This is a genomic window from Bradyrhizobium sp. UFLA05-125 (assembly GCF_059803515.1).
Map to the genome: position 1 here is coordinate 61,757 of NZ_JBANBJ010000024.1, position 51,559 is coordinate 113,315.

Sequence of the window (51,559 nt, forward strand, 5' to 3'; positions counted from 1 at the left end):
CGCGGATTGAGCGAGGCGAACGGATCCTGGAACACGAGCTGCATGTTCCGCCGCATCGCGCGCAGATCATTGCCACTGAGCTTGCGCACGTCCTGGCCGTCGAAGGTGACCTCGCCTTCGGTCGGCTCGATCAGGCGCAGCACGCAGCGGCCCGTCGTGGACTTGCCGCAGCCGGATTCACCGACGAGACCGAGTGTCTCGCCGCGATTGAGCGAGAACGACACGCCGTCGACCGCATAGACGCTGGCGACCTGACGCGACAACAGGCCGCCGAGCACGGGAAAATGCTTCTTGAGCCCGGAGACGCGCAGCAAGGGTTCGCTCATGACGCGTCTCCCAGATGACAGGCCATGCGGTGGCCGGGCGCGATTTCGCGCAAGCGCGGCTCCTTCTCGGTGCAGATGCTCATGGCGTGGCGGCAGCGCGGCGCAAAGCGGCAGCCGACCGGTGGGTTGATCAGGATCGGCACCGAGCCGCCAATCGCCTCGAGGCGCGTCTTGTGCTCGCTGGCGAGATCGATGCGCGGGATCGAGCGGATCAGGCCTTGCGTATAGGGATGACGGGGATCGCCGAACAGGTCGTCGACGAGCGCCTCCTCGACCACCTTTCCGGCATACATCACGACGACGCGCTGCGCAGTCTCGGCGACGACGCCCATGGCATGGGTGATCAACATCACCGCCATGCCGAAGCGCTCCTTCATGTCCTGGAGCAGGTCGAGGATCTGCGCCTGGATGGTGACGTCGAGCGCTGTGGTGGGCTCATCCGCGATGACGAGCTTGGGCTTGCAGGCGAGCGCCATCGCGATCATCACGCGCTGGCGCATGCCGCCGGAGAACTGATGCGGATAGTGATGCACGCGGCCTTCGGCATTCGGGATCTGCACCAGCTTGAGCATCTCGATGGTGCGCTCGAGCGCCTGCTTCCTGGTCACCGCCTCATGGCGGCGCAGGCTCTCGGCGATCTGCTCGCCGACGGTCAGAACCGGATTGAGCGAGGTCATCGGCTCCTGGAAGATGAAGCCAATCTCCTTGGCTCTGATATCATCGAGCTGCTGGCTCGTCAGCGGCACGAGATCGCGGCCCTCAAAGATGATCTCGCCGGCCGCGATGCGGCCGGGCGGCATCGCGATCAGCTTCAGGATCGACATCGCGGTCACGGTCTTGCCGCAGCCGGATTCGCCGACGACGCAGAGCGTCTCGCCCTTGTTGATCGAGATGTCGACGCCGTCGACGGCCTGCAAAATGCCGTCGTCTGTCGAAAAGTGGGTCTTGAGACCTTTGATTTCGAGCAGCGGCGCCATCAGATCACCCGTCGCGCATCGAGCGCGTCGCGCAGGCCGTCGCCAATGAAGTTGATGGCCACCACGGCGATGAAGATCGCGCCGCCCGGAAACAGCGCCCAGTGCGGGCCGATGTCGAGAAAATCCTTGGCATCATAGAGCAGCCGTCCCCAGGTCGGGGTATCCGGCGGAAAGCCGAGGCCGAGGAAGGACAGCGTCGATTCCGCGATGATCGCGGCCGCAACATCGATGGTGCCGGCGATGATCACGGGACCCACGGCATTGGGCAGGATGTGCCGCACCACCTGCCGCACCGGGCTTGCCCCGAGCGCGCGCGCCGCTTCGACGAACTCCTTCTCGCGGATCGACAGGAACTGCGCGCGCACCAGACGCGCGACAGGCATCCAGCGCAGGCCGCCGATGACAAGCACGATCAGAATGAAGATGCCGCCTTCGGGACCGAACATCGCCTTCAGCCCATCGCGGAAGAGATAGATGAGCAGCAGCAAGAGCGGCAATTGCGGCAGCGACAGGAAGAGGTCGGTGAGCCACATCAAGCCATGGCCGAGCGCGCCGCGCGACATGCCCGCGAGCGCGCCGATCAGCGTGCCGACGAACACCGAGACCAGCATCGCGGCAAGGCCCACCGCAAGCGAGATACGGCCGCCATAGATCATGCGCGCCAGGAGATCCTGGCCGAGATCATCGGTGCCGAAGGGATGGGCGAGCGACGGCCCCTGCATGCCCGCCACGATGTCGATGTCGTTGATCTTGACGTGCCAGAGGAACGGACCGATCAGCACGGCGAGGATCAGCACCAGCAGCAGGAACGTGCTGATCACGGCCATCCGGTGGCGGCGAAAACGCCGCCACGTCTCGCGCCAGGGCGAATAGACGGCCCGCTCGGGAGCCTTCTCAGCGGAGGGAGATGCGAGGGTCAAGCCAGCCATACAGGACGTCCGCGATGAGATTGAAGAGCACAACGAGACACGCGAAGACGAAGGTGACGGCCATCACCACGGGCGTGTCGTTGGCGAGAATGGAGGAGATCAGCAGCGAGCCTATGCCGGGGATACGGAAAATCTGCTCGGTGACGATGGCGCCGCCGAACACGGCCGGCATCTGCAACGCGATGAGCGTCACGACCGGGATCATCGCATTGCGCATCACGTGCTTGACGATCACCTTCGCCTGGCCAAGTCCCTTGGCGCGCGCGGTCGTGACATAGTCAAGCCGGATCACGTCGAGCATGGCCGAGCGCACGAAACGAGTCATGGACGCCGCCTGGAACAGGCCAAGCACGGCTACCGGCATGATCGCCTGCCGGATCATCTCCAGCACCCAGCGGATGCCGGTCGCGTTAATGTCGGTGGAATAGACCAGCGGCAGCCAGTCCAACGTGACCGAGAAGATCAGGATGAACAGAATGCCGGTGAAGAAGGTCGGCAGCGAGAAGCCGACGAAAGCGAGCGTGTTGGCGATCTGGTCGAACAGCGAGTAGGGCTTCGTCGCCGCGTAGACGCCGACGGGGATCGCAACCAGCAACGCGAGGATCTGCGCCGAGCCGATCACATAGAGCGTGGCCGGCAGGCGCTGGAGGATGAGCTGGTCGACGTTCATTCGGCTGACGAAGGAGAAGCCCCAGTCGCCATGCGCCATGGCGGAGAGCCAGTGCAGGTAGCGAAGATAGATCGGATCATCGAGGCCGAACTTCGCCCGAAGTGCGGCAGCGACTTCGGGCGGCACGTTCGGATTGGTCGCCAGCTCCGAGAACGGATCCCCCGGGGCAAGCGCCAGAACCACGAACAGCACCAGCGAGATGCCGAGCAGGCTCGGAATGGCGATCAGCAAGCGACGCAGGACATACTGACTCATAGGAAAAGATCCCGTCTATGCCCTCGCGATCATACCTCCCGGTACCAGTCGAACAGGTTGTCGGTCTCGTTGGCCCAGCCGCTGATGATGCACGCCAAATTGTTGGCGGCGGCTTCCACCTTGAGGCGATGCTGCACGGGGATGAAGACGACCTCCTTGATCAGGAGATCATTGGCCTTGATGTAGAGCTCCGCGCGCTTGAGCGGATCCATCTCGGCTTCCGCGGCCGCGATGATCGCGTCGTAGTCCTTGTTGGCCCAGCGCGAGAAATTCGGGCCCTGCCACTTGTTCTCCTTGGTCGCAACGTTGTCCGACGTATAGCGGCGCATGTGCTGCGCCGGATCCGGCTGGCTCATGGGGATCTGAAACATCTCCATGTCGGCATAGAACTTCGGATAGGTGTCGGGATTGCCGACGTCGGAGGAGAAGAACACGGAGGCGACGACCGATTTCAGCTCGACGTCGATGCCGGCCTTCTGGCAGGCTTGCTTGACGATGGCCTGGGTTTTCTGGCGCGGGCCGTTGATCGAGGTCTGGTAGAGGAGCTTCAGCTTCTTGCCGTCCTTCTCGCGGATGCCGTCCGCGCCGGGTTTCCAGCCGGCGTCATCCAGCATCTTCGACGCCTTCTCGATGCTGAACTCCCAGGTGTTGTTCTTGGAGACGAACTTTTCTGGACCGTTGAGGAAGTTGGCCGTGGTGCGGCCGGCGCGGCCGTAGATTGCCTTCTTGACCGCTTCGCGATCGACCAGCAGCGATAGCGCCTTGCGCACCGCGGGATCGGAGAACAGCGGATGCTTGGTCTTCATCGAGGAGCGCTCGCCGTCCACCTCGGTGTTGGGATCGGTCGAGTTCAGCACGATGAACTCGGTGTCGCCACCGACAGCGTAGACCGCCTTGCCCTTGCCGCCCTTCTCGAGCCGCAGCAGCACGTCGTCTTCGACCTGAATGTTGTAGCCAAAATCATATTCGCCGGTCTGGATCACCGCGCGCGCCGCCGAGACGGCATCGCCGCCGCCCTTCATCTCGAGCGTGTCGAAATAGGGACGGTTCGGCATGTGATAGTCGGGATTGAGCTCACCGCGAACGAGATCGCCCGGCTTGAACTCGATGAATTTGTACGGGCCGGTACCGACGGGCGAGAGGTTGTTCGGCGCTTCACGGGATTTGGCGCCCTTGTAGGCTTCAAACAAATGCTTGGGGATGATCGGTCCGACCGCAGCGCCGACGAAGGCGTCGGCCCAGAACGGGGTCGGCTTGGGAAACAGAATACGGACCGTGAGATCGTCGACCTTCTCGACCTTGATGTCGCGATAGACTGCGATGCTCGTTGCTGCCGTGGCAGGATCGCTGGCGTATTCCCAGTTGAACACGACGTCGTCGGCGGTGAACGACTTGCCGTCGTGCCATTTGACGCCGGGCTTGAGCTTCCAGGTCACCGACTTGCCGTCGGCGGCGAGGCCGCCGTTCTGGATCGATGGGATCTCGGCGGCAAGAACGAGCTTCATATTGCCGTCGGGATCCCAGCAGCCCAGCGGCTCATAAAAAAGGCGCGAGCCATCCTGATCCTTGGTGCCGGTGGCGAAATGCGGATTGAGCAGGGTCGGGCCCTGCCACCACAGCAGCTTCAGCGCGCCGCCGCCGCCACGCTTGGTGGGCTTGTAGGTTGAGGGTCCCTCGGCCATAGCGACGCCGCCGAGCGCGAGAATCTGGTTGGCCAAAGGCGCGGTCAGGCCGACAGCGGCCATGCGCTTGATGAAGGCGCGGCGATCCATCCGGCCGTCCGCCACCTTGTCGATCATTGCACGCAGTTTCTTGTCCAGCATGGTTGTCCCCCGTCTGGTTCCGGTATGGATGCAGGCGGCCGCAAGGGCGGCCGCCCGGTTAGCTGGCGGTAGATGGCACACCGAATGGGGCGCGCGTCAACTGCGACCGTGTGTATGCAAACGGTCTTCTGGCTGTCGCTTGGGCAAAACTCTGTTCCGCCGCTCAACCGTTCGGCAATTCGGCGGCAAAACGCCCGCTAATCAACGCTGCACTGCGAAAAATATGTTCGGCAGATCAGACGAAGTAACGAGACAGAATTCTACACCACGGACATATCCAGCGGTGGCGCAACATGGTCCGGCAGCGGACAGACATAAGGTGTCTTGGCCGTGCGCTTCTTCAGGTCTGCTTTCGCAGCCTTGATCAGCTCCGGCTCCGTGAGCGCCTTGATGCCGAGACCGGCCATCGCCTTGGCGGCCTGAACCATCGCTTTGTGGGCGTGCGGGCTCTTGCCCTGCGCCACCACCTGCCAGGTGTGGAACGGCGTGCCGATTGCAACCGTCGGTGCGTGGACCTGCACCGTCGGCACAACCCAGCTCACGTCACCGACGTCGGTCGAGCCGACCAGCGGATTACGCTTGGCATCGAGCGGCACGAGGAAGTCGGCGAGCGGCCGCTCCGTCTGCTCCATGCCGATCGCGTAATAGACCGAGGAGATGTCCTTGTCGCTCAGCGTGGCGCGAATCTGGCCGGCGAAATTCTTGTCGGCATCGTCGAAATGCGGCGGCCCGAGCTCTTCCATGACCCGGTGCAGCGCCTGCTCCAGCGGCGCATTGGGCAGGATGTTGGAGACTGCGGAAATGATCTTCATCTCTACCTTGGTCTCGGTCATCAGGGCCGCGCCCTGCGCGATCTTGCTCACGCGCTCGACCAGCTCGTTCATGCCGGGCAGATCCCGAGCACGAATGGAGTAGCGCACGCGGGCATGGGCCTGCACCACGTTCGGCGCGATACCGCCGGTATCGAGCAGCGCGTAGTGCACGCGCGCGTCGCTCGGCATGTGCTCGCGCATGTAGTTGACGCCGACATTCATCAATTCGACCGCGTCGAGTGCGGAGCGACCGAGATGGGGCGAAGCCGACGCATGCGAGGTGCGGCCGGTGAAGATGAAGTCGGCGCGCGTGTTGGCGAGCGACGGCGTCACCGCCACTTCCCAGAAGCTGTGGGGATGCCAGGTGATGGCGATATCGGCGTCCTCGAAGGCACCGGAGCGCACCATGAAGGCCTTGGCCGCGCCGCCTTCTTCGGCCGGACAGCCATAATAGCGCACGCGGCCAGGCACCTTGTGCTCGGCGAGCCAGTCCTTCACCGCGGTCGCCGCGAGCAGCGCGGCAGAGCCGAGCAGATTGTGACCACAGCCATGGCCATGACCGCCGGTCTCGACCGGACGATGCTCGGCAACACCCGCCTCCTGGCTGAGGCCCGGAAGCGCGTCATATTCACCGAGGAAGGCGATGACCGGGCCGCCCTCGCCCCACTCGCCCATCAGCGCGGTCGGAATGCCTGCGACATTCTCGGTGATGCGGAAACCCTGATGATGCAGCTCGGCCAAGTGCTCGGCGGCGGAGCGCGCCTCGGTGTAGCACACCTCCGGCGTTCCCCAGACCCTGTCGCTCAAGTCGATGAAACGCGCCTTGATCGTGTCAATGCCACGCCAGATATCGCTGCGGTTGTCCATGCTTCGGTCCGTAATCCCTTGGTCAAAACGAGAAGCGGCAATGGTTAGCAGCTTCGCTTCAGCGCGCCTAGCACCAGCCGGGACACCTGCCATGCGACCGAAGCGGCTCGTGAGTTGTGACACCAATTTCATCAATTCGCGTTGGCCGTCTGTTCCAACGGTCTTTCAAGACCGCCCTACGAGGCATACATTAACGGTGCTTCACGCCTTGCTCGTTGCCGCAAATGCTGGAACGCCAGGCCAAGAGACTCTCAAGGAGAGAACTCCATGCCCGCTTTGACCGAATGGAGGGTGCCGCCGGCACATCAACCGCATGCTGGCGACTACGGGTTCGATCTCGACCGCGCGCTCTCCTCCGTCGTCGGCCTGCATTCCATCATTCCGGCGGACGCATTCAGCGCCGAGACGCTCGGCACGGAGCGCGCTGGCAATGGTATCGTGATCGATGACGGCTTGGTGCTGACCATCGGCTACCTCATTACCGAGGCGGAAGCGGTGTGGCTGCATCTTGGCGACGGGCGCGTGATGCAAGGCCATGTGCTGGGTTTCGACCAGGTCACCGGCTTCGGCCTGGTGCAGGCGCTCGGCAAGGTCGACCTCGCACCTGTTCCGCTCGGCTCATCGGCCAAGACCAGGATCGGCGACCGCGTCGTGGTCGGCGGCGCCGGCGGGCGCACGCGGTCGGTCGCGAGCCAGATCGTGGCCAAGCAGGAATTCGCCGGCTACTGGGAATATCTTCTGGACGAAGCGATCTTCACCTATCCCGCCCATCCGAACTGGGGCGGCACGGGGCTGTTCAACGATCGCGGCGAGCTGATTGGGATCGGCTCGCTGCAGCTCGAGCGCGAGCGCGATGGCAAGGCCGAGCACGTCAACATGGTCGTGCCGATCGACCTGCTCACGCCGATCCTGGACGATCTGCGTAAATTCGGCCGTGTCAACAAGCCGGCGCGGCCCTGGCTCGGGCTGTTTTCGACCGAGATCGATCGCCGCGTGGTGATCATCGGCATCTCCTCGAACGGACCTGCGGCACGGGCCGAGCTCAAGACCGGCGACGTCATCCTGGCCGTCGATGGCGAGAAGGTGACGAGCCAGACGGGCTTCTATCGCAAGCTGTGGTCGCTCGGCACGGCGGGCGTCGACGTGCCCCTGACGGTACACCACGAAGGCGTCACCTTCGACGTGACGGTGACCTCGACCGACCGCATGAAGCTGTTGAAGGCACCGAGGCTGCACTGATCGAGGCTGCGCCAAGGCAGGACAGGAACGCGAGCCGATGAGCGAGGCCGTGGTAGACGACATCGTGGCCGTGCTACCGCCATTGCTCGATGCGCTGGACGCGCTCGGCTTCGTCGCGCGGCACCTGCACCCGCCGAACTTCGACTCCGTCATGACCGCGATCGGAACGCCGGATGAGACCTTGCAGGCCGCGCGCTCTGCGCTTGGCGAATGGCCACAGGCCTTTGCCGACATGCGGGAGCTGCTGGATCGAGCCTGCGACGAAGCACTCGCGGCGTTTGCCGGCTTGCGGACGGTTCAAGCCGGCAATGGCGATATCGTCGCCGTCTTCCGCGCGCTGCGACACGCGCCGCGCGCGCTGGAAGCGCTCTATCCGCTCGCCCGAAAGTTTCCGCCGGTGAGCAGCTTCTTTCTCAACGCCGAGATGCGCGCGGACGAAAGTCTCTTGGGCCGGCTGGCCGCGCCCGCCACCGGGCAGACGGGCATCTTCCATCGTAACAACGAGCCCGGCAGCCGCGGCGGCTACTCGCTCTACGTGCCGGAATATTACACGCCCGAGCGGTCATGGCCGCTGGTGATGGCGCTGCATGGCGGTAGCGGCAATGGCCGCGGCTTCCTGTGGAGCTGGCTGCGCGACGCGCGCAGCGCAGGCGCGATTCTGGTGGCGCCGACCGCGACGGGGCCGACCTGGGCGCTCATGGGCGAGGACACCGACACGCCGAATCTTGCGCGCATCCTCGAAACGGTCCGCGGCCTCTGGAATCTCGACCCGTCGCGAATGCTGCTGACCGGCATGAGTGATGGCGGCACGTTCTGCTATGTCAGCGGGCTCGATCAGGCATCACCGTTTACGCATCTTGCGCCGGTGTCGGCAACATTCCATCCGCTGATGGCGGAGATGGCAGACGGCGCTCGCCTGCAAGGCTTGCCGGTCTTCATCACCCACGGCCGGCTCGACTGGATGTTTCCCGTGCAGGTCGCGCGGCAAACGCAGTCAGCCCTGTTTGCCGCTGGCGCAGACGTCACTTATCGCGAGATCGACGATCTCAGCCATTGCTATCCGCGCGAGATCAATGCGGAGCTGTTGCAGTGGCTGAATGACGGGTGAACAGGTCGTCCTTATCCTCGCCGCACTGACCGGGAACTCTTGTCCTGCACTGAACGTTATTGCCGGTCACCGGAGGTTCACTATGAGAGTTTTGTTCGGAATGATCCTGGGCGCGCTGCTGCTTGGCATCGGCGTCTACATTCACGACTCGATGCAGACGTCTGCCAACAGCGAGGTCGCTGCAACCAGTCGCACCATCGTCAACTGGGACGTCGCGAAGGCCGATTGGGACGCGCTGGTGGACCGCGCGCACAAGGACTGGGTCAGAATTTCGTCGAAGTAACGGCTTGCGCTCAGCAAGCCATCGACAAGGCGCCGTCGCGATTCGCGACGGCGCCTTTGTCTTGCTGCGCGGTAACTCAGTTGCTCTTCCCTGCCTTCGCCTTGCGTGCGTCCGCGATCACCTGCTCGAACTCGGCCGTGGTGAGCACGCCGGGCACGCGGAATTTGCCGACGATGAAGGACGGCGTGCCGCGGAAGCCGAAAGCCTCGGCCTGATCGTTGTTGCGTTTCAGGATCGCGTCGATGTCCTTGGCGCGGCCGGCCAGATCGCGCTTCAGGCGATCCATGTCGACGCCGGCGCCCGCCAGCAGTTCGTTGATGCGCGGCTCGGTCAGGCGCGAATTCACGCCCATCATCGCGTCGTGCGCCTGGTCGTACTTGTCCTGGAATTTGGCCGCGAGCGCCGTCCGAGCCGCGGTCACCGAAACCGGTCCAAGGATCGGCCAGTCCTTCAGCACCAGCCGGACCTTGCCGTCGTCCTGGACGATCTGGCGCAGCTCCGGCTCGACGCGGCGGCAATAGGGACATTGATAGTCGGACCATTCGACGATGGTGATGTCGCCGTCGCGGTTGCCGATCACGGGCACGTCGGGATCGCGCAGCACGGCCGCTTCAGTCAGGATCGTATCGTCATCGCCCGTCGCAGCGCGGCCGGGGCGGAGGCCGCCTGCGAGTACCGCAGCGGCTCCAATCAGCGCAAGCGCCTCGCGACGCGTCCGTTTGTCTTCAAGCCCGATCATAAACCCGTTCCAATTCGACCGTTTGGCGCTTCTACGGCCTGAGGCGCAGAAGCGTTACGCTACCCAGCATATAGAGTGCCCCGCCGGTATTAACAGCCGAAAAATCCGTATGCGGGCCATCCCGCCCGCTCGGCTCAGGCGGCAGGGCCGGCCTGCACCTGTACGGGCGCCGCGCCGCGGCGGACCAGCGCCATCAGCGTGGCGGTCATGGTCGCAACCAGCGTCGTCGCACCGTCCTGCCGCGCGAAGGCCTTGGCCTCGCAGAAAGTGAGCGTGCGGCCCGGCTTGACCACCTCGGCCCTGAAGACGAAGCCCTCGCCGCGCGCCGGCGCGACCAGGTTCGTCTTGAACTCGACGGTGAGGATGTCGGCCTCGCGCGGCATCAGGGTGAAGGCGGCAACGCCGCAGGCATTGTCAAGGCCAGCGGTGACGATGCCGGCATGCACGAAGCCGTTCTGCTGGGTGAAGCCGGCCGCATAACCCATCGCCAGCTCCGCCTCGCCCGGCGCAAGGCGCACGAGCGAGATGCCGAGCGTGCGCATCGCCGGCTGGCCGTCGAACAGACGGGCTGCGGCCGCGCGAAAATCAGGATTCTTAGGCTCGAAGCTGGCCATCTCGTCACGCCATGACCGGCTCGGAGAGATGTCGCATCGCGGTCTCGCGGATCGCAATTTCGAACGGCGTCGACTTGCGCGCCTCCCGGTTCATGTGCACGGCGGTGATCTCGCAAGTTGCTGATATCTCGCCCGTCTCGACGTTGCTCATCTCGTGCCGGAAGCGGATCGATTTCTCGCGGACCTCGAGGAGGATGCTGCGGATCTCGACGATGTCGCCGGCGAGCAACTCGCGTTTGTAGGTGATGTTCTGCTGCACCGCAGCCATGCCGCGGCCGGAGGTGCGCAGATAGCTCGGCGTCAGCCCGAGGCGCGCGAACAGATTCCAGTTGGGCTCGTCGAACTTGCCGACATACCACATGATGTTCATGTGGCCGACATGGTCGCATTGCCACGGATAGACCGTACCGCGATAAGTCGCCTCCTGCATCGCCGTTTCTCGCCTTTGATTTTTGATACGGTAGCGTATCAGGCCCGTGACGGGTTAGCAATACGGTACCGTATCAAACCTCGATGAGAGACGAATTCATGAGTGATGCCAAAGGCGATGTCTGGGTCGAGGCCGCCTTCGCGGAGCTTGCCCGCACTGGGATCGAAGGCGTGCGGGTCGAGGTAATCGCGAAAAATCTGGGCGTCACCAAGGGCGGCTTTTACCGCCGCTTCGCCGACCGCGCCGCACTGCTTGGCGCGATGCTGGAACGCTGGCGCGAGGGGCGTACGGAAGCGATCGCGCAGCAGACGAGTCTCGAGGGACAAAGCGCGCGCGAGCGGCTGAAGGCGGTGATCCAGCTTTATTCCGAACGCGTGAACCCGGCCGCCATGGCGATCGAGCTTGCGATCCGGCAATGGGCGAGATCCGACGAGACCGCGGCGTCAGCGGTGGCAAGCGTCGACGCGGCGCGCCTCAAACATGTCGCGGAGCTCTATCGCGCAACGGGCCTCGGCGCCGATGAGGCCGATGCGCAGGCTTTCCTGTTCTACTGCTTCGTGTTCGGCCAAAGCCTGCTCTTCGTCGAGCGTGGCCCGCGCAAGCGGGCGCAGATGATTGCAAAGTCGGCCGAGAAGCTGCTCGCGACCGACTGAGCGGCCGGAGTGTCGCCCCGGCCGCTCAGATTACTTCAAAGCTTAGGCTGCACCCTTCAGGCGCTTGGTGCATTCGCTGTAATAGCCGCCGCCCTTCTGGATCCACTTCAGTCCGCCATTGGCGTTGGTCGCCTTGTTGGCGTTGTACTGGTCGACGCACGTATGCATGCGTGCCTTGCCGGCGGTCTCCTTGCTGTATTTCGGATCGACCGCGTTCGGGAAGGTCGCGGGGCCGGTAGCAGCAGGCGCTAGGGCGGGAGTCGCGGGCGGAGCGGCTTCTTTCTTCGCCTGCTTGGGCTCGGCCGGAGCTGCCGGGGCCGCCGGCGCGGCAGCAGCGGGAGCTGCGGCTGCGTCGGCGCCGCACTGCGCCTTCCGGAAATCATTCCATTTCATGCCGCCCAGCGTGCCGTCCTTTTTGGCCGCCTGGTACTTGGCGCTGCATTCCTGTGTGGTCAGCGCCTTCGCCGGCGCGGTCGCGAGCAACGCTGCGACGCTGGAAGCCGCAATTGCGCAGAACAATTTTGCCTGAATGGTCATCCTTCGTCTCCTCCTTAGATCTGCCCCGGGGGAAGCAAATTGGGATCACTATCCTAGCGTGTCGGGAGCGGCCGACAAGGAAGTGATGACTTTCGCAGCCAAAATTTAGTGATCGCGATGCGCCGTCCATTCATGTGGCGTTCAGCAATGCGGGCCGACGTTCTCCGCCCTTGTTCAATTTCGCAAACACAAGAGTGCAACACATGACCCTCGCCTCGCGCATCGCCGTCGTCGCCCTCGCCTCCCTGTTCGCCACCGGCACTGCCTTCGCGCAGACCGCGGCGCCGGCCGCCAAGAGCGATACTGCAGCCACCACAACCGACAAGAAGGCGCCGAAGCAGCACTCGGCCGAATCGCTCGAATGCTCCAAGCAGGCGGATGCCAAGGGTCTGCACGGCAAGGAGCGCAAGAAATTCCGCTCCGAGTGCATGAAGGAAGCAAAGGCCGGCACCGCCGCCCCCGCCGCGAAGTAATTCCGTCACATTCGCCCCTAGAGGCGCGCGCAATGCGGCATGACATGACCGCAATTGTGCGCGCCTTTCCGATTTGCCATAAGGCGGTGTGAAGCAGATCACCGCCTCCCCGCCCTTTGAGCTGCCGTCCCGCGCCAAGATCTTGAGCGCCGTCGAGACGCTCGTCATCGGCGCAGTCGGCGGACTGGTTTTCCTGTTCGCCAATCTGCCGGGCGGACTGATCTCCGGCGCCATGATCGCGGTCGGAATCGCCGCGATCGCCGGCCGCCCGCTCGCGGTACCGCCGATCCTGACGCAGACCGTGCTGGTGCTGCTCGGCATCTCCCTCGGGTCCGTCGTTTCGCGTCACCTGATCCAGCAGGTCAGCGCCTACCCGTTGACGATCGGACTGCTGGCGCTCGCGACGTTCTGCTCGACCTTCGGCTCGAGCTATTACCTGCAACGCATCCATGGCTGGGACCGTACCTCGGCTTTTCTCGCCGGAAGCCCAGGTGCGCTGTCGCAGATCACGATCCTGGCGGTCGAACGCGGCGCCGACCTGCCGGGGATCGCGGTGGTGCAGACCATGCGCGTGATCATCCTCACTGCGGCGCTGCCGATGGTGCTGGCGATCGGAGGCGTCGCGCCCTCGGCGGCACCGTCGTTGACGACCGCGATCGCCTCGCCGTTCGAGCTCCTGATCCTCGTCGTCGCCTCGCTCGCGCTATCGCTCCTGCTGCGGCTCGCCAAATTCCCCGCGAGCTGGATGTTCGGTGCGATGATCGCCTCCAGCGTGCTGCACGGAGCGGGATGGGTCGAAGGCGGCCTGCCGAACTGGGTGCGCGGCGTGGCGCTGGTCGGTATCGGCGCGCTGATCGGCAGCCGTTTTGCGCGGATGAAGGTCAAGACCCTCGCCGGCCACATCAACGCGGCGCTCGGCTCGTTCGCGATCGCGATTGCGATTTCCGGCATCTTCGTCGCGATCGTCGTGCTGACGACCCATGTGAAATTTTCCGACATCATCGTCGCATTCGCGCCGGGCGCGATGGACGCGATGCTTGCCCTGGCGCTGACGCTACACATCGACCCGATCTTCGTCGGCGCACATCATCTGTCGCGTTTCGTGTTCGTGACCATCGCAACGCCCGGCATCGTGCACCTGTTCGGACGCACGCAGGATGACGTGGATGATTAGGTGTCAATCCTCATCCTGAGGAGCGCGCCCGTGGCGCGCGTCTCGAAGGATGCAGGCCCGGATGCGGCAACGGGGCCTTCATGGTTCGAGACGCTGCGCGAAGGCGCAGCTCCATGTGGGGCTAGCTTCTTGCGGTTTTGACAAATCCCCAGGCAGCGATCGCCGCCATCGCGAGCGAGATCAGCACATTGTAGCCAGCAAGCGAGAGGCCGAGGAAGCGCCACTGCACCTCGTCGCAGCGGACCACCTTCACCGTATCGAGCCGCGACAACAGATCCTTGGCGCTACCGAGATTAACAACAGGGCCGGAGCAATCGGTCGGCCCCTTCCAAAAACCCCACTCGACACCGGCGTGATAGGTGCCGAGGCCGGCATTGGCCAGCGTCGCCAGCGCGAGCACAGCGAGTCCGGCAAGCAGCAGCGGTCGCGGCGCGCCGGCTTTCGCGGCAAGCGCCGTCAGCGCGGCGAGCGGGATCGCCAGGTAATAGGCGTAGCGCTGCTCGAGGCACAGCGGACACGGCAGGATCTCAAGCACCAGCTGGAAGAACCAGGCACCCGCGATCGTCGCCGCCGCAATCAGGGTGACGGCCGCCGAAGCCGTCAGCGCGGGACTGGCGGCAGCCGGGCTGAACGCTGGTATTGCAGCACTTTTCGACGTCACGGCAGCCTCTGAGCGTGTAGGATCGGCCTAGCCTCTAGCCTCCGTCGAAGCCCCTGTCGAGAACGCGCGGGATCACTTTGGCGCGGGTTGACCCCGCCCTTTCCATGGCTATAGTCCGCCGGCTTCGCGACGCCCAGCCACGGGCCGACCGAGGGCCCCTGTGGCGGAACTGGTAGACGCGCTCGACTCAAAATCGAGTTCCGCAAGGAGTGCTGGTTCGATTCCGGCCAGGGGCACCACGCTTCGCCCTTTCGGGCTTCGTGTGGCGCAGCCATGCGAGGCCGAAAGTTCGAAGCGTGTCCGGCGAAGCCTCTTGGCGAAGACGGACCGGCTCGCCGCTCTTCTCGTAGCGAAGCGACTCCCTAGCAATCATCTAGTCCGCCTATATTCTCCTCCCGTGGGTCTCCTCGCAGCGAGCAGTGTGATGGCCAGACGACGCGCGACCGAAGCAGAGCCCGGCGACATCCCCCGCTATTTCGTCTGGGTGCGCGGGCTCGAAGGGCCCGAGCCGCAGAAATGGATGGCGATGGATTTCGGCGTCGATGGCTGGAAGCGGGCGCAGGTGCTCGCCTATCTCGAGCTGCCGGAAGAGGAGCGGCATCTGTCGCTGTCTATGCTCGCAAGGCGCTATCCGCCACCGCGGGGGGACGCATCGTAGGGTGGCAGCTAACCCACCTTACCAGAGCGAACACTCACCTCCCCCTCGCCGCCGTCGGCGTCAGGCCGAAGCGCCGCCGGAAGGAGCGGTTGAAGTAGGAGAGATCGTTGAAGCCGCAAGCGAACGCAACGTCGCTGATGCGCCCCTCGCTACGGGCAAGGAGATCGGCGGCCTTGCGCAGCCGCAGCTCGTTCAGGCGCGCGGTGAAGCTGGCGCCGGCCTCAAAGAGCAGCTCGTTGACATAGCGCTCGGAAAGGCCCGCGGCTGCGGCGAGCTTCTGCGCGGAAAAATCCGGTTCGTGGAAACGCGTTTTCAGGACCGCCAGCGCGGCCTGGAGCCGCACGGCGCGCAGGCCCCGCCGCCTGGCGGCGGACGCGATGTCGGTGCGTGCGCCCAATCCGAGCGCCGCGAGATCCAGCAGATGCCCCGCAATCGCCATGCCGGCCTCGTCGACGGCGGCGGGATGGCGCAGGAGGAGGTCGCTGTAGTCCATCGCGAGCGACAGCGCCCCGCCCGGCGCGAGCTCCTGCCCGACCAATTCATCGACGTCAGCGACCATCGTGCGCAGCGTCGCGACCGGCAGATGCACGTTGATGAAACGCTTGTGGTTCGTGCCGTCGGCGGCGAAGAACGGCTCGTCCAGCTTGAGCAGCACCATCGATCCCGGCCGCAGGGTGATCTCGCGGCCACGGTGACGCACAGAGGAGGCGGGGTCACCGGTATTGCGTACGAGGCAGAAGCGGTCGTCCCCAGTCTCGATCACCTGCCGCTTCTCGCGCCGCACGGTGACGAAGCTGCCGTCGCAGCGACCGAGCATCGTGGTGCCGATGTGGATCGAGTTCATGGCGGCGCGAAACGGCACGTCGGATGCCGGGTCGAGCTCACCGGTATTGGAAAAATGCTCGAACAACTCAGCAAAGCGGATGAAGCGCTGCCGCTCGGACAGGCCCTGCGGCAGCATATCGGTCGACAACGCTTTCCGGACGACGGGCATCGGGGAAGGTTTTTGGGGAAAGGATTTTTGAAGAGAGACTTGTGAAGACTGGCTGGCAAGAAACGGAGCGAACTAAAGGGCGCGAACCTGCTGGACGCGGACTGAACGGCCGGTGAATGCGCCCCGTGAGGCTATCAGCACGACGACGTGATTTGAACAGCGCCGATCAGTCCAAACCCGAAATCGTTCGACGCCGGACAGTCCAAGACGGCTTGCTGGCAAGGACCTTATTCAGGCCTCGGATGCGCCGGGCCCGGCGCCTCCCGGCATCCGGGTGGCCGCAGCCTGACGCCCGCTGGAGGAGACAACGACATGCGAACTTCTCTACCCCGCAGCCTCGCGCTCGGCGCGGCGATCGCCGCAAGCCTCGGCATCGGCTACGCAATCGGCGCCCAGCCGCACATGGACGAGAGCGTCACGATCCTGCAACAGGCCCGCGTCGAACTCGCCAAGGCCGAACCGAACAAAGGCGGCCATCGCGAGAAGGCGCTCGGCCTGATCGACCAGGCGATCGCCGAAGTGCGCGCCGGCATCGCCTTTGCCGCCACGCATTGAGCCGCCGCACGGAGGACAGCACATGTTGCGACACACCTTGGCGGCCGCGTTCGCGCTCGCCGCGATCACCGGCTCCGCCCAGGCCGTTCCTCTTGCCCCGGTCGGTGCGCCCACGACGAGCGACATCGTCGCGGTGGCCGGCGGCTGCGGCGCGGGCTGGCATCGCGGCCCGTATGGGGGCTGCCTGAGGAACTATGCCAACCCCGCCGCCCACGCCTGCCCGCGCGGTTATCACATCGGCCCGAATGGCGGTTGCCGCGGGAACGGAAGGTAGGGCGTCTCGGCTCTCCCCGCGCGATCCGCGGGGAGAGCATTATCGCCGTTGAATGTCGCGCTGCCGGCCAGCCCAGGGAGATGAGCCGAGCGGGCGGCTCGTTCGCAGGTCGTATGCGCTAATCGTCATCGTCACCGCCGAACGGCCTGATCTGCGGGAAGCCGCGATTCTGCAGATAGCCACGGCGCGGCCCTGAGTCGAATTGTTGGACATCGGCATCTTCGCGAACGCTGCGTGCGACGTCGTCCCAGTCAGTCCGATCGCGCATATCCCGCCCTTCGTAGCGGCGGCGCTCGGCCCAGCGCTGCCGTCGCTCGGCGCGATGCCGCTCCGATGCCGCGCGCTTCACGTCGGCGTCCTTTGCTTTCGCATAGGCATTGTCCGGCGAGACAGGCTGCTCGGTCGAGGCTTGCTGCTCCGCAGGGTTTGCAGGCGTAGCTTGTGTGTTCCCCGGCCGGGATTCATGGCTTGCAGCAGGTTGTGTCGACGGCGGCGCGGACGGCTCGGCATTGGCCGTGGCGGTCGGCGCCTCGGCCTGAACGGAGGACGCGACCACGGCGCCGAAGACCTGCGATCCCGTGAGGTATTGCACGCGCTCGGACGGCGCATTGGTCGTTGCCATCGCCCCTTCATGACGCTCCAGCTTGGCCGTGTCGGAGTCGTGCTTGGGCGCGATCGGGTTCATGATGTTGCCGGCGACGATGCCGCCGCCAAGACCGACGGCGATGGCCGCGACGATGGTTCCTCCACCGGCGAAATAGGCTGTCAAAGCGCGCATCGGTCCACTCCCTCTTTCGAGCGAGCAACGCATCGCGCAATTTGATGTTCCGGGAACGAAGCGGCGTTCGGGAAAAACGCTACGGTTCCGCCGCCAAGCGCGGAACTTACGAGCTACGCATTAGATCTGCTCGGCGACCTTCTCGAGCCCGATGATGCGGGCGAGCTTGCGCACTTCCTCTTTCTGGTCATCGCGCAACTGGAATAGCAGCGGCATCGCGGCCGACTTCAACTGCTGGACCTCATCGCAGTTCGGATCGATGGGCACGCCTTGCACCTGCGGATTTGAAAGCTTGTTCGCCTGGATCTTGCGCGCGACGTTGCGCAGCGCGGTCTCGACGGAGGGCCAGTAATATTCCTGCGACGACGACAGCTTCAGCCGGTCCTTGATGCCCGCGATCTGCACGTCGGAAAGCAGCGAATAGGATTTCTGCGGCTGCGGCTTGGCGACCACCTTCGGCTTGGCAGGGGCGTCGATCGCTGCGGCCGGTGCCTCGGACGCACTCGCCTTCGGCGCCGGAGGGAAATCGGATGGCGTGGCGGCAGCAAAGGCCTGGCGCAGCGCCTCGGTGACAAGAGGCCTGTCGACCGGCTCGACGGCGGCGGAGGCCAGAGCGAGTGTCGGAACGTTCAGCCGATCGGCCTTGCTGGTGCGGTTGGCGGCGACCGGCGTGGGGGCGACCTGCGAGACCATGTCGCCACCCGCGGCAGGCACGCTGTCACGGCCGAAAATGGCGACGGCAGCGGCGCCGAGAACCAGGAAGCAAGTCAGGACGACGATGGTGATGGCTTTAGACAAACGTCTCTCCGCGCCCCGCTCTCGACGACTCGATGCCCCGAAACTGGGCGGGAATTAAGGCCTAACCTTGCTATTGCAGCGGAAAAACGCTGGGACGACCGCGACATCGCATTAGAAAAATCAACGAAATCAGGCAGCTAACGCCAGGTCATAGGCGTCCTGGATGTCGGCGACGATCTCGGAGGCTTCCCAAACCGCACGCGGCTCGACCGCCTGGAGCGTCACCGTCCAGTTGCCGCCGCGCCGGGTGCGGGGCACGCTGAGGATGTCGAAGCGCACGTTGCGGCAGAGCGGATGACGGGCGAGCGCATGCGCCACGCGGACGCGGATTTCATCCAGCGTCGCCGACGTCTTTGCGTTGAGAAAATCGTAGTCCATCGCCTGTCCCCTCTTCGTGCCCATTGGCGGCTTCGAGGGGGGATTCTGGGAGCGCGATGGTTAATGCTGCGTTAAGTGGGCAAGCCGACAGGATTGCGTGGATAGCGAATACGGCTGTCGACATTTTGCAGAGGTCTGGGATCGCGTCGCGTCCATCGTTGCGCCGACACCGCAGGTGTCATCGCCCGGCTCGACCGGGCGATCCAGTACGCCGAGGTTGAGACACGTGCGTCGCGCAGCCACTCATCGCTTCTCGATCACCAGGCTCTGCACTGCACGGCCGAAATAGCCTTGCCGGTCGGCGAGCCGTGACATCGCAAGGCCCGTGCCCTCGGCGCCGATCCAGGATTCACCGTCGAGCAAAATCCAGTCGCCAACCGGCTGCCGTGCAAAGCCCACGGTGAGGTCGGCGTTGATATAGATCCAGGCGCGAAAATCGAGTGTCGAGGCGGTGCCGTTGGAGAAATCGGCGGCGACGACCGCGCGCATGGCCTGCGAGACGGCTTGTCCCTCGATCAGCGGCTTGTCGACGCGAAACCAGATCGCACCGGCACCGGCTTGGCCAAAGCGGCCACGCGCCGCGCGCATCGAGACCGAACGCACGAACGGGCTGGTGGCAGCGTGCCCGTCCTCGACCAGCGACCGCTCCGGCGGCGGCAGGGTCACCGGCAGCTCCTTGACATCATCGGGCAGCGTCAGCGCCTGCCGCCTGATCTTCAGCACAGTCGCGCCGACCACGACCACGCCGTCTGCCAGGAGCTTGATGCCGCACAGCTGGATCTTGCGGCCTTCGCGCAAAATTTCGGTCGCGATCGTGAGGGGCGCCACAGGAACCGGACGCATTAAATCAATAGTGACACGCGCAATGTCCATCGGCACTGAGGTCGCCATCCGCTCGGCCGCCCACACCACGAGCGAGGCCGGCGCCGAGCCATGCTGCATGCGCGGGTCCCATGGACCCGCAGCATCAGGACTGGTGACGACGCTGTTGCCGTCGACGCGGTAGATGGCGTCCATTGCCGGCGCCATCACAGCGGCGGATCGGTCGCTTCGTCGTATTCCTTCTTGAAGCGCGCGATCAGCTCGGCGGCGGGTACGATTCCCTCGACGCTGCCGATGCCCTGACCCGAGCCCCAGATCTCCTTCCATGCCTTCGGCTTGGCGCGCTCGCCGGACGCATCGGTGCCGAAATTCATCTTGGAGGGATCCGATGTCGGCAGGTTCTCCGGGTCCATGCCGGCGGCGAGGATCGACGGCTTCAGGTAGTTGCCATGCACGCCGGTGAACAGGTTGGAGTAGACGATGTCATCCGCCGTGGAGCCCGCGATCATCTCCTTGTACTTCTCGACCGCATTGGCCTCCTTGGTGGCGATGAAGGCCGAACCGATATAGGCGAAGTCGGCGCCGAGGATGCGCGCGGCGCGAATCGCCTTGCCGTTGCCGATCGCGCCCGACAGCGCGATCGGGCCGTCGAACCACTTTCGCGTCTCGGCAACGAAGGCGAGCGGCGAGATCGTGCCGGCGTGGCCGCCGGCGCCGGCCGCGACCAGGATCAGGCCGTCGGCGCCCTTCTCGATCGCCTTGTGCGCGAACTTCTGGTTGATCACGTCGTGGAAGACGATGCCGCCCCAGCCATGCACGGCCTGATTGAGCTCCTCGCGCGCGCCGAGCGAGGAGATGATCATCGGCACCTTGTACTTGGCGCAAAGCGCCATGTCGTGATCGAGCCGGTTGTTCGACTTGTGCACGATCTGGTTCACCGCGAACGGTGCGGAAGGACGCTCGGGATGCGCGCGGTCATAGGCCGCGAGCTCTTCAGTGATCCGTGCCAGCCATTCGTCGAGCAGCTCCGGCGGTCGCGCATTCAGCGCCGGGAACGAGCCGACCACACCCGCCTTGCACTGCGCGATCACGAGATCGGGCACCGAGATGATGAAGAGCGGGGAGCCGATCACCGGGATCGACAGGCGCCCTTTGAACAAGGCAGGCATGGACATTGCGAAACGATCCTCTATTGGCGGACGAATTGAAGGTTGGGCGCCATACCAACAAGGCAATCTTTCCACTGTCAAGTATTGCGTTCACGCCGTCCGGCGGACGCCATTACCGCAATTCCAAGGCGCGGAATTCGCCACCCGGATGCGAACGCGCTCACTCCGTCAAATCAGGATTGATCAGCCGCTCGAACGAGAACATCTCGTCCCATTTTTCCTGTGTCAGCAGCTTGCGCTCGACCACCACGATCTGGTGCAGTGACTTGCCGCTCTTGTAGCCCTCACGGGCGATCTCGGCGCACTGCTTGTAGCCGAGCAGCGGCTTCAGCACCGTGACGATGCCGAGCGAGTTGAGCACCATGTTGCGGGTGTGCTCTTCGTTGGCGGTGATGCCGACGATGCAGTTCTCGCGCAGGCTGTTGACCGCGCGCTCCATGGTGCGAATCGAGAAGAACAGCGCGAACGAGATCACCGGCTCCATCACGTTGAGCTGGAGCTGGCCCGCGGAGGCCGCCAGCGTCACCGTGGTGTCGAGGCCGATGACGAGGAAGCTGGTCTGGTTGACGACCTCGGGGATCACCGGATTGACCTTGCCGGGCATGATCGACGAGCCCGGCTGAAGCTGCGGCAGGTTGATCTCGTTGAATCCGGCGCGCGGACCGGAGGCCAGCAGGCGAATGTCGTTGCAGATCTTGGTGAGCTTGCTCGCGGTGCGCTTCAAGACGCCGGAAAGCTGCACATAGGCACCGGTGTCCGACGTCGCCTCGACGAGATCGCCCGCGAGCACGAAGTCGACGCCGGTCAGCGCGCTCAGGTGTCTGACGGCGAGTTTGGGATAGCCGACCGCGGCCGTGACCGACGTGCCGATCGCGGTGGCGCCGAGATTGATCTCGCGCAGCAGTGCGCGAGCCTCCGAGATGCGATCGACCTCCTCGCCGATCGTCGTGCCCCAGCCGCGGAATTCGGCGCCGAGCGACATCGGCACGGCGTCCTGGAGATGCGTGCGGCCCATCTTCAGCACGCGATCGAACTCGCGCCCCTTGGCGAAGAACGCCTCCTGCAACTGCCGCAGCGCCGTCATGTAGCTTTCGAGCCGCAGGATCAGTGCCAGGCGGAAGGCGGTCGGATAGGTGTCGTTGGTCGACTGGCCGTAATTGACGTGATCGTTCGGGCTGACATGCTGGTAGTCGCCCTTGCCGAAGCCGAGCGACTCCAGCGCGAGGTTGGCGATCACCTCGTTGGCGTTCATGTTGGTCGAGGTGCCGGCGCCGCCCTGGATGAAGTCGGTGACGAACTGATCCATCATGTCGCCGGCGATGACGCGCTCGCAGCCGAGGATGATCGCGTCGGCGACCCTGGCGTCGATCGCGCCAAGGTCCCGATTGGCCATCGCGGCGGCCTTCTTCACGTAGCCAAGCGCCTTCACGAAGTAAGGCTCCTGGTTCATCGGAATGCCGGTGATGTGGAAGTTCTCCTTCCCGCGGATGGTCTGGACGCCGTAGTAGATGTCGTCGGCGATCTCACGCTGTCCGAGGAAGTCCTGCTCCGTACGGCTCATAGGCGCTCCTTATGGTTTGCTTGCGCGCAGGTCATCGCCTCAGTTCTGGCACAGCGCGCTGGTGACGAACGTATCGGTACGGCAGTCATCCGGCTTGCGGGTCCTGCCGGGAATCAGGACTTTTGCCGAGCAGCTTTGCGCGGAGTCCGCGTTCAAGCTCTTGCCTTCCTTATGGCCTTTGCCTTGGCAGAGCCTGTCGGCAGCTTGCTTGCAGTCGGGCGCGCCGTTTGACGAGGCCGGGCAGGCCACGCGCCCCGACACCATGGCCGATGGCTTTGCCATGCGCGACAGATCGTCGATGGTCTCGCTCGGACTTTTGATCGGCGGCAGGATCGAGGGCAGCTTGTCGAACAGCTTGCCCATTTCGTTGATCAGACCGGGATTCTCCTCACGCGCCGGTAACGCTGGTGCAGCGGGAGTTGATTGGGGCGGCGGCGCCTGCGACCCGGCCTCTTGAAGGCCGAGCGGCGAAGCGGGGGCCGTTGACTGTGCCCATCCGGGCCCGGAAGCGCCAGGCAGAAGGAATAGCGCCGCTGTCACAATTATCCGGAGTCGCGTGACCGGGTTGCCGGATCGAACCATCATGGCCCAACCGTAGCCGAAGGCGGCGCGCCGGCAAAGCGCCTGACGCGCCGCCAGACAAGCTTGATCAGATCAGCTTGATAGCAACCACGAAGCCGAGCACCAGCACCGCGGCGCCGATCGCCACCCACAATGCGAGATGCCTCTCGATCCTGACCCGGATCCAGTCGCCGTACCGATTGAGCAGCACAGCGGCGACGAAGAAGCGCCCGCCACGCGCGACGATCGAGCACAGAATGAACAGCCCGATATTGTAGCCGGCGAAGCCCGACGTGATGGTGACGAGCTTGTAGGGGATGGGTGTGAGACCCTTGACCAGGATGATCACCGCACCCCATTGCGCATAGGAGGAACGGAACGCGTCGACCTTGTCGCCAAGGCCGTAGACCTGGATCAGCCAGTGGCCGACCGAGTCATAGAGCAACGCACCGATGGCATAGCCCAAAATGCCGCCCAGCACCGAGGTCGCGGTGCAGACGGCGGCGTAGACCCAGGCGCGCTGCGGGCGCGCCAGCGACATCGGGATCAGCATCACGTCCGGAGGAACGGGAAAGAACGAGCTTTCTGCGAAAGCCACGGCCCCCATGATCCAGAGCGCGTAGGGCTTGTGGGCGGCGTCGATGCACCAATCGTAGATACGTTTCAGCATGGCGCCGCGATGAAGCACCATGGGATGGATTTGTCCATCGCAAGATGGGGCCGATTTGTAGCGCTTCTAGTGGCGCTTGCGCGCCGCGCGGCCCTCGAGCGCGACAATTGGCCGCCGGGCGGCGACGCCGGGTGAGGCGACCTTGGGCAGCTTCATCGGCGATTTCGGCAGCTTCTCGGCGATGCCGAGCATGTCCTCCCGCCGCGCCATCTCTCGCCAGACGTCATCGGGCCGCACGCCGGCCGAGGCCCAGAGCACGGTGAGATTGTAGAGCAGGTCGGCGCTTTCCCGGATCACGGCTTCGCTATCGCCATGAACGGCGTCGATAACCACCTCTATGGCTTCCTCAGCCAGTTTTTTCGCCATTTTGGCCGGGCCGCGCTGAAACAGCCGGGCGGTACGCGATGTTGCCGGATCAAGATCCCTGGCCGCGAGCACAGCCAGATATAGCCGCTCAAGCGAATCACTCATGCACTCAAAACTACTCTAAACCAATGGTAGACGTGTTAACGTCTGACAATAAAAGCAAAATTTAAGCCGGCGCGGCAAGCGCGCCGGCTTTTCGTGGTCAACAGCTTACCAACAGCCGGCGCCGCTTCGGCTGCAATTGGCAAAGGGGTCGCGTCCGATCACTCCGTGATAGGGATAGTCGTTTCGGTGGTAGTAGCCATCGCCATAATAGGCCGGGCCGCCATAATAGGCGGGACCGCCGTAGTAGGCAGGGCCGTAGTCATAGGCGTAGGCATCGCGGGCGGCGGCGATCGCCAGGCCAGTGCCGACGATGCCGGCAAAGGCCGCGGCAGCGGCGGCTCCGCCGCCACCATGCCAATGGCGGCCTCCGGCGAAGGACGTCGAGGGTGCGGCGGTGGTCAGCGCCAGTACAGCGACAGTGGCGAGTAAGGCCTTGCGGCCAATGGTCGTGGAAATTCGGTCAAACATATCGGCCTCCATGGGTGCCTGCGGACGGGCTTATCCCTCTAAAACCCGCGCATCCCATATTGGGTTCCCCAACCCGAACGGCAGCTGAACAGCGACAAATTCGCGCGGAGATTGCGAAATCGTGACGCATTCCGCTCATCAACCGTTCAGGTTTGATCGGCCATGATGAGGACCGCCGGCGCTTTGCAAGCGTCACAAAAAGCAACAACGACAGTCCGGCGTGAATTCATGCGCGCATGCCCGACACTCCTCTCCCGCTATCTGTTGGCGCTCTGGATCGGGCTCACGGTGCTGGCATGTTCGCGCGCGGCGATCGCCGCCGACGACGCGGCGTGGCATGTCGCGATCCGGTTCACCTTCGATCGCCCGATTGAATCGAGCATGGCGCCGTTCTTCATTGCGGCGAAAGACGGGTTGTTCGGCGCCGAGCACCTCACCGTGTCGTTCAGCAGCGCCGCAGGCTCGCCGGAGGCACTTGCACGCATCGCCAGAGGCGACAGCGATCTCGCCCTCGTCGACATCAACGAATTGATCCGCTTTCGCGACAGGGCGGATGCCCCGCCGATCAAGGCCGTGTTCGTGCTGTTCAACCGGGCGCCCTATGCGTTCGTCGCGCGCAGGAGCCGCGGCATCCATACGCTGTCCGATCTCGAGGGCAGGACGGTTGGCGTGTCCGACAGCGATCTGTCGATCCGGCTGTGGCCGGCGCTCGCACATCGGAACGGGGTCAACACGGCGCACGTGAAATTCTACAAGATGAGTGCCGCAGTGCGCGAACCGATCCTGTCCGCCGGACAGGTCGATGCCGTCGCCGGCTTCAGCTATCTGTCGGCCGTGAATTTGCGCGACCGCGGCGTGCCGGCCGACGATCTCGCGGTGCTGCGCTATGCCGATTATGGCTGCGAGGCCTATGGCTTCGCGGTGGTCGTGAACCCGTCCTTTGCCGCATCGAAGCCGGACGCCGTGAAAGGCTTCGTGCGCGCGCTGATCGGTGGGCTCAATGCAACGGTCAAGGAGCCGGAGAGCGCGGTCGACGAGGTCGTCAGCCGGATGGACGACGGCATGCGCGACCTCGAGCTCGCGCGGCTATCCACCGTGCTTGCCGACAACATCCTGACCGACGAGGTCCGCCGCAACGGCCTCGGCGGCGTCGATCCCGCCCGCTTCGATCGCGCGATCGACCAGATCGCGCAGGATTTCAAGTTCCGCAAGCGCCCCGCCCCAAGCGATGTTTTCGACGAACAGTTCCTGCCGCCGGTGGCAGGTCGACTGATCAATTGAGTAAAAACTGGCGGCTTCGGCTGTATCTTGCGGCCCATCCCTGATTAGAATGCGACCTCGTTCGATCCCGCCCGTGCGAGTGCCTGCCTTTCATGTCGATCCTTCGTCTCTACACCCGCGTTCTCGAGCTGCTCGGCAAGGAGGCGCGGCTGGGCTGGCTGCTGGCGATCGCCAATCTGCTGCTGGCGGCGGCGCAGTTCGCCGAGCCCGTGCTGTTCGGCAAGATCGTCGACGTGCTCTCCGGCAAGACCGTCGCAGGTTCGAACTCCGCATGGCCGTTCCTGTTCGCCTGGGTCGCATTCGGTCTGTTCACGATCGGCTGTAGCGCGCTGGTGGCGCTGCATGCCGACCGGCTCGCCCATCGCCAGCGCCAGGCCGTGCTGACGAGCTATTTCGAGCACATTTTGCAGCTGCCGCTGACCTTCCACTCCGGCACCCATTCCGGGCGGCTGATGAAAGTGATGCTCAACGGCACGGACGCGCTGTGGCGGCTGTGGCTCGGCTTCTTCCGCGAGCATTTTGCCGCGATCCTGTCGGTATTCGTGCTGCTGCCGCTGTCGCTCTATCTGAACTGGCGGCTCGCCATCCTGCTGTTCGCGCTCTGCATCGTGTTCACGGCGCTGACGACCTTCGTCGTGCGCAAGACCTACGGCATGCAGATGACGGTCGAGGAGCACTACAGCGATCTGTCGGCGCGCGCCTCCGACGCGCTCGGCAACGTGGCGCTGGTGCAGAGCTTCGTCCGCGTCGAAGCCGAGGTGCAGGGACTACGCTTCGTTGCCGATCAGTTGCTCGCCGCGCAGATGCCGGTGCTGTCCTGGTGGGCGCTCGTCACCGTCATCACGCGCGCCTCCACCACCATCACGGTGCTCGCGATCTTCACGCTCGGCATCGCGCTGCACGACCAGGGACTGACGACGGTCGGCGAGATCGTGATGTTCGTGAGCTTTGCAACGCTTTTGATCCAGAAGCTCGAGCAGGTCGTGAGCTTCGTCAACAACGTCTTCATGGAGGCGCCGCGCTTACGCGAATTCTTCAACGTGCTCGATGCCGTGCCCGCCGTGCACGACCGGCCCGATGCGATCGACGTCGGGCGCTTGTCGGGCCTCGTCGAGTTCCACGACGTCACCTTCTCCTATGACGGCAAGCGGCCGGCGGTCGAGGACCTCTCCTTCACCGCGCTGCCCGGACAGACGATCGCGCTGGTCGGCCCGACCGGCGCCGGCAAGTCGACCGCGATCGCGCTTCTGCATCGTGCGTTCGACCCTCAGTCAGGCTTCATCAAGATCGACGGCATGGACGTGCGCGGCATCACGCTGACATCGCTGCGGCGGAACATCGGCGTGGTGTTCCAGGAGGCGCTGTTGTTCAACCGCTCGATCGCGGAGAATTTGCGCGTTGGCAAGCCGGACGCAACCGATGCGGACATGCGGCTTGCGGCCGAGCGGGCGCAGGCGCTCGAATTCATCGAGCGCAGCGGTGGCTTCGAGACCAATGCGGGCGAGCGCGGGCGCATGCTGTCCGGCGGCGAGCGGCAGCGGCTGTCGATCGCGCGCGCACTGCTGAAGGACCCGCCCATCCTGATCCTGGACGAGGCCACCAGCGCACTCGATGCCGTCACCGAGATGAAGGTCAACGCAGCTCTCGATGAAGTGATGCGGGGCCGCACCACCTTCGTGATCGCCCATCGCCTGTCCACCATCCGCAACGCCACGAAGATCCTGGTGTTCGAAAATGGCTGCGTGATCGAAAGTGGAACTTTCGATGAACTCGTGGCCAAAGGCGGCCATTTCGCCGCGCTCGCCAAGGCCCAGTTCATGGTGCACGAGAATGTGCGGGCGAGCGTGACGGCGGCGGAGGCCGCGGCCTCGGCTGTGAAGTCCCAGTAATACCGCCGAAATTCGGCCTATTTCATCGCTGAATACCCGGCCTGGCCCCTGTTCTCGGTGAACGAGCCGGTATAGGTTTGCACCCGCCGCAAGCGGCGGCGCTGACATACGCTTCAAAACCGAACTTCAGATCATGAGAATCGCATTATCGGGCGGTTCTCCAAGGACCGGAATCGGATAGTGCACTTCATTCGCCCGCTGCTTCGCCTTGCCCCGTTGAACCTGGCCGTCGTGGCCATCGCGCTGATGTTGCTTGCGCCGCGTGATGCGCGCGCCGAGGCGCTGCTTCTGATCGAGGCCGAGAGCGGTAAGGTTTTACAAGCCGACAACGCGACCATCCCCTGGTATCCGGCTTCGGTCACCAAGATCATGACCGCCTATGTGACGTTGAAGGCGGTGAAGGACGGCAAGCTCACGCTCGACACGCTGCTGACGGTCTCACCGATGGCGGCTTCGCAATCGCCCTCGAAGATGGGCTTTCGTCCCGGGACGCAGGTCACCGTCGACAACGCGCTGAAGATGATGATGGTCAAGTCGGCCAACGACATGGCCGTGGTGCTCGCCGAGGGCGTTGGCGGTTCGATCGACGGCTTCTCCGCGATGATGAACCAGACCGCGCAAAAGCTCGGCATGACGCAGACGAGCTACGTCAATCCGAACGGCCTGCCCGCCGACGGCCAGATCACCTCGGCGCGCGATCTCGGAATCCTGGCGCGCTCGTTCCTGCGTGACCTGCCGGAATACGAGTATTTCGTGCACATCCCGGCGATCCGCTTCGGCAAGCGTATCACGCCGAACTTCAACAAGCTGATCGGCCGCTATCCCGGCGCCGACGGTTTCAAGACCGGCTTCATCTGCGCCTCCGGCTACAACCTCGTGGCATCGGCGTCCCGCAACGGACGGCGGCTGATCGCGGTGGTGCTCGGCGCCAATTCGGGCACCGCGCGTGCGATCAAGGCGGCGCAGCTTCTTGAGCGCGGCTTCTCGCAGGACACGCTGTCGTGGCTGCGTCCCGCACTCGGCACGGTCGACAGCCTCGCGCCGGTCGATGCCTCGCCACCGAACCTGCGCGACGAGATGTGCGGCGGCCACCGCAAGCGCCCGGCGAGCGACGAGGACGATGCGCTGATCGCAACCAATGGCGGCACGGGCGGATCGACGTCCCAGACCGGCGGCGAAGCCCAGGTGACGTTCTTCACCGCCGGCCTGCAACCGCCCATGATGAAGGCGTCCGACCTGCTCGCCTCCGCCGCAGCGCCCGCCGAGCCGGTGCCGGTCTATACCGGCCCAACCCGGACCGGTGCCGCCCTGATTGCGGCGGTCGCGGCCGATGCCGACCAGCAGGCGACTCCAAAGGCGCGAGGCAAGAAGTCGCGCGTTGCGGCGAAGAAGCCCGAGGCGTCCGACAAGCCGAAAGATGCGGGCAAGGACGCCAAGTCGAGCGCCAAGCTCGATGCCAAGCCGGACGCGAAGGGCGACACCAAACCCGCAGCCAAGCCGATCAAGCACGCCAATGCCAAGCCCGACGCGGCTGCGAAGGGCGCGGAAAAACCGGCGGCGAGCGGCGATTCCGCAGCCAAGCCTGCCAAGCCGAAGGCGACCACAAAGCCCGCGGCCAAGCCTGCGCCAAATAACAGTTAACGGCGTGCTGGCCGACGGCTGCACCCGCGCTTCGCAACTGCGACAGCGTCGTTTGCGACGATTCCAGTAGCCACTTCCGGGCCGTTGTCCTAAGCCTCAACCGCTTGCCACCGGTTGCGGCAGGCTCGATACTGCGTGCAACGAGGCAAGCCTGAGACACATCGGGCTCTGGTTCAGGAGGGGAGTACCTATGGAGCGCATCTGGCTCAAACAATATCCGCCCGGCGTGCCAGCCGATATCGAGCCGACGCAATACGCATCGCTGGTCGACCTCCTGGAGGAGAGCTTTGCGAAGTTCGCCGATCGCAAGGCCTTCATCTGCATGGACAAGGCGATCAGCTACCGCGACCTCGACCAGATGTCGCTGGCGCTTGCCTCCTATTTGCAGAGCCGCGGCCTGCAACGCGGCGCGCGCGTCGCGATCATGATGCCAAACGTGCTGCAATATCCGGTCGCAACCGCGGCCGTGCTGCGCGCGGGCTTCGCGGTCGTCAACGTCAACCCGCTCTATACGCCGCGCGAGCTCGAGCACCAGCTCAAGGACTCCGGCGCCGAAGCCATCATCGTGCTGGAGAATTTTGCGCACACCGTCGAGCAGGTGATCGCCAAGACGTCCGTCAAGCACGTCGTCATGGCGAGCATGGGCGACCTGCTCGGCTTCAAGGGCGTCATCGTCAACCTCGTCGTTCGCCGCGTGAAGAAGATGGTGCCGGCCTATTCGCTGCCGGGCGCGATCGCCTTCAACGACGCACTGGCGGCGGGCCGCAGCGCGACCTTCAACAAGCCAAAACTGTCGCCCGGCGACGTCGCCTTCCTGCAATATACCGGCGGCACGACCGGCGTCTCCAAAGGCGCGACGCTGCTTCATCGCAACATCGTCGCCAACGTGCTGCAGAACGACGCCTGGCTCCAACCGGCGATGGCCGCACCTCCGCAGGTCGACCAGCTCATGATCGTCTGCGCGCTCCCGCTCTATCACATCTTCGCGCTGACGGCCTGCTACCTGCTCGCGGTGCGCGCCGGCGGCTGCAATCTGTTGATCCCCAACCCGCGCGACATCCCCGGCTTCATCAAGGAGCTGGCGAAGTACCAGGTCAACAGCTTCCCGGCGGTCAATACGCTCTACAACGGCCTGATGCACCATCCCGACTTCAGGAAGCTCGACTTCTCCAAGCTGAAGATCTCCAACGGCGGCGGCATGGCCGTGCAGCGCCCGGTCGCCGAGCAGTGGAAGGCGGTGACCGGCTGCTTCATCGCTGAAGGCTACGGCCTGTCGGAGACCGCGCCGACCCTCACGTGCAATCCGGCGACCACGAACGAGTTCTCCGGATCGATCGGCATTCCCGTGCCCTCGACCTGGATCTCGATTCGTGACGACGACGGCAACGAGGTGGCGCTGGGACAGCCCGGGGAAATCTGCGCCAAGGGCCCGCAGGTGATGTCGGGCTACTGGAACAGGCCCGAGGAGACCGCCAAGGTCATGACCGCGGACGGCTATTTCCGCACCGGCGACATCGGCGTGATGGACGAGAAGGGCTACATCAAGATCGTCGATCGCAAGAAGGACATGATCCTGGTCTCGGGCTTCAACGTCTATCCGAACGAGATCGAGGAAGTGATCGCGAGCCATCCGGGCGTGCTCGAATGCGCCGTGATCGGCATTCCCGATGCGAAGTCGGGCGAGGCGGTGAAAGCCTTCGTGGTGAAGAAGGACCCGGCCCTGACAGCCGAGGACGTGATCAGGTTCTGTCACGAGCAGCTCACGGGCTACAAGGTGCCCAAGCACATCGAGTTCCGGACCGAATTGCCGAAGACCAATGTCGGCAAGATTTTGCGCCGGCAGCTCCGCGACGAGAAGAAGGCCGAGGCAGCATAGCCACGATCTTTCCGCGATGACCGACGTCAACGACATCGCGCCAGCCGGCGTTCTCGCCTTCTGGCGCGAGGCCGGCAGCGAGCGCTGGTACAAGCGCGACGATGTTTTCGATGCGGAAATTCGCAACCGCTTTCTGAAGCTGTGGCGGCGCGGGGCGAATGGGGACTTGTCGTCGTGGGAAGCCAGCGATGACGGCGCGCTGGCGCTCGTCATCGTGCTCGACCAGTTTCCCCGCAACATGTTCCGCGGCGACGCCATGACCTATGCGAGCGATGCGGTGGCCCGCGAGGTGGCCCGCCGCGCGCTCGCCCGCGGCGCCGACGGGCGGGTCGATCCAGCCTTGCGCGAATTCTTCTACCTGCCGTTCATGCATTCGGAGCATTTGCCCGACCAACTGCACTGCGTCGCATTATTCCGGAAGATCGACGACAGCGAAAACCTGAAATACGCCGAGGAGCACGCAGACATCATCCGCCGCTTCGGCCGCTTCCCTCACCGCAATCGCATCCTCCGCCGCAGCTCCACGCCAGACGAGCAGGCGTTCCTGGATGACGGTGGCTTTTCCGGCTGATGACATCACGGTGAAAGCCAGCAACCTTCTCCGCTTGGTGCATTGGAAATATTGTGCAGGCCGACCGCACGGTCTACAAAGCGGAACCGATTTTCAGGGAGACTGACGATGGCGATCCAGATTGGCGACAAGCTGCCAGAAGCTAAATTCCGCGTGATGACGGCGGAGGGTCCGCAGGTCAAATCGACCGACGACATCTTCAAGGGCAAGAAAGTGGCGCTGTTCGCGGTACCGGGCGCCTACACCGGCACCTGCCACAAGATGCATCTGCCGAGCATCTTCCTCAACGCCTATGCCATCAAGGACAAGGGCGTCGACACCATCGCGATCGTCTCGGTCAACGACGCCTTCGTCATGAACGCCTGGAAGCGCGACACCGACCAGCGCGACGAGGCGACCTTCCTCGCCGACGGCAACGCCGACTTCACCAAGGCGATCGGCATGGAGCTCGACGCCTCCGCCAACGGTCTCGGCATCCGCTCCAAGCGCTACTCGATGCTGGTCGAGGACGGTGTAGTGAAAAAGCTGAACCTCGAGGCGATGCCCGGCAAGGTCGAGGTTTCCGGCGGCGATACGCTGCTCGGGCAGCTGTAAGGCGAGGCGGATCGCGCCACATCCACAACTGTCATCGCCCGCGAAAGCGGGCGATCCAGTATTCCAGAGGCTTCGAGATTCACATCGACCGCCGCGGCGTACTGGATCGCCCGGTCAAGCCGGGCGATGACGGCGGCGAGTGCGTCGACGTCTGTGACGACGTCGAAAAACTATTCCCTCACCCGCGTCTGCATCCTTGCCATCGCAATCCCGTCACGCGCGAGTTGATCGGCGCGCTCGTTCTCGGGGTGGCCGGCGTGGCCCTTGACCCAGTGCCAGCGCACCTCGTGCGCCTTCAGCGCGGCATCGAGGCGCTGCCAGAGTTCGACGTTTTTCACCGGCTTCTTGTCGGCGGTGCGCCAGCCGTTGCGCTTCCAGCCATGGATCCAGCCGGTGATGCCCTGCCGCACATATTGGCTATCGGTGTAGAGATCGACAGTGCAGGGCTTCTTCAGCGCTTCCAACGCCGAGATCGCCGCCATCAGCTCCATCTGGTTGTTGGTGGTGTGGCGCTCGCCGCCGTTCAGCTCCTTCTCCTTGTCGCCGAACCTGAGGATCGCGCCCCAGCCGCCGGGCCCGGGATTTCCCGAGCACGCGCCGTCCGTGAAGATCGTAACATTGGGCAGCTCGCTCACGCGACCAGTCCTGACGGCAAGAGGCCATAATCGCGCACGCTCGAAACGCTCTGGTGGAAGCGCAGCTTGCGGACGTATTCCAGCGGGTCCTTGGGGCGCACCAACGCACCCGGCGGCACGTTGAGCCAGTCGACCAGCCGCGTCAGCAGAAAGCGGATCGCCGCACCCCGCGCCAGCAGCGGCAGCGCAGCTTCCTCCGCCTCGGTCAGCTTGCGGACGCGCCCATAGGCATTGAGGAAGGCGCGCGCCTTGGTGACGTTGAAGGAATGATCCGGCTCGAAGCACCAGGCATTGAGACAGATCGCGACGTCATAGGCGAACATGTCGTTGCAGGCGAAGGTGAAGTCGATGATCCCGGATAGCTTGTCGCCGAGGAAGAAGACGTTGTCGTTGAACAGGTCGGCGTGGATCACGCCCTCGGGCAGGTTGTTCGGCCAGACACCGCTCGAGAGATGGTCGAGTTCGGCTTCGAGGAACGCGCGCAGACCCGGCTGCACCTCATCGGCACGGGCGGCGCCCTGATCGAACAGCGGCCGCCAGCCGGACACCGAGAGCGCGTTGGTGCGCCGAATCGCGAAATTGGCGCCGGCCAGATGCATCTTCGCCAGCGCCTCGCCGACGCCGGCGCAATGCGCAGCGTTCGGCTTGCGCGGCCAGATGCCCTCGAGAAAGGTGATGATCGCCGCAGGCCGTCCCGCAAGCTCGTGCAGCGCCTCGCCGTCCTTCGCCTTCACCGGCAAGGGACAGTTGATGCCGTGCTCGGCGAGGTGCGTCATCAGCGCGAGGAAGAACGGCAGGTCGTTCTTCGCCACGCGCTTCTCGTAGAGCGTAAGGATGAACGAGCCCTTGCTGGTGTGCAGCAGGAAGTTGGAGTTCTCGACGCCCTCGGCGATACCCTTGTAGGACAGGAGTTCGCCGAGATCGTATTGGCTTAAGTATTCCGCAAGCTCGTCGGCGGCGACGTCGGTGTAGACCGCCATCTAGAACTACTCAGCAGCAGCTTCGGGGCGCAGCGAGCGCGGCAGCGGGAAGAACTCGTTCTCTTCCGCGGCCGACACCGTCTCCACATGCAGCGAGTAGCGCGTGGCAAAGGCGTCCATGATCTCCTCGACGATCACTTCCGGCGCCGAGGCGCCCGCGGTGATGCCGAGGCTCTTGATGTCGCCGAAACGATCCCAGTCGATGTCGGCGGCACGCTGCGCCAGCACCGCGATCTTGCAGCCCTCGCGCTCGGCGACCTCGCGCAGGCGCTGCGAGTTCGACGAGTTCGGCGCGCCGACCACGATCAACGCATCGACCACAGGTGCCACCTTCTTCACCGCAAGCTGGCGGTTGGTGGTGGCGTAGCAGATGTCTTCCTTGTGCGGCCCGTTGATGTTCGGGAAGCGCTCCTTCAGGAGCGCCACGATCTCCGCGGTGTCGTCGATCGACAGCGTGGTCTGGGTCACGAAGGCGAGGTTGTCCGGATTCTTCGGGGCGATGGTCTTGGCGTCCTCGGCGGTTTCGATCAGGGTCACGGCTCCGACCGGAAGCTGGCCAAGAGTGCCGACCACCTCGGGATGATGGGAATGCCCGATCAGGAAGATCTCGCGGCCACGCTTGAAATGGATCGCTGCCTCGCGGTGCACCTTGGTCACCAGCGGGCAGGTCGCATCCAGCGAGAACAGGTTGCGGGATTGCGCATCGGCCGGAACGGACTTCGGCACGCCATGGGCCGAAAACACCACGGGAGCCGTGGTATTTTCCGGAATTTCAGCCAGTTCCTCGACGAAGATCGCGCCCTTCTTCTTCAATCCATCCACGACATATTTGTTGTGCACAATCTCATGGCGAACATAGACCGGGGCACCGTACATGGTGAGCGCCCGCTCCACCGTGTCGATGGCCCGCACCACTCCCGCGCAGAAGCCGCGGGGAGAACAAAGCACGATCTTGAGGTCTGGTTTGGCTGACATGAAGCGATCTCGGGACCGAATCACCCTCGGCCATTGGGCCGGGACCGGTCGATTGATGAAATAGGGCTTGGCACGGACTGTTAGGGACTTGGGCCCCCTTTCGGGCGCTGTCAAGGCACTATCTATAGCAGAACCATTGCGTGAATGGCCCCTCACGGCTTATATAGGGGTTAATTCCCGTCATCGCTGATGACCCCCGGTTTCGCCTCCAAAGAGGTGGGCGAAGCACAAAGGAGATTTGCCCATGAGCAACGCACCTCTGATGCCCAAGGCGACCGCCGTCTGGCTGCTCGACAACACGGCGCTGACCTTCGATCAGGTCGCCGATTTCACCAAGATGCACCCCCTGGAGGTGCGCGCGATCGCCGACGGCGACGCCGCGCAGGGCATCAAGGGCATGGATCCTCTCTCCAATGGCCAGTTGACCCGCGAGGAGATCGAGAAGGGCGAGAGGAATCCCGACTACCGGCTCCGTCTCCAGGAGAGCAAGGTGGTGCTGCCGCCCCAGCCCAAGCGCAAGGGGCCGCGCTACACCCCGGTCTCGCGCCGCCACGAGCGCCCGAGCGCGATCCTCTGGCTGCTGCGTAACCACGCCGAGCTGAAGGACGCCCAGATCATGCGCCTGGTCGGCACGACCAAGAGCACGATCGCGAGCGTGCGTGACCGCACCCACTGGAACACCGCCGGGCTGACGCCGATCGACCCCGTCACCCTCGGCCTCTGCTCGCAGATCGAGCTCGATTTCGAGGTGGCGCGTGCAGCCAAGGAAAAGCCGGTCGATGCAGCCTATGGCGGCGCCACGCTGCTGCCGGCCTCCGAGACCACGAAGAAGGACGAATACGAACCGGCGGAGAAGAGCAGCGACGACCTCAACGTCGACGCCGTGTTCGCCAAGCTGAAGACGCTCGGCGGCAAGAAGCAGGAGGAAGAGGAGTAGGCTTCGCTCCTCGGCTGATCGTCGAAGATCGATTCAACGCGGCGGGCCAACCCGCCGCGTTTTTGTTTGGACGCCATTCGCGCGAGCCAGCGTGGACGGGAAACTCCGTAGGGTGGATTAGCGAAGCGTAACCCACCACTAAAGCGCGATGAGATTTGGATGAATCGTCATCGCGCTTTGGGTTGTTGTTTACGCATGATCTTTTCGGAGAACCGCTTCGCACTTTTCCGGATCATGCTTTAGCTCGCAGCCGAACCTGACACGACAAGTGCCGTCGGCGCGGCCTGGGCTGGGGACGTTCGTGCGACTGCGGTCAGCTCGCCCTCCCATTTGGCGACTGCGGCGGTCGCGATGCCGTTGCCGATGACGTTGGTCATGGTGCGGCCCATGTCGAGGAATTGATCGATGCCCATGATGAGAAGCATGCCGCCGGCCGGCAGGTCGAACATGGGTATGGTCGCCGCCACGACCACGAGCGAGGCGCGCGGCACGCCGGCGATGCCCTTGCTGGTGACCATCATGACAAGGAGGAGCGTCGCCTGTTGCAGGACGCTCATCTCGATACCGTAGGCCTGGGCGATGAACAGGGCGGCGAACGCCTGGTACATCATCGAGCCATCCAGGTTGAACGAATAGCCGAGTGGCAGCACGAAGCCGGCGATGCGCTCCCGCACACCGAACTTCGTCAATTGCTCGATCATCTTCGGATAGGCAGCCTCGCTGCTGGCGGTCGAAAAGGCGAGCAGCATCGGCTGACGCAGCAGCCTGATCAGGTCCCAGGCGGGACGACCCAAGGCGGCCACACCTGCGGCGACGAGCACGGCCCAGAGCACCACGAGGCTGAGATAGAAGGTGGCGATGAACTTGCCATAGGTCAGGAGGACGGCGAGCCCTTGCGTGGTGATCACGGCGGCAATCGCGGCGAACACGCCGAGCGGCGCAAATCGCATCACGACATCGGTGATGCGCAGCATGACCTGCACGAGCTCGTCGACCGCAACGGTGATGATCCCCGCATGCGTAGTCTTCAACCTGCTCAGCGCGAAGCCGAAGAACACCGAGAACACCAGGATCTGGAGCACCTCGTTGGTGGCCATCGCCTGCACGGCGCTGGTCGGGAAGACGTGGGTGATGAAATCCTTCAGATTGAGCCCGGCTGTCGGGAGATTGGTGGAGACGCCCGCGTTCGGCAGCGGCAGCGCAAGGCCGTGGCCAGGCGCGAACAGGTTAGCGAACAGCATGCCGAGGCCGAGCGAGACGATGGAGGCCGAGATGAACCACCCCATGGATCGGGCCGCGATGCGTCCCAGGGCCGCGCCGTCCGTACCGAGACTCGCGATGCCGGACACGATCGTGGCGAAGACCAGGGGCGCGATGATCATCTTGATCATGCGCAGGAAGATATCCGTGACGATGGAGAAGTAGCCGGCAATGGTCTTGGCCGCCTCGGGCGTGGGAGACAGGACATGGCAGACGTAGCCGGCCACGACGCCGAGCAGCAAGCTGAGCAGGATGGTCCTGGTAAGCCGGTTCGGACGCGCAGACGAATTGCCGACGTTGATCGCCATTTCCTCATTCCCTCCCTTGGTGTGGACGCACCTCGGACGGGTGCGCTGATCTAATCATCCGCGCTCGATCGGACGCTGGCGACTTTCCTTGCATGACCGGGGCGCGGTCCAATGCTAGTTGGGAACGCGTTATTCCGACTTTGCATAGATTTCGGAGGGACAAGGGGGCATGCTTGCTGCCGACCCGGCTCGGACGGAAAGGCTGACATCATGGAGCTGAAATGGCTGGAAGACTTTCTGAGCCTTGCCCGGACGCGCAGCTTCTCGCGCTCCGCCGAGGAGCGGCACGTCACCCAGTCTGCCTTCAGCCGACGGATCCAGGCTTTGGAGCTATGGCTGGGCGTGTCCTTGATCGATCGCAGCAGCTACCCAACAGCGCTGACCGCGGAAGGCCGTCAATTCCTCGAGACGGCGGAAGAGACGGTGCGCATGCTGCATGCGAGCCGTCTCAACCTTCAGGCCAGCACACGGCCAAGCACGCAAATGGTCTCGGTCGCGGCCCTGCATACCTTGTCCCTCCGGTTCTTTCCGCGCTGGTTTCGCAGGATCGAGCAGCAGGTGGGAGAGATCGGCAGCCGCCTCTTGCCGGACGATTTCCATAGTTGCCTGCAGGCCATCGTCGAAGGGAGCTACGATTTCCTGCTCACCTTCCACCACCCCAACGTGCCCGTACCGCTCGAGCCGGAGCTCTATCCCCATATCGTCGTTGGCGAGGACAGCTTTGTTGCCGTTCGCAGCGCGACGCTGGATCGGGGTGCGGACGACGCCGTCCCGCTGCCGCTGCTCAGCTACACCTCGAACTCGTTTCTCGGGCGGGTTGCGACCTTCGCCCAGGCCCAGGCCGGAGCGCCACCAGTCCATGTCGCCCACACCAACGAGAATGCCATGGCCGATGCCCTCAAGTTCATGGCATTGGAGGGGCACGGTCTGGCCTGGCTGCCACGCAGCCTCGTTGCCTCCGAATTGGAGGAGGCCTTGCTCGTCACCGTCGGCCCCGAGATTCCCCTCGAGGTCAGGCTCTATCGCAGCGCGCGACGAACCCGTCCGATCGTCGACAAGGTCTGGAACGGCGCGCGATCGCTTGCGTCGGAAACTATGCAGAATTCGAATATGTCTGTCTGACTCGGCATTGGATTTGGCCGGACCATGCCCGCATCATCGCGCCCTGAACGAGGAGATCGCGATGCTTGGCGTGCTGGGTGGCATGGGTCCGATGGCCACCGTGGATTTCATGGGCAAGGTGATCAAGAACACGCCGGCAGCCTGCGACCAGGATCATATCGAGATGGTCGTCTGCTCGGCCACCAGCGTCCCGGACCGAACGGCCGCGATCGTCGGCCAGGCCAGCGATCCCTTCCCGGCCATGCTGGATGCATTGCGCCGCCTTGAGCGATCCGGCGCAAGCTGCATCGCCATCCCCTGCAACACCGCACATTACTGGCACGACGCGCTCCAGCAGGAGACGTCGGTGCCCATCCTGCACATCGTGAATGCCGTAGCCGACACGCTCGCGCGTAAGGGAATTATCGGCACGACGATCGGCGTGCTCGCGACCGACGGCACCGTGCATGCCGAGGTCTACCAGAAGCAACTCGCTGCGCGCGGTTACGTCTGCCTGATGCCGCAGCCAAGGGCGCAGGCCGAGATCATGCAGGCGATTCGCCTGGTCAAGGCGGGACGCATCGACGAAGCTGCCGCGATCCTGCGCCGGCAAGCCGAAACTCTGATCGAACGCGGCGCGGCGCTGGTGGCGATGGCCTGCACGGAAATTCCGCTGGCCCTTGCCGAGGTCGAGGATGAACTGCGGGCCCGATTGCTCGATCCAACGGACGCGCTGGCTCAAGCTTGTGTCGAGGCCTGCCTGGGATCGCCAAGAACCGCAGCCTTCGCGGGCGATGACCGCCGAGAAGAGGAAGTGCTCAGGATCAACCCAGCTCGATCGCGTCGTCGACCTCGTGGACGAGCCCGACGCTGTCGATGGTCAGAACCATCTTCGCCTTCAGCTTCTCGTGGCCTTTGATCTTGCCCGCCGCGATCGCATCGCGCACGGCCTTCTCGATCTCGCGCTGCGAGGTGACGCCGACTTGCTTGAGGAATTTGCGCAAGGACGTATTGAACTGGTCCTCGTTCATGACGGCCTCCGTTGACCGGAACGGCTTACGGCCGCTCCGGATGGTTGAGCATGTACTCACCGAGATCGCGCTGGCGGCGATCGGCACGAGCCGTCGCGGCGCTGCGCTGGACATCACGGTCCTTGCGGCAGGCGACGTATTCGGGCGAGCCCTGCGCATAGCCTCGGCTCTGGCAGACGGCGTCGTCATCGTCGTTACCCATCGCCACCGGCGCCTGGTTGCGCGCGGCGCACGCGGACAGGGCCAGCGCAAGCAAAGCAGCAGCGAGAAGGCGCGACGCGGTCGTGATGGGCATAAGGTATCCTCGATTTGCCGGCACTCTGTAGCGCGGAATGAGGAAATTGTAAGTCCCGTAACGTGCTTTCGTCATGCCCTCGCGAAGGCGGGGCATCCAGTATTCCATAGACCCCGAGAGATACGGAGAGGGCGCGGCGTACTGGATTCCCCGCTTTCGCGGGGAATGACAGAGGAGCAGCTACGACGTCCCGCCACGCGCGCAGAGTACCTTCGGCCTCACACCCTCCCCTTCAACGCGTCCTCGATTTCGTCCAGCACCTTGGGATCCTCGATGGTGGCCGGCATGGTCCAGGGCTCGCCGTCGGCGATCTTCTTGATGGTGCCGCGCAGGATTTTTCCGGAGCGGGTCTTGGGCAGTCGGCCGACGGTGATGGCGAGCTTGAAGGCGGCGACCGGGCCGAGCTTGTCGCGCACCAGCGTGATGATCTCCTTCTCGATTTCGGCGGGCGCGCGCTTGACGCCCGCTTTCAGCACCAGGAAGCCGCAGGGCACCTCGCCCTTGATCGCATCCTTGATGCCAAGCACGGCGCATTCGGCAACATCGGGATGCGAGGCGAGAATCTCCTCCATGCCGCCGGTGGAAAGCCTGTGGCCAGCGACGTTGATGATGTCGTCGGTGCGGCCCATGACCCAAACATAGCCGTCATCGTCCTTGTAGCCGGCGTCGGAAGTCTTGTAGTAGCCGGGGAATTCGGTGAGATAGGCTTCCTTGAAGCGCGCGTCCTGATTCCACAGCGTCGGCAGGCAGCCCGGCGGCATCGGCAGCTTGATGACGATCGAGCCCATGGTGTTGGCGGCAACGGGCTTGGCTGCCTCATCGACGACGTCGACCTGATAGCCCGGCATCGGCACCGTCGGTGAGCCATGTTTCACCGGCAACTGACCGAGGCCTACCGGGTTGCCGGCGATGCACCAGCCGGTCTCGGTCTGCCACCAGTGATCGATGACAGGCACCTTCAATTGCTCTTCCGCCCACTCCACCGTCGGTGGATCGGCGCGCTCGCCGGCGAGGAACAGGGTGCGGAATTTCGACAGATCGTATTGCCGGATGAATTTTCCATCCGGATCCTCTTTCCGGATCGCGCGGAAGGCGGTCGGCGCGGTGAACAGCGCGACCGCCTTGTGCTCCGATATTACGCGCCAAAATGCGCCCGCGTCGGGCGTGCCGACCGGCTTGCCTTCATACATGACCGTGGTCGCGCCATGGATCAGCGGGCCATAGACGATGTAGCTGTGGCCGACCACCCAGCCGATGTCGGAGCCGCACCACCAGACCTCACCCGGCCTGACGCCGTAGAGATTGAACATCGACCATTTCACTGCGACCAGATGCCCGCCATTGTCGCGCACCACGCCCTTGGGAATGCCGGTCGTGCCCGACGTGTAGAGGATGTAGAGCGGATCGGTGGCCGCGACCGGTACGCAAGGCGCGCGCTTGCCGTCGTTGAGCGCCTTGCGACGCAGGCTCGCCCAGTCATAGTCGCGGCTTGGTGTGAGTTCGCAGACATGTTGCGGACGTTGCAGGATGATGCAGGCTTTTGGCTTCGCCGCCGCGAGCTTGATCGCCTCGTCGAGCAACGGCTTGTACTGCACGATGCGGCCCGGCTCGATGCCACAGCTTGCGGAGAGGATCAGCTTCGGCTGTGCATCGTCGATGCGGGTCGCGAGCTCCTTGGCGGCAAAGCCACCGAACACCACCGAATGCACCGCGCCGATGCGCGCGCAGGCGAGCATGGCGACCACGGCCTCCGGCACCATCGGCATGTAGAGGAGAACGCGATCGCCCTTCGCGACACCGAAATCCTGCATGATGGCGCCGAGTGCCTGCACCTCCTTCAGGAGTTCGGCATAGGTCAATTTGGTGACGCTGCCCGTGAGCGGGGAATCGTGGATCAGCGCGACTTGTTCGGCGCGGCCGCGTTCGACGTGGCGATCGAGCGCGTTGTAGCAGGTGTTGACGACGGCGCCTGCGAACCAGCGGCCGTAGGTGCCCTGGGTGGGATCAAAAACCTTCTTCGCAGGTTCGATCCAGTCGATTTCCTGCGCAGCCTCCGCCCAGAAGCTTTCGGGGTCGGCCAGCGAGCGTGCATGGATCTCGTGATATCGGCTCTCCCCTTCGAGGCTTCCCTGGACGTTCATATCCGGCTCCCGTTTTCTCTTGTTCGCTGGCTTTGACCTGACGGCGAAAACGCCGTTCCGCCATGATCAGGGTCAATTGCCGGCGATGTTTGGCGAGTATTTTCCCGGGAACGGGCTGCGGTTCAAGCTGAAAAGGATGGGTCTTTCGGCGAACATTCCGCCTGGGGCGGGATGAGTTGAGACAGACCGCGCCCGCGGCGGTGCTGCACTCCCTCTCCCCGCAGGCGGGGAGAGGCGAAGTTGCGTCAGTACCCATCCACGCCGTTCAGCCGCTGCAAGCGGTCCTTCATCGTCTTCTTCAGATCATACCCCGCCCGGCCGAATTCGGCGTTGCGGCGGGCGATGAAATCGTCCTGCTCGCGCTGGAAGGTCTTGGCTTCCGCCGGGCTATCGGCTTCACGCATGACGCGCGCGTTGGCGGCAAAGATCTCGCGGTCGAGATCGGCAAGCTCGGGACTGCCGCAGATCGCCTTCTCCACGGCGCGGCGGGTTCGCGCGCAGTTGAAGCTCGGCTTGCCGGCGACCGCCATCTGCGCGCCGAGGCGCTCGAGCTCCTGTGCCATCGCCTTGTGGTTCGCCCTGGCCTTCTCGTGATTCGGATTGATCCGCAATGCCGCGCCAAAATCCTGCACCGCCTTGGGCCGGTCGCCCTTCTTCAGCCAGAGCTCGCCGCGCGCATTGAAGATGTCGGCGAGCGAGGGGTCGAGCAGAAGGGCGCGGCTGTAATCGGCAATGGCGCGATCAATCTGGTCGTGCCGTGCAAGCAGCGCACCGCGCGCGACCAGCGCCTTGACCAGATCGGGCTTGGCGGTCTTCTCGTTGTCGATCACGTCGGCGCAGGCCGAGGTTGCCTTCTCGACATCATCCGCCGCCGTCGCGGCGAGGCACGGCGCGATGTCGATCTGCGTGACTGTGGCCGGCTCACCGCCGGTCGCGGCCCGGCCTTGATGGGCCGGCAGCGCGCACAGGATCATGGCGGTGCAGAGGCTCGGAATCAGAATGGATCGGCGCATCGTCGTTGCAGTCGGAAATTCTCGCGTCGTGGAGACGCTCTCCACTATACAGCCGGATTGATGCTAGAGCATGATCCGGAAAAGTGTGAAGCGGTTTTCCGAAAGATCATGCTCAAACAAAAACCTGAAGCGCGATGACGATTCATCCTAGTCTCATCGCGCCCTAGCCTATCGCATCGTGCCGCCGACGGCTTCTTAAGGATATCTCGTGTCGACCTTCGAATGGATCATCGCACTTCTGCTCGGCGCCGTTGCCTTATCGGCGCTGGCGCGGCGGATCAAGGTCCCCTACCCGACCTTTCTCGCCATCGGCGGCGCGCTGCTCGCCTTCGTTCCCGAGAGCCCATCCTGGGCGCTCCAGCCCGATCTCGCCTTGGCGCTTTTTGTCGCACCGGTACTGCTGGATGCCGCCTATGACACCTCGCTGCGCGATCTCCGCAACAACTGGGTTCCGGTCTCGACGCTCGTGGTCGCCGCGGTCGGCTTGACCACGGCCGGTGTCGCGCTGGTGGCGCATCGGCTGGTCCCCGATATGCCCTGGGCCGCCGCGGTCGCGCTCGGCGCGATCGTCGCGCCGCCGGATGCGGCTGCTGCGGTCGCCATCCTGCGTCAGGTCCGCCTGCCCTATCGCATGGTCAAGGTGCTCGAAGGCGAGAGCCTGCTGAATGATGCGAGTGCGCTGCTGATCTATCGCATCGCGGTCGGCGCAGTGGTGATGGAACATCTGAAATGGAGCGAGATCGCGCCGACGGTCGCGCTCGCGCTCGGCGGCAGCATCGTCGCCGGCTATCTCGCTGCGCGCATCATGCCGCTGTTCATCACACGCATCACGGAAGCGCCGAGCGCGATCATCGTGCAGTTCGCCACGACCTTCATGATCTGGATCGGCGCCGAGCACCTCGGCCTCTCCGGCATCCTGACCATCGTCGTCTACGCCATGACTGTCGCGCGCGCCGCGCCGGCACGCATGCCGGCGCGGCTGCGGGTGCCGTCCTACGCGGTGTGGGAGACGACCGTGTTCGTGCTAAACGTGCTCGCCTTCATCCTGATCGGGTTGCAGGTGCAGCCGATCTGGTCGCGCCTCGCAGAGGACGTGCGCTGGGAGTATTTCGTGGCGGCGGCGTGGATCCTGCTCACGGTGATCCTGGTGCGGCTCGCCTGGGTGATGACCTACCGCACGATCCTGCGCATACTCGTCGCGTACGGCATCTATTGCCCGAAGGACCCGGAAGCCGTAACCTCGCCCAAGGGCGGCATCATCGTGTCCTGGTGCGGCATGCGCGGCCTCGTCACACTCGCCACCGCCTTCGCGCTGCCTGAGAATTTCCCCTATCGCGATTTCATCCTGTTCATCGCCTTCGCCGTCGTGCTGGGATCACTGGTGATCCAGGGCCTGACGCTGCGGCCGCTGATCCTGGCGTTCGACCTCAAGGACGATGATCCCGTCTCCAGCGAGGTCGCGCGCGGACGCGCGCTCGCCTATCAGGCCGCGCTCGCCGAGATCGACGCCGATCCGTCGGAAGAGGCGGAGATCCTGCGGCTGGAATATCGCGCGGTGCTGATGCGGGCCGAGAACGATCCCAATGGCGGCGTCGCCAGCGGCGAATTGCCCGCCGATCCCCTGCGCCGCCGCGCCATCGGCGCGGCCCGCAAGACCATCTTCGACCTGCGTGCCACCGAGGTGATCGGCGACGACGCGTTTCACACGCTCGAGGAGGAGCTGGATCGGGCGGAGCTAAGCGCGGGAGGATGATGCGCGCGGTGCTGCCACAAGCGCGATGTCGTCCCGGCGAAGGCCGGGACCCATAACCCCAGGGAGGAGTTGTGGTGCGAGTTGGCAACCACGAATCTTCGCCAAACCACTCCCTGGGGTTATGGGTCCCGGATCTGCGCTCCGCTTCGCTGCGCTTGTCCGGGACGACAGCTGAGGGTGTATCTGGCGATCACACCCCCGACTTACACGTGATGCCGCCGTCGACGATGAGCTCGATGCCGGTCACGTATTTCGACTCGTCGGATGCCAGGAACAGTGCGGCGGTGGCGACGTCCCAGGCGTCGCCCATGTGGCCCATCGGCACCTGGGCGTCGCGGGCGCGCCACATCGCCTCCACATCGCCCTTGGCGTAGCTTGCCGCGAGCCCCGCAGAATGCTCGACCATCGGCGTCTTCATCAGGCCGGGCAGGATCGCATTGACGCGGATATGCTGGCGCGCGAACTCGACCGCCGTGGTGCGCGTCATCGTGTTCATCGCCGCCTTCGAGGTGCCGTAGCTGACGTAGGAGAGGCCCATGTGGCGGATCGAGGCGATCGAGGAGATGTTGATGATCGAGCCGCCGCCTTGCTTTGCCATCACCGGGATCACCTGCTTCATGGCGAGGTAGGCGCTCTTGAGGTTGACGGTGAAGACGCGGTCCCAGCTCTCCTCGGTCACCTCGACCACGCTGCCCATCTCGGCGATGCCGACATTGTTGTCGAGCACGTCGATGCGGCCATAGACCTTCAGGCACGCCGCGACCATGACCTCGATGTCGCTCGCGCGCGACACGTCGGCGGTGAAGGCGGCCGCCTTGCCACCCTCGCTCGTGATGATCTTCGCGGTCTCCTCGGCGGCCGCGCCGCTGCGATCGACGCAAAATACCGACGCGCCCTCGCGCGCAAAGGTCACCGCGGTCGCCTTGCCGTTGCCCCAGCCCGGTCCGATCGAGCCGGCGCCGACCACCATCGCAACCTTGCCCTTGAGCCGATCCATCGCGTTTCTCCCTGGTGTTCTTTGTAGCCCGGATGAGCGAAGCGATATCCGGGGCCGCCGTTCCCGGATATCGCTGCGCTCATCCGGGCTACGGATCGTCGCAGACTTTCATCTTGGTGACGTTAGCACCGATCGGATGGCCGACAATCTCCGAAAGAGTCCTGCACTTCCCGTCATGACACAACCGCCATTCCCCGGCCGCGCCGGAATTACCGAGCACGACCTCATGTATCGGTGCCCGCTTCGGCTGCCATTGAAACCAGCCGCCGGTGAGCCGCGCGTCGGGCGGCGGCTCCATGCCGGCGCCGGAGCCTTTGACGCGCGCTTGCACGAGCTCGAGGCCCCCAGGTGTCACGCGCCAGTCTTCCTGCCAGTCGACCTTCTCGATCGAATGCGTCCAGACGAGCGTAAAGGCTGTGAGCGCCAGCGCCTTCACGCTTCCCGCAGATAGCAGGCAGAGGCTCACACCGCCTCGATCGCAGCCGGCGGGCGCTGCCGCCATTGCCAGAGCACGATCACCGCCGTCAGCACGAAGCCTGCGGCATCGCTGAAGGCAAAATCCCCGAGTAGGCAGAGTGCCGCGCCGAGCGCAAGCGCACGCTCGAGCAGCGACAGCCGCGTGAACAGAAAACCGATCGCGACCATGCCGAACAGGCCGATCGCCACCAGCGCCTTGAAGGTCGCGAGCACAACTGCGCCGTAGAAGCCGAGCTCGGCGGCCATGGGATCGCCGGCCTGGAGCATCAACGCCGGTGAATAGACGAAGATGAAGGGGATGACGTAGCCGGCAAGCGCGATGCGCATCGCTTCCCAGCCGATCTTGTCCGGATTCTCCTTCGCGATCGGGGCCGCGGCGAGCGCGGCGAGCGCGACCGGCGGCGAGAGGTCGGCCATGATGCCGTAGTAGAACGCGAACATGTGGCTCGCGATCAGGGGCACCCCCAACTTTGCCAGCGCAGGCGCGGCGAGCGCAGCGGTGATGATGTAGGTCGGGATCGTCGGAATGCCGGTGCCGAGCAGGATCGACAGCAGCATGGTCATGATCAGCGCCAGGAACAGGCTCTTCTCACCAAGCCCGATCACCCAGCCACCAAAAATTGTGCCGACGCCGGTCTGCGACATCATGCCGATGATGACGCCAACGATGGCGCAAGCCATGCCGACGGTGATGGCGGATTTCGCGCTTTCGGCCAGCGCATCGCGACAGGCGCGCAAGGAGGCGAGGCCGCCGCGGACGAAGGCCGTGATCACGATCAGCCCGGCGACGACACCTGAAACCGGCACAATCTGGAGGCCGTCACGCGACAGCGCGGCGACGACGAGCGCGAGCCCGATCCAGAAGATGTAGCGGATCACCATTGCCGATGCCCCCGCCGTGATGCTGGCCCCCAGGATCAGCGTCACCGTCAGTGCGAGGCCCATGCTGCCGGCATAGAGCGGCGTAAAGCCTTCGAACAGCATGTAGACGAGCGCTGCGAGCGGCAGCACGAGATACCAGCGTGTCACCAGCGCCTTCCAGGCGCTCGGGATCTCCGCGCGCTTCATGCCGGTGAGCCCGTGCTTGCCGGCTTCCAGATGCACCATCCAGAACGCGGAGGCGAAGTAGAGCATCGCCGGGATCGCTGCCGCTTTGACGATTTCCGAGTACTGGACCCCTAACGTCTCGGCCATGATGAAGGCGACCGCGCCCATCACCGGTGGCATGATCTGCCCGCCCATCGAGGCAGTCGCTTCGACGCCGGCAGCAAAGGCGCGGCGATAGCCGAACCTGATCATCAGGGGAATCGTGAACTGGCCGACGGTCACGACATTGGCGACGCCCGAGCCGGAGATCGTGCCCATCATGCCCGAGGCGAACACCGCGACCTTGGCGGGGCCGCCGCGGGTGCGGCCGAACAGGCCGAGCGAGACGTCGGTGAAGAGCTGGATCATGCCGGCGCGTTCAAGGAACGAGCCGAACAGGATGAACAGGAAGATGTAGGTCGCCGAGACGTAGATCGGCACGCCGTAGAAACCTTCGGTGCCGAAGGACAGATGCGTGACGATCTGGTCGAAGTCATAACCGCGATGGTTGAGCGGCGACGGCAGATACTGGCCGAAGAACCAATAGACGAGACACGCGCCGCACATCAGCGGCAGCGCCGCACCCATCAGGCGCCGCGTGCCCTCGAAGATGAGGATCGCGAGCAGCGTGCCGACAGCGAGATCGACCCGCGTCGGATCGCCGTCGCGCGCAATCAGATCGGCATAGAAGATCCATTGATAGAGGCCACAGAGAAAGCCGGCGCCACCGATCAGCCAGCCGAGCGCGCGGCCGACATCGTTTCTGCCGGTGAAGTTGCCGATCAGGCCGAAGGCGAGCAGCAGGAGGAAGCCGACATGGACACCGCGCACCACCTGGCTCGGCAGATAGTTGAAGGCGGCGACGTAGAGCTGGAAGGCCGCAAACGCGATGCCGATCCAGTAGGCGAGTTGGCCCCACCAGCCCGGCCCGAACCCTTCCGGAAAGCCATGCTCGAAATTGTCGAATTCGACCTTGATGGGCGCATCCGCGCCCTCCACCTTCTCTAGCATTCAAATCGCCCCCGCCCGGACCAACGTTTACAACATCGTCGTCGCTCTCACCACACCGTCATGGCCGGGCTTGTCCCGGCCATCCACGTCTTACGGTGCCTCGATGAACGTGGATGCCCGGGACAAGCCCGGGCATGACGATACGGATAAAGCCGCTTACTTGATCAGCCCTTTTTCCCTGTAATAGCGGATCGCGCCGGGGTGCAGCGGGACCGGGCTGCCGGTGGCGGCCGTCTCGATCTTGATCTCCTTGCCTGCGACATGCGCGTTGGCGAGTTCGGGCAGCGACTCGTAGATCAACTTGGTCATCTGATAGGCGAGATCGTCAGAGACCGCAGAGCTCGTCACGAGATAATTCACCACCGCCGCCGTGGGCACGTCCTTGTCCTGCCCGGCATAGGTGTTCGCGGGAATCACGGCCGAGATGAAGGGCGGTCCAATCTTGTCGACGGTTTCCTTCGGCACCGCAACCACGGTGATCGGGCTCGAGGTCGAGAGGTCCTTCAGCGAGGCAACGCCGAGGCCGGCCGATTGCAGCGTCGCGTTGAGCTGGCGGTTCTTCATGAGGTCGACGGATTCGGCAAACGGCAGATATTCCACCTTGCCGAGATCCTTGTAGCTCATGCCGGCGGCAGCCAGGATGGCGCGCGAGTTGAGCTCGGTGCCGGATTTCGGCGCGCCGACCGAGAGGCTCTTGCCCTTGAGGTCGGCGAGGGTCTTGATGCCGCTCTCGGCGGTCGCGACGATCTGGATGTAGTTCGGATAGATCGCGCCGATGGTGCGGAGCTTGTCGAGCTTGGTCTTGAAGCCCGCCTCCTCCTCGCCGTCCCAGGCAGCCTTGAGGGAATCGCCGAGCGTGAACGCGAGTTCGCCGCGGCCCTGCTGCAAGAGGATGAGATTTTCGACCGACGCCTTGGTGGCCTGCACCTGCGTCTTCACGTTCGGAATCTTGTCGCCGTAGATCTTTCCGATCGCGACCCCGAGCGGATAGTAGACGCCGGAGGTGCCGCCGGTCAGCACGTTGATGAACGATTGTGCCTGCGCACACGACACCGACGTCGCCAGAGCAAGAGCCGAGGCAGCGCCGATCAACTTCAATTTCATGATTTTCTTCTCCCCAAACCGGCGGCGAAATTGGCCGGGCGAGGGGAGCGGGTCAACCCATCCAAAAGGCAAAACAGGGCTGCGCGAAACAGCCGTTTCGACGGGAATTTAAGGAAACTTTGGAAGGTGCGGCGACATGGCGCAGGCAGCGTTTGAACGCGGCTCGCTCGAACGCATCGAGCGAGCGTGCCTCATCCTCACTGGCAAGCCTTACTGGCAAGCCTCACTGGCAAGCCTCACTGGAACGTCATGTCCAGGCACTTGGAGATGTCGGAGCCGAGGCCGGAGGAGATGGTGATGCAGCCGCGGACCTTCTGCGTGGTCATGTCGGCGGCCCAGACCGAATAGCCGCCGGGGCCGAAGAACGAGTTGGTATTCGGGGGCTCGGTCTCGGTCGCATCGAAATCGTAATGGCCGTCCGTCTCGAAGATGCGCGGCCTCTTGGTGCAGCCGCCGTCGGTCTGCACGTTGATGACTTCCTTGTTGTCGCGGGTCAGCGCCAGCGAGACCTGGCAACGGAAATATTCCGATGTCTTGGTGTTGAAGAGATAGGTGTAGGACCTGCAGGTTGCGGTGTTCAGCTTGCCCGGGGCAAGGCCGCGGCTGCAGGAAATCCGCTGGTTGTGACTGAGCTGGTAGTCATCGGCATGGGCGACGGGCGCGAGTGTCACCAGAAATGCGGCGGACAAGCAAATTTTTATGACATGGTTCATTCGAATCATCCCTACCCAATCTCATTGTCGAATTGCGTTCTAGACGGAAAGCGGACCATAGTCGCGAGGGGACCAAGGGAAAATCACAAACTGCTAGCCAGGATGTGATTGGGCACGACAACCCGTTGAACGGGACGTGGTGCGTTGCGATCGAGGCGCGTATTTGACCGGCGAAGACCGTTCGTGATTTGTTCGGAACGACAATCAGGTGCTTATGGGGAGGATGAGGATGACTGGATTTCCAACGAGGGCCTTAATGGCCGCGGCGATGTTCGGGGCACTCGCCGCACCGGCTGTCGCGCAGACCGCCGCGACGCCGTGGGAGCTGAAGCCCGACATGGGCTATGCCTATGACAAGGAAGGCAAGACCTTCTCCTACAAGATGGGCACCAGCAATGCCGGCGAGCTCCTGAAGGGCGCCAAGAAGGTGCCGCGGGGCACGCTGTTCTTCATCGGCCAGAACGGCCAGCTCTACATGCGTACCGGCCCGTACCTCGAGGGCGACGGTCGATTCAAGTTCGGCCCGGATCAGTAAACCCACATTCGGTGTCGTCCCGGGGCGCGCGAAGCGCGAGCCCGGGACCCATAACCCCAGGGAGTAGTTGCGGCGCGAGGCTGGCAACCAGGAGTCTTCGCCAAACCACATCCTGTGGTCATGGATCCCGGATCTGCGCTCCGCTTGTCCGGGACGACGGTGTGCTAAAACACCCCCGCGAGCTCCCTCGCCCCAGCATTGTTACTGTTCGAGTCCATCCGCGCGTCCGTGACTGCCAGCAGCTTCGCCACCGTGTTGTGGCGGATCGCGACCGGGTTGCGCTCGTAGCCGCCGCGCTGGAAGAAGTTCGAGGTCGGCACTTGCTCGCGCATCGCCTGCGGCATCGTCACCATGTCCAGCCCGGTGCCGTCGCCGGTGAGATTCATCATCTCGAGCTCGGCGGCGGTGAGCGGGCGGTTATAACCTTTGGCGCGCGCGAACAGCACGGAGGTGAGCAGCTTGTGGGTCTGAAGCATTGGCCCGACGTCGATATCGAGCACCATCGCGTGCATGGCCCAGCCCTGCGCGGTGTCGCCGATCTTCTCATGCTCCGACCAGGTGTCTGGCACCGACTTCGCCTGCGCCACCATCTTCTTCAACACCGCGAGCTTGTGCTCGAGCATCTTGC

The 51,559-nt window shown here is 64.2% G+C and carries 55 protein-coding genes, 1 tRNA gene and 1 pseudogene (1 of these 57 only partly in view); 21 read left to right on the top strand and 36 right to left on the bottom strand.

Features of this window, described 5'->3' with window-relative positions:
- From SO156_RS21690 to SO156_RS21715, 6 genes are all read right to left on the bottom strand, one after another.
- Nucleotides 1-326, bottom strand: the 5' portion of a protein-coding gene (locus SO156_RS21690; RefSeq protein WP_458143985.1) for an ABC transporter ATP-binding protein. It extends 643 nt beyond the left edge of the window; only the first 326 of its 969 coding nucleotides appear in the window; its start codon is at nt 324-326; its stop codon lies beyond the left edge, outside the window.
- Nucleotides 323-1,303, bottom strand: a complete 981-nt coding sequence (locus SO156_RS21695) for an ABC transporter ATP-binding protein (RefSeq protein ID WP_498536189.1) — start codon at nt 1,301-1,303, stop codon at nt 323-325. The genes SO156_RS21690 and SO156_RS21695 overlap by 4 nt, the downstream gene beginning before the upstream one ends.
- On the bottom strand, nt 1,303-2,232 hold the full coding sequence (locus tag SO156_RS21700; RefSeq protein ID WP_458143989.1) for an ABC transporter permease: 930 nt from the start codon (nt 2,230-2,232) through the stop codon (nt 1,303-1,305). The genes SO156_RS21695 and SO156_RS21700 overlap by 1 nt, the downstream gene beginning before the upstream one ends.
- Nucleotides 2,198-3,157 (bottom strand): ABC transporter permease, encoded by a 960-nt coding sequence (locus SO156_RS21705; protein ID WP_458143991.1) that lies wholly within the window; start codon nt 3,155-3,157, stop codon nt 2,198-2,200. Before SO156_RS21705 ends, SO156_RS21700 begins: the two co-directional genes overlap by 35 nt.
- 29 nt (nt 3,158-3,186) lie before the next feature.
- Complete coding sequence (locus SO156_RS21710; RefSeq protein WP_498536190.1) at nt 3,187-4,980, bottom strand: peptide ABC transporter substrate-binding protein; 1,794 nt, start codon at nt 4,978-4,980, stop codon at nt 3,187-3,189.
- A 260-nt stretch (nt 4,981-5,240) separates the two neighbouring features.
- A complete protein-coding gene (locus SO156_RS21715) occupies nt 5,241-6,659 on the bottom strand; it encodes a M20 family metallopeptidase (protein WP_498536191.1) in 1,419 nt (472 codons plus the stop codon).
- A 267-nt stretch (nt 6,660-6,926) separates the two neighbouring features.
- Between SO156_RS21715 and SO156_RS21720 the strand changes: the two genes are divergently transcribed.
- The 3 genes from SO156_RS21720 to SO156_RS21730 all read left to right on the top strand — a co-directional run bounded on the left by SO156_RS21720 (nt 6,927) and on the right by SO156_RS21730 (nt 9,289).
- The gene (locus SO156_RS21720; protein ID WP_458143997.1) at nt 6,927-7,898 is read left to right on the top strand and encodes a S1C family serine protease; all 972 of its coding nucleotides are present in this window, start codon (nt 6,927-6,929) and stop codon (nt 7,896-7,898) included.
- A gap of 37 nt (nt 7,899-7,935) precedes the next feature.
- A complete protein-coding gene (locus SO156_RS21725) occupies nt 7,936-9,006 on the top strand; it encodes a phospholipase (protein ID WP_458143999.1) in 1,071 nt (356 codons plus the stop codon).
- Nucleotides 9,007-9,088: 82 nt separating this feature from the next.
- The gene (locus SO156_RS21730) at nt 9,089-9,289 is read left to right on the top strand and encodes a hypothetical protein (protein WP_027522122.1); all 201 of its coding nucleotides are present in this window, start codon (nt 9,089-9,091) and stop codon (nt 9,287-9,289) included.
- A gap of 76 nt (nt 9,290-9,365) precedes the next feature.
- Here SO156_RS21730 and SO156_RS21735 read toward each other — a convergent pair whose 3' ends face one another.
- The 3 genes from SO156_RS21735 to SO156_RS21745 form a co-directional block, all read right to left on the bottom strand.
- Nucleotides 9,366-10,028, bottom strand: coding sequence for a DsbA family protein (locus SO156_RS21735; RefSeq protein ID WP_498536192.1), 663 nt, complete (start codon nt 10,026-10,028; stop codon nt 9,366-9,368).
- A 134-nt stretch (nt 10,029-10,162) separates the two neighbouring features.
- Nucleotides 10,163-10,642, bottom strand: coding sequence for a PaaI family thioesterase (locus SO156_RS21740; RefSeq protein WP_458144003.1), 480 nt, complete (start codon nt 10,640-10,642; stop codon nt 10,163-10,165).
- Between the two features lie 4 nt (nt 10,643-10,646).
- Entirely contained in the window at nt 10,647-11,072 is a 426-nt protein-coding gene (locus SO156_RS21745; RefSeq protein WP_498536193.1) for an acyl-CoA thioesterase, read from the bottom strand.
- Nucleotides 11,073-11,170: 98 nt separating this feature from the next.
- Between SO156_RS21745 and SO156_RS21750 the strand changes: the two genes are divergently transcribed.
- Entirely contained in the window at nt 11,171-11,725 is a 555-nt protein-coding gene (locus tag SO156_RS21750) for a TetR/AcrR family transcriptional regulator (protein WP_498536194.1), read from the top strand.
- Nucleotides 11,726-11,767: 42 nt separating this feature from the next.
- On the opposite strand, the gene SO156_RS21755 is transcribed toward SO156_RS21750, so the two are convergent.
- The gene (locus tag SO156_RS21755; protein WP_458144008.1) at nt 11,768-12,262 is read right to left on the bottom strand and encodes a hypothetical protein; all 495 of its coding nucleotides are present in this window, start codon (nt 12,260-12,262) and stop codon (nt 11,768-11,770) included.
- A 203-nt stretch (nt 12,263-12,465) separates the two neighbouring features.
- On the opposite strand from SO156_RS21755, the gene SO156_RS21760 reads away from it, so the two are divergent.
- Together SO156_RS21760 and SO156_RS21765 are read left to right on the top strand one after the other, a co-directional pair.
- Nucleotides 12,466-12,735, top strand: a complete 270-nt coding sequence (locus SO156_RS21760; RefSeq protein WP_449379342.1) for a PsiF family protein — start codon at nt 12,466-12,468, stop codon at nt 12,733-12,735.
- 88 nt (nt 12,736-12,823) lie between these two features.
- On the top strand, nt 12,824-13,909 hold the full coding sequence (locus SO156_RS21765) for an AbrB family transcriptional regulator (protein WP_458144009.1): 1,086 nt from the start codon (nt 12,824-12,826) through the stop codon (nt 13,907-13,909).
- 121 nt (nt 13,910-14,030) lie between these two features.
- On the opposite strand, the gene SO156_RS21770 is transcribed toward SO156_RS21765, so the two are convergent.
- Nucleotides 14,031-14,570, bottom strand: coding sequence for a disulfide bond formation protein B (locus SO156_RS21770; RefSeq protein WP_458144011.1), 540 nt, complete (start codon nt 14,568-14,570; stop codon nt 14,031-14,033).
- 154 nt (nt 14,571-14,724) lie between these two features.
- Here SO156_RS21770 and SO156_RS21775 point away from each other — a divergent pair.
- Together SO156_RS21775 and SO156_RS21780 are read left to right on the top strand one after the other, a co-directional pair.
- Nucleotides 14,725-14,809 (top strand) — tRNA-Leu (locus tag SO156_RS21775).
- Between the two features lie 185 nt (nt 14,810-14,994).
- Nucleotides 14,995-15,228 carry a hypothetical protein gene (locus SO156_RS21780; protein WP_458144013.1) on the top strand — a complete coding sequence of 78 codons (234 nt, stop codon included), beginning with the start codon at nt 14,995-14,997 and terminating at the stop codon, nt 15,226-15,228.
- Between the two features lie 34 nt (nt 15,229-15,262).
- Here the strand turns inward: SO156_RS21780 and SO156_RS21785 are convergent, their stop codons facing one another.
- Nucleotides 15,263-16,222 (bottom strand): AraC family transcriptional regulator, encoded by a 960-nt coding sequence (locus SO156_RS21785; protein WP_498536195.1) that lies wholly within the window; start codon nt 16,220-16,222, stop codon nt 15,263-15,265.
- A gap of 312 nt (nt 16,223-16,534) precedes the next feature.
- Here SO156_RS21785 and SO156_RS21790 point away from each other — a divergent pair, with 312 nt between their 5' ends.
- Both SO156_RS21790 and SO156_RS21795 read left to right on the top strand, forming a co-directional pair.
- A complete protein-coding gene (locus tag SO156_RS21790; RefSeq protein ID WP_458144016.1) occupies nt 16,535-16,777 on the top strand; it encodes a hypothetical protein in 243 nt (80 codons plus the stop codon).
- 22 nt (nt 16,778-16,799) lie between these two features.
- Nucleotides 16,800-17,051, top strand: a complete 252-nt coding sequence (locus SO156_RS21795; RefSeq protein WP_498536196.1) for a GCG_CRPN prefix-to-repeats domain-containing protein — start codon at nt 16,800-16,802, stop codon at nt 17,049-17,051.
- Nucleotides 17,052-17,169: 118 nt separating this feature from the next.
- Here SO156_RS21795 and SO156_RS21800 read toward each other — a convergent pair whose 3' ends face one another.
- From SO156_RS21800 to SO156_RS21845, 10 genes are all read right to left on the bottom strand, one after another.
- Nucleotides 17,170-17,829 carry a hypothetical protein gene (locus tag SO156_RS21800; protein WP_498536197.1) on the bottom strand — a complete coding sequence of 220 codons (660 nt, stop codon included), beginning with the start codon at nt 17,827-17,829 and terminating at the stop codon, nt 17,170-17,172.
- A gap of 120 nt (nt 17,830-17,949) precedes the next feature.
- Nucleotides 17,950-18,627 (bottom strand): hypothetical protein, encoded by a 678-nt coding sequence (locus SO156_RS21805; protein WP_498536198.1) that lies wholly within the window; start codon nt 18,625-18,627, stop codon nt 17,950-17,952.
- A gap of 129 nt (nt 18,628-18,756) precedes the next feature.
- Nucleotides 18,757-19,005 carry a hypothetical protein gene (locus SO156_RS21810; RefSeq protein WP_458144105.1) on the bottom strand — a complete coding sequence of 83 codons (249 nt, stop codon included), beginning with the start codon at nt 19,003-19,005 and terminating at the stop codon, nt 18,757-18,759.
- A 243-nt stretch (nt 19,006-19,248) separates the two neighbouring features.
- On the bottom strand, nt 19,249-20,022 hold the full coding sequence (locus SO156_RS21815; RefSeq protein WP_498536199.1) for a thioesterase family protein: 774 nt from the start codon (nt 20,020-20,022) through the stop codon (nt 19,249-19,251).
- An 11-nt stretch (nt 20,023-20,033) separates the two neighbouring features.
- The gene (locus SO156_RS21820) at nt 20,034-21,002 is read right to left on the bottom strand and encodes an NAD(P)H-dependent flavin oxidoreductase (protein WP_458144026.1); all 969 of its coding nucleotides are present in this window, start codon (nt 21,000-21,002) and stop codon (nt 20,034-20,036) included.
- 154 nt (nt 21,003-21,156) lie between these two features.
- Nucleotides 21,157-22,557, bottom strand: a complete 1,401-nt coding sequence (locus SO156_RS21825; RefSeq protein ID WP_498536200.1) for an aspartate ammonia-lyase — start codon at nt 22,555-22,557, stop codon at nt 21,157-21,159.
- Between the two features lie 39 nt (nt 22,558-22,596).
- The gene (locus SO156_RS21830) at nt 22,597-23,142 is read right to left on the bottom strand and encodes a hypothetical protein (RefSeq protein ID WP_498536201.1); all 546 of its coding nucleotides are present in this window, start codon (nt 23,140-23,142) and stop codon (nt 22,597-22,599) included.
- Between the two features lie 64 nt (nt 23,143-23,206).
- Complete coding sequence (locus SO156_RS21835) at nt 23,207-23,809, bottom strand: YqaA family protein (protein ID WP_458144032.1); 603 nt, start codon at nt 23,807-23,809, stop codon at nt 23,207-23,209.
- 45 nt (nt 23,810-23,854) lie between these two features.
- On the bottom strand, nt 23,855-24,259 hold the full coding sequence (gene hisE, locus SO156_RS21840) for a phosphoribosyl-ATP diphosphatase (protein ID WP_458144033.1): 405 nt from the start codon (nt 24,257-24,259) through the stop codon (nt 23,855-23,857).
- A 105-nt stretch (nt 24,260-24,364) separates the two neighbouring features.
- Nucleotides 24,365-24,727: a hypothetical protein gene (locus SO156_RS21845; protein WP_458144034.1), complete on the bottom strand. Its 363-nt coding sequence runs from the start codon at nt 24,725-24,727 to the stop codon at nt 24,365-24,367.
- Nucleotides 24,728-24,955: 228 nt separating this feature from the next.
- Here SO156_RS21845 and SO156_RS21850 point away from each other — a divergent pair, with 228 nt between their 5' ends.
- The 6 genes from SO156_RS21850 to SO156_RS21875 all read left to right on the top strand — a co-directional run bounded on the left by SO156_RS21850 (nt 24,956) and on the right by SO156_RS21875 (nt 32,579).
- Entirely contained in the window at nt 24,956-26,008 is a 1,053-nt protein-coding gene (locus SO156_RS21850) for an ABC transporter substrate-binding protein (RefSeq protein WP_498536202.1), read from the top strand.
- A 92-nt stretch (nt 26,009-26,100) separates the two neighbouring features.
- A complete protein-coding gene (locus SO156_RS21855) occupies nt 26,101-27,897 on the top strand; it encodes a glucan ABC transporter ATP-binding protein/ permease (protein ID WP_458144036.1) in 1,797 nt (598 codons plus the stop codon).
- A gap of 180 nt (nt 27,898-28,077) precedes the next feature.
- Entirely contained in the window at nt 28,078-29,538 is a 1,461-nt protein-coding gene (locus SO156_RS21860; RefSeq protein WP_458144037.1) for a D-alanyl-D-alanine carboxypeptidase family protein, read from the top strand.
- Nucleotides 29,539-29,728: 190 nt separating this feature from the next.
- The gene (locus SO156_RS21865) at nt 29,729-31,414 is read left to right on the top strand and encodes a long-chain fatty acid--CoA ligase (protein WP_458144038.1); all 1,686 of its coding nucleotides are present in this window, start codon (nt 29,729-29,731) and stop codon (nt 31,412-31,414) included.
- 16 nt (nt 31,415-31,430) lie between these two features.
- Nucleotides 31,431-31,985, top strand: a complete 555-nt coding sequence (locus SO156_RS21870; RefSeq protein ID WP_498536203.1) for a DUF924 family protein — start codon at nt 31,431-31,433, stop codon at nt 31,983-31,985.
- Between the two features lie 108 nt (nt 31,986-32,093).
- Nucleotides 32,094-32,579 (top strand): peroxiredoxin, encoded by a 486-nt coding sequence (locus tag SO156_RS21875; protein ID WP_027520654.1) that lies wholly within the window; start codon nt 32,094-32,096, stop codon nt 32,577-32,579.
- Between the two features lie 170 nt (nt 32,580-32,749).
- Here the strand turns inward: SO156_RS21875 and rnhA are convergent, their stop codons facing one another.
- From rnhA to ispH, 3 genes are read right to left on the bottom strand one after another with little or no spacing between them, the layout of a single operon-like run.
- Nucleotides 32,750-33,214 carry a ribonuclease HI gene (gene rnhA, locus SO156_RS21880; protein WP_458144041.1) on the bottom strand — a complete coding sequence of 155 codons (465 nt, stop codon included), beginning with the start codon at nt 33,212-33,214 and terminating at the stop codon, nt 32,750-32,752.
- Nucleotides 33,211-34,194: a homoserine kinase gene (locus SO156_RS21885; RefSeq protein WP_498536204.1), complete on the bottom strand. Its 984-nt coding sequence runs from the start codon at nt 34,192-34,194 to the stop codon at nt 33,211-33,213. The genes rnhA and SO156_RS21885 overlap by 4 nt, the downstream gene beginning before the upstream one ends.
- 6 nt (nt 34,195-34,200) lie before the next feature.
- On the bottom strand, nt 34,201-35,169 hold the full coding sequence (gene ispH, locus SO156_RS21890) for a 4-hydroxy-3-methylbut-2-enyl diphosphate reductase (RefSeq protein ID WP_458144043.1): 969 nt from the start codon (nt 35,167-35,169) through the stop codon (nt 34,201-34,203).
- Nucleotides 35,170-35,413: 244 nt separating this feature from the next.
- Between ispH and SO156_RS21895 the strand changes: the two genes are divergently transcribed.
- On the top strand, nt 35,414-36,106 hold the full coding sequence (locus SO156_RS21895) for a DUF1013 domain-containing protein (protein ID WP_458144044.1): 693 nt from the start codon (nt 35,414-35,416) through the stop codon (nt 36,104-36,106).
- A 239-nt stretch (nt 36,107-36,345) separates the two neighbouring features.
- Here SO156_RS21895 and SO156_RS21900 read toward each other — a convergent pair whose 3' ends face one another.
- Nucleotides 36,346-37,674: a dicarboxylate/amino acid:cation symporter gene (locus SO156_RS21900; protein WP_458144045.1), complete on the bottom strand. Its 1,329-nt coding sequence runs from the start codon at nt 37,672-37,674 to the stop codon at nt 36,346-36,348.
- A gap of 210 nt (nt 37,675-37,884) precedes the next feature.
- On the opposite strand from SO156_RS21900, the gene SO156_RS21905 reads away from it, so the two are divergent.
- Both SO156_RS21905 and cuyB read left to right on the top strand, forming a co-directional pair.
- Nucleotides 37,885-38,796 carry a LysR family transcriptional regulator gene (locus SO156_RS21905; RefSeq protein ID WP_458144046.1) on the top strand — a complete coding sequence of 304 codons (912 nt, stop codon included), beginning with the start codon at nt 37,885-37,887 and terminating at the stop codon, nt 38,794-38,796.
- A 61-nt stretch (nt 38,797-38,857) separates the two neighbouring features.
- The gene (cuyB, locus tag SO156_RS21910; protein WP_498536205.1) at nt 38,858-39,694 is read left to right on the top strand and encodes a cysteate racemase; all 837 of its coding nucleotides are present in this window, start codon (nt 38,858-38,860) and stop codon (nt 39,692-39,694) included.
- On the opposite strand, the gene SO156_RS21915 is transcribed toward cuyB, so the two are convergent.
- From SO156_RS21915 to SO156_RS21930, 4 genes are all read right to left on the bottom strand, one after another.
- Nucleotides 39,600-39,806, bottom strand: a complete 207-nt coding sequence (locus SO156_RS21915; protein WP_458144048.1) for a DUF6494 family protein — start codon at nt 39,804-39,806, stop codon at nt 39,600-39,602. The two genes, cuyB and SO156_RS21915, sit on opposite strands and share 95 nt — an antisense overlap.
- 25 nt (nt 39,807-39,831) lie before the next feature.
- Nucleotides 39,832-40,101 carry a hypothetical protein gene (locus tag SO156_RS21920; protein ID WP_458144049.1) on the bottom strand — a complete coding sequence of 90 codons (270 nt, stop codon included), beginning with the start codon at nt 40,099-40,101 and terminating at the stop codon, nt 39,832-39,834.
- A gap of 218 nt (nt 40,102-40,319) precedes the next feature.
- Nucleotides 40,320-42,242, bottom strand: a complete 1,923-nt coding sequence (locus SO156_RS21925; RefSeq protein WP_498536206.1) for a propionyl-CoA synthetase — start codon at nt 42,240-42,242, stop codon at nt 40,320-40,322.
- Nucleotides 42,243-42,487: 245 nt separating this feature from the next.
- Nucleotides 42,488-43,255, bottom strand: a complete 768-nt coding sequence (locus SO156_RS21930) for a hypothetical protein (protein WP_498536207.1) — start codon at nt 43,253-43,255, stop codon at nt 42,488-42,490.
- A gap of 208 nt (nt 43,256-43,463) precedes the next feature.
- Between SO156_RS21930 and SO156_RS21935 the strand changes: the two genes are divergently transcribed.
- Nucleotides 43,464-45,008, top strand: a complete 1,545-nt coding sequence (locus SO156_RS21935) for a cation:proton antiporter (protein ID WP_498536208.1) — start codon at nt 43,464-43,466, stop codon at nt 45,006-45,008.
- Nucleotides 45,009-45,198: 190 nt separating this feature from the next.
- On the opposite strand, the gene SO156_RS21940 is transcribed toward SO156_RS21935, so the two are convergent.
- The 5 genes from SO156_RS21940 to SO156_RS21960 all read right to left on the bottom strand — a co-directional run bounded on the left by SO156_RS21940 (nt 45,199) and on the right by SO156_RS21960 (nt 50,396).
- On the bottom strand, nt 45,199-46,005 hold the full coding sequence (locus SO156_RS21940; protein WP_498536209.1) for an SDR family NAD(P)-dependent oxidoreductase: 807 nt from the start codon (nt 46,003-46,005) through the stop codon (nt 45,199-45,201).
- Between the two features lie 88 nt (nt 46,006-46,093).
- Nucleotides 46,094-46,507, bottom strand: coding sequence for a DUF1850 domain-containing protein (locus SO156_RS21945; RefSeq protein ID WP_458144053.1), 414 nt, complete (start codon nt 46,505-46,507; stop codon nt 46,094-46,096).
- Nucleotides 46,468-48,579, bottom strand: coding sequence for a TRAP transporter permease (locus SO156_RS21950; protein ID WP_498536210.1), 2,112 nt, complete (start codon nt 48,577-48,579; stop codon nt 46,468-46,470). Before SO156_RS21950 ends, SO156_RS21945 begins: the two co-directional genes overlap by 40 nt.
- A 156-nt stretch (nt 48,580-48,735) precedes the next feature.
- The gene (locus SO156_RS21955) at nt 48,736-49,683 is read right to left on the bottom strand and encodes a TAXI family TRAP transporter solute-binding subunit (RefSeq protein WP_498536211.1); all 948 of its coding nucleotides are present in this window, start codon (nt 49,681-49,683) and stop codon (nt 48,736-48,738) included.
- A 236-nt stretch (nt 49,684-49,919) separates the two neighbouring features.
- On the bottom strand, nt 49,920-50,396 hold the full coding sequence (locus SO156_RS21960) for a hypothetical protein (RefSeq protein ID WP_458144056.1): 477 nt from the start codon (nt 50,394-50,396) through the stop codon (nt 49,920-49,922).
- A gap of 229 nt (nt 50,397-50,625) precedes the next feature.
- Here SO156_RS21960 and SO156_RS21965 point away from each other — a divergent pair, with 229 nt between their 5' ends.
- Nucleotides 50,626-50,931, top strand: coding sequence for a hypothetical protein (locus SO156_RS21965; RefSeq protein ID WP_498536212.1), 306 nt, complete (start codon nt 50,626-50,628; stop codon nt 50,929-50,931).
- A 164-nt stretch (nt 50,932-51,095) separates the two neighbouring features.
- Here SO156_RS21965 and SO156_RS21970 read toward each other — a convergent pair.
- Nucleotides 51,096-51,559, bottom strand: a pseudogene (locus tag SO156_RS21970) (hypothetical protein); the annotation flags it as partial.

Excerpts from the sequence above, each read along its gene's own strand:
- SO156_RS21695 (WP_498536189.1), bottom strand. The coding sequence starts at position 1,303 with ATGGCGCCGCTGCTCGAAATCAAAGGTCTCAAGACCCACTTTTCGACA.
- SO156_RS21700 (WP_458143989.1), bottom strand. The coding sequence starts at position 2,232 with ATGGCTGGCTTGACCCTCGCATCTCCCTCCGCTGAGAAGGCTCCCGAG.
- SO156_RS21705 (WP_458143991.1), bottom strand. The coding sequence starts at position 3,157 with ATGAGTCAGTATGTCCTGCGTCGCTTGCTGATCGCCATTCCGAGCCTG.
- SO156_RS21710 (WP_498536190.1), bottom strand. The coding sequence starts at position 4,980 with ATGCTGGACAAGAAACTGCGTGCAATGATCGACAAGGTGGCGGACGGC.
- SO156_RS21715 (WP_498536191.1), bottom strand. The coding sequence starts at position 6,659 with ATGGACAACCGCAGCGATATCTGGCGTGGCATTGACACGATCAAGGCG.
- SO156_RS21720 (WP_458143997.1), top strand. The coding sequence starts at position 6,927 with ATGCCCGCTTTGACCGAATGGAGGGTGCCGCCGGCACATCAACCGCAT.
- SO156_RS21725 (WP_458143999.1), top strand. The coding sequence starts at position 7,936 with ATGAGCGAGGCCGTGGTAGACGACATCGTGGCCGTGCTACCGCCATTG.
- SO156_RS21730 (WP_027522122.1), top strand. The coding sequence starts at position 9,089 with ATGAGAGTTTTGTTCGGAATGATCCTGGGCGCGCTGCTGCTTGGCATC.
- SO156_RS21735 (WP_498536192.1), bottom strand. The coding sequence starts at position 10,028 with ATGATCGGGCTTGAAGACAAACGGACGCGTCGCGAGGCGCTTGCGCTG.
- SO156_RS21740 (WP_458144003.1), bottom strand. The coding sequence starts at position 10,642 with ATGGCCAGCTTCGAGCCTAAGAATCCTGATTTTCGCGCGGCCGCAGCC.
- SO156_RS21745 (WP_498536193.1), bottom strand. The coding sequence starts at position 11,072 with ATGCAGGAGGCGACTTATCGCGGTACGGTCTATCCGTGGCAATGCGAC.
- SO156_RS21750 (WP_498536194.1), top strand. The coding sequence starts at position 11,171 with ATGAGTGATGCCAAAGGCGATGTCTGGGTCGAGGCCGCCTTCGCGGAG.
- SO156_RS21755 (WP_458144008.1), bottom strand. The coding sequence starts at position 12,262 with ATGACCATTCAGGCAAAATTGTTCTGCGCAATTGCGGCTTCCAGCGTC.
- SO156_RS21760 (WP_449379342.1), top strand. The coding sequence starts at position 12,466 with ATGACCCTCGCCTCGCGCATCGCCGTCGTCGCCCTCGCCTCCCTGTTC.
- SO156_RS21780 (WP_458144013.1), top strand. The coding sequence starts at position 14,995 with ATGGCCAGACGACGCGCGACCGAAGCAGAGCCCGGCGACATCCCCCGC.
- SO156_RS21785 (WP_498536195.1), bottom strand. The coding sequence starts at position 16,222 with ATGCCCGTCGTCCGGAAAGCGTTGTCGACCGATATGCTGCCGCAGGGC.
- SO156_RS21790 (WP_458144016.1), top strand. The coding sequence starts at position 16,535 with ATGCGAACTTCTCTACCCCGCAGCCTCGCGCTCGGCGCGGCGATCGCC.
- SO156_RS21795 (WP_498536196.1), top strand. The coding sequence starts at position 16,800 with ATGTTGCGACACACCTTGGCGGCCGCGTTCGCGCTCGCCGCGATCACC.
- SO156_RS21800 (WP_498536197.1), bottom strand. The coding sequence starts at position 17,829 with ATGCGCGCTTTGACAGCCTATTTCGCCGGTGGAGGAACCATCGTCGCG.
- SO156_RS21810 (WP_458144105.1), bottom strand. The coding sequence starts at position 19,005 with ATGGACTACGATTTTCTCAACGCAAAGACGTCGGCGACGCTGGATGAA.
- SO156_RS21815 (WP_498536199.1), bottom strand. The coding sequence starts at position 20,022 with ATGGACGCCATCTACCGCGTCGACGGCAACAGCGTCGTCACCAGTCCT.
- SO156_RS21820 (WP_458144026.1), bottom strand. The coding sequence starts at position 21,002 with ATGTCCATGCCTGCCTTGTTCAAAGGGCGCCTGTCGATCCCGGTGATC.
- SO156_RS21825 (WP_498536200.1), bottom strand. The coding sequence starts at position 22,557 with ATGAGCCGTACGGAGCAGGACTTCCTCGGACAGCGTGAGATCGCCGAC.
- SO156_RS21830 (WP_498536201.1), bottom strand. The coding sequence starts at position 23,142 with ATGATGGTTCGATCCGGCAACCCGGTCACGCGACTCCGGATAATTGTG.
- SO156_RS21835 (WP_458144032.1), bottom strand. The coding sequence starts at position 23,809 with ATGGTGCTTCATCGCGGCGCCATGCTGAAACGTATCTACGATTGGTGC.
- hisE (WP_458144033.1), bottom strand. The coding sequence starts at position 24,259 with ATGAGTGATTCGCTTGAGCGGCTATATCTGGCTGTGCTCGCGGCCAGG.
- SO156_RS21845 (WP_458144034.1), bottom strand. The coding sequence starts at position 24,727 with ATGTTTGACCGAATTTCCACGACCATTGGCCGCAAGGCCTTACTCGCC.
- SO156_RS21850 (WP_498536202.1), top strand. The coding sequence starts at position 24,956 with ATGCGCGCATGCCCGACACTCCTCTCCCGCTATCTGTTGGCGCTCTGG.
- SO156_RS21855 (WP_458144036.1), top strand. The coding sequence starts at position 26,101 with ATGTCGATCCTTCGTCTCTACACCCGCGTTCTCGAGCTGCTCGGCAAG.
- SO156_RS21865 (WP_458144038.1), top strand. The coding sequence starts at position 29,729 with ATGGAGCGCATCTGGCTCAAACAATATCCGCCCGGCGTGCCAGCCGAT.
- SO156_RS21870 (WP_498536203.1), top strand. The coding sequence starts at position 31,431 with ATGACCGACGTCAACGACATCGCGCCAGCCGGCGTTCTCGCCTTCTGG.
- SO156_RS21875 (WP_027520654.1), top strand. The coding sequence starts at position 32,094 with ATGGCGATCCAGATTGGCGACAAGCTGCCAGAAGCTAAATTCCGCGTG.
- SO156_RS21885 (WP_498536204.1), bottom strand. The coding sequence starts at position 34,194 with ATGGCGGTCTACACCGACGTCGCCGCCGACGAGCTTGCGGAATACTTA.
- ispH (WP_458144043.1), bottom strand. The coding sequence starts at position 35,169 with ATGTCAGCCAAACCAGACCTCAAGATCGTGCTTTGTTCTCCCCGCGGC.
- SO156_RS21895 (WP_458144044.1), top strand. The coding sequence starts at position 35,414 with ATGAGCAACGCACCTCTGATGCCCAAGGCGACCGCCGTCTGGCTGCTC.
- SO156_RS21900 (WP_458144045.1), bottom strand. The coding sequence starts at position 37,674 with ATGGCGATCAACGTCGGCAATTCGTCTGCGCGTCCGAACCGGCTTACC.
- SO156_RS21905 (WP_458144046.1), top strand. The coding sequence starts at position 37,885 with ATGGAGCTGAAATGGCTGGAAGACTTTCTGAGCCTTGCCCGGACGCGC.
- cuyB (WP_498536205.1), top strand. The coding sequence starts at position 38,858 with ATGCTTGGCGTGCTGGGTGGCATGGGTCCGATGGCCACCGTGGATTTC.
- SO156_RS21915 (WP_458144048.1), bottom strand. The coding sequence starts at position 39,806 with ATGAACGAGGACCAGTTCAATACGTCCTTGCGCAAATTCCTCAAGCAA.
- SO156_RS21920 (WP_458144049.1), bottom strand. The coding sequence starts at position 40,101 with ATGCCCATCACGACCGCGTCGCGCCTTCTCGCTGCTGCTTTGCTTGCG.
- SO156_RS21925 (WP_498536206.1), bottom strand. The coding sequence starts at position 42,242 with ATGAACGTCCAGGGAAGCCTCGAAGGGGAGAGCCGATATCACGAGATC.
- SO156_RS21930 (WP_498536207.1), bottom strand. The coding sequence starts at position 43,255 with ATGCGCCGATCCATTCTGATTCCGAGCCTCTGCACCGCCATGATCCTG.
- SO156_RS21940 (WP_498536209.1), bottom strand. The coding sequence starts at position 46,005 with ATGGATCGGCTCAAGGGCAAGGTTGCGATGGTGGTCGGCGCCGGCTCG.
- SO156_RS21945 (WP_458144053.1), bottom strand. The coding sequence starts at position 46,507 with ATGGCGGCAGCGCCCGCCGGCTGCGATCGAGGCGGTGTGAGCCTCTGC.
- SO156_RS21950 (WP_498536210.1), bottom strand. The coding sequence starts at position 48,579 with ATGCTAGAGAAGGTGGAGGGCGCGGATGCGCCCATCAAGGTCGAATTC.
- SO156_RS21955 (WP_498536211.1), bottom strand. The coding sequence starts at position 49,683 with ATGAAATTGAAGTTGATCGGCGCTGCCTCGGCTCTTGCTCTGGCGACG.
- SO156_RS21960 (WP_458144056.1), bottom strand. The coding sequence starts at position 50,396 with ATGAACCATGTCATAAAAATTTGCTTGTCCGCCGCATTTCTGGTGACA.
- SO156_RS21965 (WP_498536212.1), top strand. The coding sequence starts at position 50,626 with ATGACTGGATTTCCAACGAGGGCCTTAATGGCCGCGGCGATGTTCGGG.